The organism is Paenibacillus sp. TAB_01, from assembly GCF_043945595.1.
Taxonomy (GTDB): Bacteria; Bacillota; Bacilli; order Paenibacillales; family NBRC-103111; genus Paenibacillus_S.
Genome location: NZ_JBIFNP010000001.1, coordinates 3,953,759 through 4,011,429 on the forward strand (window position 1 = coordinate 3,953,759; position 57,671 = coordinate 4,011,429).

The 57,671-nt window shown below is 53.1% G+C and carries 53 protein-coding genes and 5 pseudogenes (2 of these 58 running past the window's edge); 7 read left to right on the forward strand and 51 right to left on the reverse strand.

Going from position 1 to position 57,671, the window contains the following annotated elements:
• From ACHHV8_RS19090 to ACHHV8_RS19120, 7 genes are all read right to left on the reverse strand, one after another.
• A protein-coding gene (locus tag ACHHV8_RS19090) for a TadA family conjugal transfer-associated ATPase (protein WP_395160618.1) crosses the window boundary here: on the reverse strand, positions 1–826 show its 5' portion. Its footprint begins 398 nt before the window's first position; the window shows 826 of its 1,224 coding nt (coding positions 1–826); its start codon is at positions 824–826; the stop codon falls past the left edge of the window.
• Entirely contained in the window at positions 813–1,946 is a 1,134-nt protein-coding gene (locus ACHHV8_RS19095; protein ID WP_395160620.1) for a P-loop NTPase family protein, read from the reverse strand. The genes ACHHV8_RS19090 and ACHHV8_RS19095 overlap by 14 nt, the downstream gene beginning before the upstream one ends.
• Before the next feature lie 280 nt (positions 1,947–2,226).
• On the reverse strand, positions 2,227–2,685 hold the full coding sequence (gene lspA / locus ACHHV8_RS19100; RefSeq protein WP_395160622.1) for a signal peptidase II: 459 nt from the start codon (positions 2,683–2,685) through the stop codon (positions 2,227–2,229).
• Positions 2,686–2,786: 101 nt separating this feature from the next.
• Positions 2,787–3,218 (reverse strand): universal stress protein, encoded by a 432-nt coding sequence (locus ACHHV8_RS19105; RefSeq protein ID WP_395160624.1) that lies wholly within the window; start codon positions 3,216–3,218, stop codon positions 2,787–2,789.
• Positions 3,219–3,310: 92 nt separating this feature from the next.
• Positions 3,311–4,564: an ATP-binding protein gene (locus ACHHV8_RS19110; protein WP_395160626.1), complete on the reverse strand. Its 1,254-nt coding sequence runs from the start codon at positions 4,562–4,564 to the stop codon at positions 3,311–3,313.
• Between the two features lie 106 nt (positions 4,565–4,670).
• A complete protein-coding gene (locus tag ACHHV8_RS19115) occupies positions 4,671–4,940 on the reverse strand; it encodes a hypothetical protein (RefSeq protein WP_395160628.1) in 270 nt (89 codons plus the stop codon).
• A gap of 469 nt (positions 4,941–5,409) precedes the next feature.
• The gene (locus ACHHV8_RS19120; protein WP_395160630.1) at positions 5,410–6,285 is read right to left on the reverse strand and encodes a LysR family transcriptional regulator; all 876 of its coding nucleotides are present in this window, start codon (positions 6,283–6,285) and stop codon (positions 5,410–5,412) included.
• A 130-nt stretch (positions 6,286–6,415) separates the two neighbouring features.
• Here ACHHV8_RS19120 and dapA point away from each other — a divergent pair, with 130 nt between their 5' ends.
• Complete coding sequence (dapA, locus tag ACHHV8_RS19125; protein ID WP_395160632.1) at positions 6,416–7,288, forward strand: 4-hydroxy-tetrahydrodipicolinate synthase; 873 nt, start codon at positions 6,416–6,418, stop codon at positions 7,286–7,288.
• A 71-nt stretch (positions 7,289–7,359) separates the two neighbouring features.
• On the opposite strand, the gene ACHHV8_RS19130 is transcribed toward dapA, so the two are convergent.
• From ACHHV8_RS19130 to ACHHV8_RS19165, 8 genes and pseudogenes are all read right to left on the reverse strand, one after another.
• A complete protein-coding gene (locus ACHHV8_RS19130; protein ID WP_395160634.1) occupies positions 7,360–7,995 on the reverse strand; it encodes a class I SAM-dependent methyltransferase in 636 nt (211 codons plus the stop codon).
• Between the two features lie 10 nt (positions 7,996–8,005).
• On the reverse strand, positions 8,006–9,043 hold the full coding sequence (locus tag ACHHV8_RS19135; protein ID WP_395163559.1) for an SAM-dependent methyltransferase: 1,038 nt from the start codon (positions 9,041–9,043) through the stop codon (positions 8,006–8,008).
• Positions 9,044–9,081: 38 nt separating this feature from the next.
• On the reverse strand, positions 9,082–9,852 hold the full coding sequence (locus tag ACHHV8_RS19140; RefSeq protein ID WP_395160636.1) for an ABC transporter ATP-binding protein: 771 nt from the start codon (positions 9,850–9,852) through the stop codon (positions 9,082–9,084).
• A gap of 13 nt (positions 9,853–9,865) precedes the next feature.
• Positions 9,866–10,213 carry a cyclic-phosphate processing receiver domain-containing protein gene (locus ACHHV8_RS19145; protein WP_395160638.1) on the reverse strand — a complete coding sequence of 116 codons (348 nt, stop codon included), beginning with the start codon at positions 10,211–10,213 and terminating at the stop codon, positions 9,866–9,868.
• Between the two features lie 27 nt (positions 10,214–10,240).
• Entirely contained in the window at positions 10,241–11,080 is an 840-nt protein-coding gene (locus tag ACHHV8_RS19150) for a deoxyribonuclease IV (RefSeq protein WP_395160640.1), read from the reverse strand.
• Between the two features lie 20 nt (positions 11,081–11,100).
• A complete protein-coding gene (locus ACHHV8_RS19155; RefSeq protein WP_395160642.1) occupies positions 11,101–11,913 on the reverse strand; it encodes an Fpg/Nei family DNA glycosylase in 813 nt (270 codons plus the stop codon).
• A gap of 148 nt (positions 11,914–12,061) precedes the next feature.
• Entirely contained in the window at positions 12,062–13,621 is a 1,560-nt protein-coding gene (locus ACHHV8_RS19160) for a ribonuclease H-like domain-containing protein (protein WP_395160644.1), read from the reverse strand.
• Positions 13,618–15,863, reverse strand: a pseudogene (locus tag ACHHV8_RS19165) (DEAD/DEAH box helicase). The gene ACHHV8_RS19160 and the pseudogene ACHHV8_RS19165 overlap by 4 nt, the downstream one beginning before the upstream one ends.
• Positions 15,864–16,085: 222 nt before the next feature.
• Between ACHHV8_RS19165 and ACHHV8_RS19170 the strand changes: the two are divergent.
• Both ACHHV8_RS19170 and ACHHV8_RS19175 read left to right on the forward strand, forming a co-directional pair.
• The gene (locus tag ACHHV8_RS19170) at positions 16,086–16,412 is read left to right on the forward strand and encodes an ArsR/SmtB family transcription factor (RefSeq protein WP_395160646.1); all 327 of its coding nucleotides are present in this window, start codon (positions 16,086–16,088) and stop codon (positions 16,410–16,412) included.
• 167 nt (positions 16,413–16,579) lie between these two features.
• Positions 16,580–18,337 (forward strand): SulP family inorganic anion transporter, encoded by a 1,758-nt coding sequence (locus tag ACHHV8_RS19175; protein ID WP_395160648.1) that lies wholly within the window; start codon positions 16,580–16,582, stop codon positions 18,335–18,337.
• A gap of 87 nt (positions 18,338–18,424) precedes the next feature.
• On the opposite strand, the gene ACHHV8_RS19180 is transcribed toward ACHHV8_RS19175, so the two are convergent.
• The 6 genes from ACHHV8_RS19180 to ACHHV8_RS19205 all read right to left on the reverse strand — a co-directional run bounded on the left by ACHHV8_RS19180 (position 18,425) and on the right by ACHHV8_RS19205 (position 22,815).
• On the reverse strand, positions 18,425–18,640 hold the full coding sequence (locus tag ACHHV8_RS19180; RefSeq protein ID WP_395160650.1) for a hypothetical protein: 216 nt from the start codon (positions 18,638–18,640) through the stop codon (positions 18,425–18,427).
• 130 nt (positions 18,641–18,770) lie between these two features.
• The gene (locus ACHHV8_RS19185; RefSeq protein ID WP_395160652.1) at positions 18,771–19,733 is read right to left on the reverse strand and encodes a metal-dependent hydrolase; all 963 of its coding nucleotides are present in this window, start codon (positions 19,731–19,733) and stop codon (positions 18,771–18,773) included.
• 62 nt (positions 19,734–19,795) lie between these two features.
• The gene (locus tag ACHHV8_RS19190) at positions 19,796–20,746 is read right to left on the reverse strand and encodes a lysophospholipid acyltransferase family protein (RefSeq protein ID WP_395160654.1); all 951 of its coding nucleotides are present in this window, start codon (positions 20,744–20,746) and stop codon (positions 19,796–19,798) included.
• 39 nt (positions 20,747–20,785) lie between these two features.
• Positions 20,786–21,568 (reverse strand): GNAT family N-acetyltransferase, encoded by a 783-nt coding sequence (locus ACHHV8_RS19195; protein ID WP_395160656.1) that lies wholly within the window; start codon positions 21,566–21,568, stop codon positions 20,786–20,788.
• Positions 21,569–21,770: 202 nt separating this feature from the next.
• Positions 21,771–22,466, reverse strand: coding sequence for an LrgB family protein (locus ACHHV8_RS19200; protein WP_395160658.1), 696 nt, complete (start codon positions 22,464–22,466; stop codon positions 21,771–21,773).
• Positions 22,456–22,815 carry a CidA/LrgA family protein gene (locus ACHHV8_RS19205; protein WP_395160660.1) on the reverse strand — a complete coding sequence of 120 codons (360 nt, stop codon included), beginning with the start codon at positions 22,813–22,815 and terminating at the stop codon, positions 22,456–22,458. The genes ACHHV8_RS19200 and ACHHV8_RS19205 overlap by 11 nt, the downstream gene beginning before the upstream one ends.
• A gap of 136 nt (positions 22,816–22,951) precedes the next feature.
• On the opposite strand from ACHHV8_RS19205, the gene tlp reads away from it, so the two are divergent.
• Positions 22,952–23,173 (forward strand): small acid-soluble spore protein Tlp, encoded by a 222-nt coding sequence (gene tlp / locus ACHHV8_RS19210; RefSeq protein ID WP_395160662.1) that lies wholly within the window; start codon positions 22,952–22,954, stop codon positions 23,171–23,173.
• Between the two features lie 120 nt (positions 23,174–23,293).
• Here tlp and rnz read toward each other — a convergent pair.
• Both rnz and metH read right to left on the reverse strand, forming a co-directional pair.
• A pseudogene (gene rnz / locus ACHHV8_RS36770) lies at positions 23,294–24,234 on the reverse strand (ribonuclease Z).
• Positions 24,235–24,317: 83 nt separating this feature from the next.
• Positions 24,318–27,761, reverse strand: coding sequence for a methionine synthase (metH, locus tag ACHHV8_RS19225; RefSeq protein WP_395160668.1), 3,444 nt, complete (start codon positions 27,759–27,761; stop codon positions 24,318–24,320).
• 250 nt (positions 27,762–28,011) lie between these two features.
• Here metH and ACHHV8_RS19230 point away from each other — a divergent pair, with 250 nt between their 5' ends.
• Positions 28,012–28,554, forward strand: a complete 543-nt coding sequence (locus ACHHV8_RS19230) for a 1,2-dihydroxy-3-keto-5-methylthiopentene dioxygenase (protein WP_395160670.1) — start codon at positions 28,012–28,014, stop codon at positions 28,552–28,554.
• 78 nt (positions 28,555–28,632) lie between these two features.
• On the opposite strand, the gene ACHHV8_RS19235 is transcribed toward ACHHV8_RS19230, so the two are convergent.
• From ACHHV8_RS19235 to ACHHV8_RS19250, 4 genes are all read right to left on the reverse strand, one after another.
• On the reverse strand, positions 28,633–29,427 hold the full coding sequence (locus tag ACHHV8_RS19235) for an HAD family hydrolase (RefSeq protein ID WP_395160672.1): 795 nt from the start codon (positions 29,425–29,427) through the stop codon (positions 28,633–28,635).
• A gap of 41 nt (positions 29,428–29,468) precedes the next feature.
• Positions 29,469–29,987 (reverse strand): hypothetical protein, encoded by a 519-nt coding sequence (locus tag ACHHV8_RS19240; RefSeq protein WP_395160674.1) that lies wholly within the window; start codon positions 29,985–29,987, stop codon positions 29,469–29,471.
• A 36-nt stretch (positions 29,988–30,023) separates the two neighbouring features.
• Positions 30,024–30,221, reverse strand: a complete 198-nt coding sequence (locus tag ACHHV8_RS19245) for a DUF896 domain-containing protein (RefSeq protein ID WP_395160676.1) — start codon at positions 30,219–30,221, stop codon at positions 30,024–30,026.
• Positions 30,222–30,396: 175 nt separating this feature from the next.
• Positions 30,397–30,759, reverse strand: a complete 363-nt coding sequence (locus ACHHV8_RS19250; protein WP_395160678.1) for a LysM peptidoglycan-binding domain-containing protein — start codon at positions 30,757–30,759, stop codon at positions 30,397–30,399.
• A gap of 158 nt (positions 30,760–30,917) precedes the next feature.
• Here ACHHV8_RS19250 and lexA point away from each other — a divergent pair, with 158 nt between their 5' ends.
• Entirely contained in the window at positions 30,918–31,541 is a 624-nt protein-coding gene (lexA, locus tag ACHHV8_RS19255) for a transcriptional repressor LexA (RefSeq protein WP_395160680.1), read from the forward strand.
• A gap of 474 nt (positions 31,542–32,015) precedes the next feature.
• Here the strand turns inward: lexA and glnA are convergent, their stop codons facing one another.
• From glnA to ACHHV8_RS19300, 9 genes are all read right to left on the reverse strand, one after another.
• The gene (gene glnA / locus ACHHV8_RS19260; protein WP_395163560.1) at positions 32,016–33,320 is read right to left on the reverse strand and encodes a type I glutamate--ammonia ligase; all 1,305 of its coding nucleotides are present in this window, start codon (positions 33,318–33,320) and stop codon (positions 32,016–32,018) included.
• A gap of 111 nt (positions 33,321–33,431) precedes the next feature.
• The gene (locus ACHHV8_RS19265) at positions 33,432–33,842 is read right to left on the reverse strand and encodes a MerR family transcriptional regulator (protein WP_094013167.1); all 411 of its coding nucleotides are present in this window, start codon (positions 33,840–33,842) and stop codon (positions 33,432–33,434) included.
• Positions 33,843–33,940: 98 nt separating this feature from the next.
• On the reverse strand, positions 33,941–35,188 hold the full coding sequence (locus tag ACHHV8_RS19270; protein ID WP_395160682.1) for a methionine gamma-lyase family protein: 1,248 nt from the start codon (positions 35,186–35,188) through the stop codon (positions 33,941–33,943).
• Complete coding sequence (hflX, locus tag ACHHV8_RS19275) at positions 35,181–36,503, reverse strand: GTPase HflX (RefSeq protein WP_395160684.1); 1,323 nt, start codon at positions 36,501–36,503, stop codon at positions 35,181–35,183. The genes ACHHV8_RS19270 and hflX overlap by 8 nt, the downstream gene beginning before the upstream one ends.
• Positions 36,500–37,495, reverse strand: a complete 996-nt coding sequence (locus ACHHV8_RS19280) for an AAA family ATPase (protein WP_395160686.1) — start codon at positions 37,493–37,495, stop codon at positions 36,500–36,502. Before ACHHV8_RS19280 ends, hflX begins: the two co-directional genes overlap by 4 nt.
• A gap of 102 nt (positions 37,496–37,597) precedes the next feature.
• Positions 37,598–38,302: an HAD family hydrolase gene (locus tag ACHHV8_RS19285; protein WP_395160688.1), complete on the reverse strand. Its 705-nt coding sequence runs from the start codon at positions 38,300–38,302 to the stop codon at positions 37,598–37,600.
• A 204-nt stretch (positions 38,303–38,506) separates the two neighbouring features.
• Complete coding sequence (locus ACHHV8_RS19290) at positions 38,507–39,172, reverse strand: HAD family hydrolase (protein ID WP_395160690.1); 666 nt, start codon at positions 39,170–39,172, stop codon at positions 38,507–38,509.
• Positions 39,173–39,528: 356 nt separating this feature from the next.
• Positions 39,529–39,678, reverse strand: coding sequence for a 50S ribosomal protein L33 (rpmG, locus tag ACHHV8_RS19295; protein ID WP_395160692.1), 150 nt, complete (start codon positions 39,676–39,678; stop codon positions 39,529–39,531).
• Complete coding sequence (locus tag ACHHV8_RS19300) at positions 39,675–40,895, reverse strand: GTP-binding protein (protein WP_395160694.1); 1,221 nt, start codon at positions 40,893–40,895, stop codon at positions 39,675–39,677. Before ACHHV8_RS19300 ends, rpmG begins: the two co-directional genes overlap by 4 nt.
• A gap of 283 nt (positions 40,896–41,178) precedes the next feature.
• Between ACHHV8_RS19300 and ACHHV8_RS19305 the strand changes: the two genes are divergently transcribed.
• Positions 41,179–41,979, forward strand: a complete 801-nt coding sequence (locus tag ACHHV8_RS19305) for a GNAT family N-acetyltransferase (protein WP_395160696.1) — start codon at positions 41,179–41,181, stop codon at positions 41,977–41,979.
• 55 nt (positions 41,980–42,034) lie between these two features.
• Here ACHHV8_RS19305 and ACHHV8_RS19310 read toward each other — a convergent pair whose 3' ends face one another.
• The 15 genes and pseudogenes from ACHHV8_RS19310 to cotE all read right to left on the reverse strand — a co-directional run.
• Entirely contained in the window at positions 42,035–42,673 is a 639-nt protein-coding gene (locus ACHHV8_RS19310; RefSeq protein ID WP_395160698.1) for a YdcF family protein, read from the reverse strand.
• A complete protein-coding gene (locus ACHHV8_RS19315) occupies positions 42,651–43,067 on the reverse strand; it encodes a VOC family protein (protein ID WP_395163561.1) in 417 nt (138 codons plus the stop codon). The genes ACHHV8_RS19310 and ACHHV8_RS19315 overlap by 23 nt, the downstream gene beginning before the upstream one ends.
• Positions 43,068–43,156: 89 nt before the next feature.
• A complete protein-coding gene (locus tag ACHHV8_RS19320) occupies positions 43,157–43,828 on the reverse strand; it encodes a peptidylprolyl isomerase (RefSeq protein ID WP_395160700.1) in 672 nt (223 codons plus the stop codon).
• 122 nt (positions 43,829–43,950) lie between these two features.
• The gene (locus ACHHV8_RS19325; RefSeq protein WP_395160702.1) at positions 43,951–45,360 is read right to left on the reverse strand and encodes a penicillin-binding transpeptidase domain-containing protein; all 1,410 of its coding nucleotides are present in this window, start codon (positions 45,358–45,360) and stop codon (positions 43,951–43,953) included.
• Positions 45,357–46,451, reverse strand: a complete 1,095-nt coding sequence (locus ACHHV8_RS19330; RefSeq protein ID WP_395163562.1) for a transglycosylase domain-containing protein — start codon at positions 46,449–46,451, stop codon at positions 45,357–45,359. Before ACHHV8_RS19330 ends, ACHHV8_RS19325 begins: the two co-directional genes overlap by 4 nt.
• Positions 46,447–46,695 carry a hypothetical protein gene (locus ACHHV8_RS19335; protein WP_395160704.1) on the reverse strand — a complete coding sequence of 83 codons (249 nt, stop codon included), beginning with the start codon at positions 46,693–46,695 and terminating at the stop codon, positions 46,447–46,449. Before ACHHV8_RS19335 ends, ACHHV8_RS19330 begins: the two co-directional genes overlap by 5 nt.
• A gap of 357 nt (positions 46,696–47,052) precedes the next feature.
• On the reverse strand, positions 47,053–47,292 hold the full coding sequence (gene hfq / locus ACHHV8_RS19340; protein ID WP_094013178.1) for an RNA chaperone Hfq: 240 nt from the start codon (positions 47,290–47,292) through the stop codon (positions 47,053–47,055).
• 20 nt (positions 47,293–47,312) lie between these two features.
• Positions 47,313–48,276 (reverse strand): annotated as a pseudogene (gene miaA / locus ACHHV8_RS19345) (tRNA (adenosine(37)-N6)-dimethylallyltransferase MiaA).
• Positions 48,270–49,067: a class I SAM-dependent methyltransferase gene (locus ACHHV8_RS19350; RefSeq protein WP_395160706.1), complete on the reverse strand. Its 798-nt coding sequence runs from the start codon at positions 49,065–49,067 to the stop codon at positions 48,270–48,272. The pseudogene miaA and the gene ACHHV8_RS19350 overlap by 7 nt, the downstream one beginning before the upstream one ends.
• 3 nt (positions 49,068–49,070) lie before the next feature.
• A pseudogene (mutL, locus tag ACHHV8_RS19355) lies at positions 49,071–51,121 on the reverse strand (DNA mismatch repair endonuclease MutL).
• 5 nt (positions 51,122–51,126) lie between these two features.
• Positions 51,127–52,302 (reverse strand): S41 family peptidase, encoded by a 1,176-nt coding sequence (locus ACHHV8_RS19360; protein WP_395160708.1) that lies wholly within the window; start codon positions 52,300–52,302, stop codon positions 51,127–51,129.
• Between the two features lie 22 nt (positions 52,303–52,324).
• On the reverse strand, positions 52,325–52,585 hold the full coding sequence (locus ACHHV8_RS19365) for a hypothetical protein (protein ID WP_395160710.1): 261 nt from the start codon (positions 52,583–52,585) through the stop codon (positions 52,325–52,327).
• Between the two features lie 28 nt (positions 52,586–52,613).
• Positions 52,614–55,463: pseudogene (mutS, locus tag ACHHV8_RS19370) on the reverse strand (DNA mismatch repair protein MutS).
• Positions 55,464–55,729: 266 nt separating this feature from the next.
• A complete protein-coding gene (locus ACHHV8_RS19375; RefSeq protein WP_395160712.1) occupies positions 55,730–57,214 on the reverse strand; it encodes a putative amidoligase domain-containing protein in 1,485 nt (494 codons plus the stop codon).
• Positions 57,215–57,340: 126 nt separating this feature from the next.
• Positions 57,341–57,671, reverse strand: the 3' portion of a protein-coding gene (gene cotE, locus ACHHV8_RS19380; protein ID WP_395160714.1) for an outer spore coat protein CotE. It continues 236 nt past the right edge of the window; 331 of the gene's 567 nt are visible here — the last part of the coding sequence; the start codon falls outside the window, past its right edge — the gene reads right to left on this strand; its stop codon occupies positions 57,341–57,343.

The window sequence follows — 57,671 nt, forward strand, 5'->3', positions numbered from 1 at the left end:
CTTCACCGACTATAATCCGATTGGGTCTCATCCGCAGCGAAGAGCGGATCAGCTCGCGGATCGTAATTTCGCCCCTTCCTTCCGTATTCGCGTTGCGAGTCTCCATCCTCACCAGGTTCGGAACGGTTCGGAGCTGAAGCTCTGCGGAGTCCTCAATCGTAATGACGCGTTCTTCCGCAGGAATATATTGCGACAGTGCATTTAAGAACGTCGTCTTCCCCGAACCTGTTCCGCCGCCGATAAACAGGTTGTACTTGGCCCGCACCAGCTTCTGGAGGAACAAGGCCGCCTCTCCGCTCAGTGCGCCTTTAGCGATCAAGTCTTCCAGCGTCATCGGATGCTCCGGAAATTTACGTATGGTCATGGCCGGCCCTTCCAAAGCAACTGGAGGCAGCACCACATTGACCCGGGAACCGTCCAGCAGTCTCGCGTCTACAATCGGGCTGGATTCATTCACCGCCCGGTTCACTTTAGCGACAATCGCCTGAATAACGTCCTCCAGCTTCTCCCGGCTCTCAAACTTTACTTCCGTCTGACTGACGCTTCCGTTCCGTTCGATAAAGATCTGATCATGACGATTGATCATAATTTCCGTGACGGAAGCATCGTCAACCAGCGGCTGGAGCACGTCCAGCCCGCGGAAGGAATGAAAGATTCTCATCACCAGCCGGTGCTGCTGTCCTGCCGTCAAATACGTGCCGAACGGAAATGAAAACACTTCTTGTTCGATCATGTCCTGCAGCTGTATATCCGTCAGCGAGACGGATAAATCGAGCTTCTCCTGAATCCGCTGCTTCAACAGCCGTACCGTCTCATCGAGCGCCATAAGCCTTCTCCTTCGCAATCTCATGATGAATCAAGGGAAGCGCCGCTATACTTTCGCTGAATACTCCCCGCGGCTGAAGCTTTTCAACCGACGGATAGGACTTCCATTCCGGCATGTAAGGCAAGTATCCGGCAATAGGCAGCGGCCACTCCGTGTCCGGGTTGGTTAAGCTGCCGCTAAACCTATTGACGACAAGTTTTATTTGGGCGGTGTCCACTCTATTTCCGTCGTCTTGGGTAGTCAGCAGCTTCAGCAGCATTCGGGTTTTCTCCAGCTGAACGCGGTCGTCCGCGGCAAGCCACAGCACCAAATCGCTTTGCTGCAGACACGACCGGATACGAGGATATAAGCAGGAATCCAAATCTGCTATGACGCAGTCATACACACCGGACTGTACGAGAGATTGGATCAGCGTCTCTGTATCCTGCATCGTCATATCCATCACTTCCGCCGGCTCAAAGCCGCCCGGAAAATAATCGAAGCCCATAGCCGTATGCTTTCGCTTGTACCTCTCGATCCTGGCGATCTGCAGCTTCGGATCTTTCTTGCCGAAATACAATATTCTGGCCAAATGATTCTCCTCCAAGGCTCCTGAAGGCTCCATCCAAGACACTGAGGGCAGCTGCTCCAGGTTCAAATAGAACACTTTGCGTCCCAGCAAACCGAGCTCTCTGGCCAAATGGACGGAAGTCAGCGTTTTCCCTGTCCCGCCTACCGCTGAGTAGACTGAAATTACCTCTGTGCTCCGGTTTCCCTTAATCATCCTGCTTGAGGAATATTCATTGTAGTGGGAAATCAGATGCGAGAGCAGCTGATTCAAGGGCTGGTACTTGCACAGCACCGGGTACTCCAAAATATCCAGCGATGCCCCGGCGTCGCTCAATAGAATCAAGCAGCCGAGCTGCTGCATGAAAGCTTTGTCCGGCAGCGGCATCCATGCCTCATGTACGAGCAGAATGCAGGGCTCCGCCAAGCTTTCGATAAAAGCTATGCCGTGTTCGCGGCTAGAGAACGCCGTTAAGGTAAAGGTTTGCCCGTATTCCGAGGTCCGTATATAGGCCGAAAACATATCGATGAAATACGAATCGTTATCGATAACTACGAGCTTCATTTTGGACATGTAGGTAACGCTCCCCCCTTGAGTCGTATTTTCGGGTCTGCTTCTGCGACGCAGCTACAGCTACATATAACCTTGCAGCTGCAGCCAGCCGCTGGCCGCCAATAACACGGAAAGAACCGCAGCAACGACGGCTGCCTTCATTTGATTGTTCATACGCTCCTCTCCTTCCAGCCGTAAACGCAAAAAAAGCACCAACTGCACAAGAACAAGTTCTTGAACAGCGGTGCTTCCGCTTTACATTACTGATTTATTACATATCATACCACAAAAAATGGAAAAATCAACTATCTGTTCGCGTGCTTCTTTTTCGGATCAGCTGAACGACCGCACTGGCGAGAAGGCATATGACGCCGATCTCAATCGCATGGTCCGCAAGATTTAAAATCCCTTTCCCGGAACGGGAGGTTAAAAAATCGGTGACCTGTCCGAACAAAATCCGGTCAATCCCGTTGCCCGCCGCGCCGCCGACAAGAAAGCCGAACCCGAGGTCAGCCCATACGCCTTTAATTTCTCCAGTTTTCCGGTAATATACTACCCCGATAATAAATAAAACGGCGGCAAGCGCAAATAAACGGCCGTAGCCTTGAAATAAACTGTGCGCCATACCGCTGTTTTCATAATGGGTAATCTCCATTCCCCACAGCGGGAACGTCTCTCCCACATCAACATACTTCCTGATAATCCATTTCGTGATTTGATCCGCTGCCGCCACCACGCCTGCAATCAAGTAAAAAAGCATATCCGCTCCTCTTTCCCATCCCATTCAACAAGCTGTCTCTCTGACCAAAAAGAGCACTGCACCCTAATGGTATAAGGTGAGTGCTCCAATACATGCATAAATTATTTGACGACCATAACGGGAATGTTGGACTGCTGTACAATATTATGGCTCACGCTGCCCAAAAATAATTCTCGGATCGCTCCAAGCCCCCTGCTTCCCATAATGATCAGATCTACTTGATTCTGCTTCGCATAATTGAGAACCTCATGGGCAGGATCCCCATTCTGAAGCACATATTTCACCTTCAGCGAATCGGGAATCAACGCCTTGGCTCCCTTCAGCGTCAGTTGAGCGCCTTCCAGATAGGCTTCCTTGGCGTTTACCGCATAAGCATCGCCTATAACGGTCGGATAATGAAATACATGAATGATTTCAAGCTCGGGCGCCTGCTGATCCCCTGTCTGTTCCTGAACCAGCCGAACTGCCTTTTCAAGCGCTTTCTTGGAAAGATTGGAACCGTCATACGCAACCAGGATTTTAGAAAATAGCATCTGTATCTCCCCCCATGTATGCGATGATTGATTACAACCTCATTATACCACGCCTCTGCACATTTTGTCAGGGGAATCTGACATGACCGGTTTTAACCGCTGAGGGGAAATACGATGGTCAGTTGAGTTCCCTTCTCAACCTCGCTGTCGACACGGATTTTACCCGTCATGTTTTTGATAATATTAAAAGAAACCATCGTACCGAGTCCTGTTCCCTTCTCCTTGTTCGAAAAGTACGGCGTTCCCAGCCGCTGAATCTGCTCGGGCGTCATGCCGTTTCCATGATCGACAATTTCCACAATTACGCTATTCCTGCGTCCTTTGGCCGTAAGAAACAGCTGCCCTCCGAGCTGCATTGCTTCAACGCCATTTTTGGCCAGATTGATCAGGCTCTGTCTGAACTTGGAGCGTTCTCCCATGATGTAAAGATCCTGTTCGACGTCAATGACGATTTCGACATTGTTCAACAAAGCGTAGGAGCTGAGTACATTTCCGATATAATCCAGCTCTTGTCCGACATCCAGCTTATCCAAATGTTCCGGGTGCGGTTTGGCGAGAGAAAGGTAATCGTTAATAATTTGCTGCGCGCGGTCCAGTTCATCCAGGCAGATCGAGCCGTATTGAAGCCTTTTGGCCGTGTTCAGTTCCGATTGGGTCAGCAGCTGGATAAATCCGCGTACCGATGTTAACGGATTCCTGATTTCATGGGCGACAGAAGCCGATATGACGCTGACAATTTTCATTTTCTCCGATTCGATCAATTCCCGCCGCAGCTCGTCACTTTTAATAATCGACTCCATGATATAAATCCCAAGCCCCATAAACAGAGCCTGGAACATATAGAAAATAGCCGCATCCAGCAAATAATATACATTGGGGTCGAATATTAGATTGCTCGTAATCCCGCTCATTTTGCATACAAACGAAATGCCGGCGGCAAAAACGATTTTATGAAACAAACGCAGCTGGACATATCGTTTGCCGAATAGAATCACAATAAATAAAGCCAGTGAAGTAGAAACCGCATTCAAGTAGGCACCATGCCCCGGAAGTAAAAACCGGACGGAAATCATGGTTACAAAAAGAAGCAGCGTCACCGTACGATTGCTGTAAAAGCAAGCTAATAAAAAAGGAATAAGCCGGAAATCAAACATTAAACCGTTTTGTACCGTTACATGAAATATCATGCAAAGCACGGAAGAGCCTGCGAATAAGAAATAAAATAAGCTGTTTTTCACAAACGCTTTTTGTTCCGAATGCCCCTGAACGATCCAGGGATAAAATATAAGCGGAAACATAATAAAAAATACGTTCAGCAGCAAGCCTTCTACCGTGTAATTGAACATGTAAAGGGCACCAACTTCGAATAAATTGCAGCACGAGGAGCCACCTCAGAAATAATCAGGATAGAATATCTAAGGCGTCCCGCTGTGCCGGGTTCTCCATCGCACTCTACTCTCTTAACGCATCTCTAAGCCGGCTGGACATATAAGCTGTGTCTTTGGTTTGCTGAGCGGCTCTAAGCTTTTTAAGATTTTCTTTCAGCTTGGCATTTTCCTCCTGCAGCCTGCGGAGCTCCTCCAGCCTTTGCGGCTCTTGTTCCCAAGCTTCGATGCATGCCAGCAGCTGCTGCAGCTCGTCGGATTTATCCTTAGAGCAGCCTTCACGAACGAACTCCCGTAAAAGCTCTGCTTGCTGCCGCATCTCTTGATTTGCACTCATACATTGCCTCCAAACGGGTATTTATTTGATCCTCTAGCACTTTCAAATGAGATATTCCCTCTTATAGGGATTCGGCGCGATCCGGCTTTCCCGTTGAAATACAATCCAATTCTGCCCCTATACATACCAGCTTACCTTAGTTTAAAAGCCCGTTATTCCTAAATTTGGAATCTCTGTCATTGCAATGGATTGAAGAAATTGCTATATTATGCTTCGGCAAAATAACTTCAACTTATAAGGTGACGAGATGACTAACTCCCAAGCTTTCTACGAAGAGCTAAAAATGAGATCCCAAAAGGAAGACCGAGCCAGATTGTTAATGCAGCAGCTCATTGCGGGCCAGGAAACCCAGCGCAGCAAGACATGGTGGCAAAAGCTGGCAGTCTTGAATAAAAGGAAAGCTAAGACAGATTCTAAGGAGTCCTCGCAAAGTTAAAGCAGGCATAGAGCCCTGTGTGCAATAACTTTATTAGCTGCTTTCCTGCAGCATCCTGGCAAACGTGTCAAGCGCGCGCGACCGCCATTTGCGGGGATGAACTACCATTTGAAGATGAAAGCTAAGCTCGGGATGAGAAAACGGAATGACCCCAAGACTCCCTTTGTTAAGTTCCTCCTCCACTGCAATCCGGGGCAGCAAAGCAATGCCTAAACCGTTCATTACGCAATGCTTAATGGCCTCAAGGCTGCCCAGCTCAAACCCGATCCGAAAGGCCACCCCTTGATCCTTCAACAGCTTCTCAAACGTGCTGCGGTATAAGCAGCTTCCTTCCGAAACGATAAACTCGCTATCATTCAAATCCTCTGGCCGGATTTCAGCCGCTTGAACAAGCCTGTGACCTGGCGGGGCAACCAGCACCAGGGGCTCTTCCCGGATGTAGGTGCAGGTTAATGCCGGGTCGGCGGGATTTCGCTCCAGCAGCAGACCCACGTCATAGGCCCCTTCCCTAACCTTCGCCAGAAGCACCGCCTCGCTTTCGGGATATAGTTGGATGCTCAATCCTTCCACCTTTTGCTTGAGCTGCTGAAGATACGGCGGCAAAAAATAAGCCGCAAGCGAATCGATAGTGCCGATCGTCAAACTCCCGCCTGCTTGTTGCGTTATCGTTTCCTTCGATTGCGCATACAGCTCCAGCATAGGGATAACGAGCTTCAAAAGCTCCTCGCCGGGCGGTGTAAGCCGCATGGTCCGGCCGAATCGTTCGAACAGCGGAACACCGTATTCCTTCTCCAGCTTCTGAATTTGCATGGTGATACTGGACTGCGCATATCCCAGCTCCTCTGCCGCCCGAGTATAGCTTTGTTTCCTTGCCACTTCCCGAAATGTATGAAAATAAGTTAAATCCATTCGATCGAGCCCCTATAATATCAAAATTATTGATGCTTCGTATCATTTATTATAGATAACTGTAATCATCATTTCTATGCTAAGGTGAAAATACAGATACCATCATCATAGCTTGGGAGGATGAACTAATATGTTAACCAAAGAGCAATTGTCCGGAATTTACGTCCCAGTCGTAACGCCATTTCAATCGAACGGCAGCTTGGATCTGGAATCGTTCTACAATCACGCGAACCGGCTGATCTCCGCAGGAATCCACGGCCTTGTGGTTCACGGGACGACCGGCGAATCGCCTACCGTTAGCCCCGAAGAGGTCGAGCTGCTGATGCGGACAGCCCGGACTGCCCTCTCCGGCAGGTCCGTGCCGCTTGTCTTGGGCACAGGAACCAACGATACGGCTGCAGCCGTCAGAAACACGGAACGGGCCGGGATCTTGGGCGCGGACGCCGTACTGGTTGTCGTTCCCTACTACAACCGCCCTTCGCAGCAAGGGATTATTGAGCATTTTCGCCGCATCGCCCAGGTCGGAATGCCTGTTATTATGTACGAAATTCCTTACCGCACCGGCGTCAAGCTGGAAACGGATACGGTGCATACGATTCTAGAAATGGATGGAATCATTGGTTTGAAGGACAGCTCAGGCAGCACACAGCTGTTAACAGAGCTGTCACAGAGGGGGTCGAAGCCCGTATTATGCGGTGAAGACGCGCTGATGTACGCTTCGTTAGCTTTGGGAGCAAGCGGCCTGATGACCGCTGCAGCCAATGTAAAAACGGACCGGTTCGTCCAGTTGTATCATGAAATGAAAAATGGAAATTTCCGTGAGGCCAAGATCATCTTCGACGATCTGTACCCGTTCATCCAGCTTTTGTTTGCAGAGCCGAATCCCGGCCCGTTGAAATGGATTTTGAAGGAACAGGGCGTCATTGCCTCAAGCGAGCTGAGGCTGCCTCTCGTCCAAATCTCAAGCTCCTTGCAGCAAAAGCTGAAAGATTATATTGAATAACTAAAGGAAACCGAGCGGCCTGCCCGAAAGAGGCGTTGACAGCCAGCGTGATACCTTCGGGCAGACTCTGCTCAACCCCCGTGTACGGCGGCAAAGTCCCAACACCATTTGGGCTTACCATACCGGTACATTGTCGAGTGTTCCAGGTGCTCCATATTCCATTGTTCAAAGAGACGGCGAATCTCTTCCTCGTCAAAAAAACGTTTGAATCTCCCCTCGAATTCGTAGAAATGAGGCTCGATCTCCCGTCCTTGACCCGCTCCGAACTCCTTATCCATCACCGAGTTGAGGCGGCAGAGCAGCGCCCCTCCCCGCTGCAGCACTCTTTGCAGCTCAAGAATAATCGCCGACGTATCGGCCCATGTGAAATAATGCAGGCTCAAGTCCGCAACGATGATCTTCGCGCTGCCGGTTTCAAACGGAAGACCCTCCAGCAAATTCAACTGCTGTAAGACCGCGCCCGGAGCCAGCCTCGCTGCCTGCTGCAAGGCCTCATCGGACAGATCGCAGGCAATCACCTTGTGGCCTCGTCCGATTAGATAAGCCGTGTCCACTCCGCTGCCGCAGCCCAAATCGACGATGGCCGTGTCCATCGATTGCTCAAGTATAGCGGCATATTTATCCAGCCATCGATCTTCCTGCGGATTCCCCTGCTCCTTATGCCGGTAAATTTCATTCCAATACTTGAGGTCAATGCGTTCATTCATCCGTTCGCTCCTATGCTTTCACCAAAAATAGCGTCAGCTCTTCCCTGTTATGGAATAACTGCTTTGCCTTTTGCAGCATCAGCTCGGGCTGTACATCCTCCAGCATTTCCCTCACGGTTTGGAACGGCTTCTTATGAAGCAGCTTGACCGTTATAACGGCTGTGCCTCCCGATTGCAAAGCATAGAGAAGCTCCTTGACCAAACGGGCCATTTGTCTCGGGCTCCAGCTCATATCGCAGACAAGCAGATCGAAGCTGTTCTCCGGAAACTTGACGTCCCCGGCATTCTTTTGAAGAAAAGTCAGCCGCGGATTGCGCAAAAGCTCCTTATCCAGCTTGGCCGGATCTACCGCCGTAACCCGGAGTCCGCGCTCCAGCAATAAAGAGGTCCAGCCCCCGGGCGCCGCACCGATATCGATTGCCGACCGGTATTGGCTGAAATCCAAGCCAAATACTCTTTCCGCTTCCAGCAGCTTGAATTTGGCGCGGGATACTTGGCCTTCTTCCTTCCGGAACCGGACCGCGCCGCCGGACCAGTCCGACAAATTGTGCTCAGGCCGTGAGAGCCCCAAGTACACCTCGGCTGCCGTAAGATAGACCGATACCGTCCATTTGGCATCCTTGACGACGGCAACCGTTCCGAACCGCTCGGCCAGCACCCGGTCGATAGCTTGCTTACAGCCTGCAGGTGACAGCTCAGAGCCGACCTGCTCGGTTTTGCGCACTTGAACCGCCGTAGCGGCTCCTTCTTCGAGCGACAGCACCTTCGTCGTCCTTACCAGCTCAACCAGCTCGTCCATCGAGCCGCCGTTCCATGTCTGCCTGGCGTCGACGGGCTGGATGTGCCGCAGAAACATCGGTTCCTGCTCCAGCAGCCTGCGCGTCGCTTCTTCCTTATCCACAGGCAGAGTGAAGATGAATATTTCGGCCGGGACGAGCATGCCGAATTTACAGCCTTGGCCGAACAGACGGCGGATTTCCTCTTGCGCGTGCTGTCCGTAACCGTGATTGGCCGTCCCTATAAATGTACTTTCCACTTCAGCTTGCATTCTTGTTGGTTGTTCCACTGTTACCGTTCCTTCCTTGTCTACAAAACCTTGATCCAAGGCCTATCTTGATACCATTCCAAAGCTACGGGAACCTGGAACGCTTTTAATAAATTAGCTTCCGTCAGCACGTCCGCCTTCGGACCCGAAGCGATCAGCTTTCCGTTATCTATAAGTGCAACATGAGTGAACATCGGCATAATTTCTTCAATATGGTGAGTGACATACAGCACCGTGATCTTGTCCTCGCTTAATTGGTTCACCGTCTCCAGCAATCGCTCGCGTTCGAACAGATCCAGGCCGGAGCATGGCTCGTCCATAATCAAAATTTGCGGGCTGGTCATTAAGGCGCGCGCCAGCATAATTTTTTTCCGTTCCCCTTGGGACAAAGTACCAAGCGGCTGATCCGCCAAATGCCGCAGCTTGATCTGGTCCAGCTTTTGCAGAGCTTTCTCTATTACCTCAGGGGCAATCTCCTCGTAAAAACGGAGAAATGCATATTCGCCCGTAGCCACAACTTCCCAAACCGGATCGCTCGGATTAAGCTTCTCATACAACGATTGACTGATATAGCCGACTTTCTTGCGCACTTCTCTTACGTCGCACTTTCCGTATGTATAACCGAGTACCTCAACCTGACCGCGGCTAGGAAATTGATACCCGTTGATCATTTCGAGGATCGTCGTTTTGCCTGAACCGTTCTTGCCAAGAATTACCCAGTGTTCCCCCGGGTTTACTTCAATATCAATATGAGATAAAATGTCCCGCTCTTCGCGGATAAAATCAACATTGCTTAATGATAAGACCTTCACTCTCAATCACAACCTATTCTTGTCCTTTTTTGGCAATCAGCTGAAGTCTTTCGTAAGGAACCGGGCCGTTAACAAGCTTCACCGCCTCCGGCTTGTTCGCATACAGCAGCTGATACATGCTCCATCTGCCGGTTATACTGGACGTGTGCAGGTACAGCTCCTTCGGGTACCGCTGAGAGGTAACGATATATCGCGCCACCTCCAAGCCCGTCGGCTGTCCCCACCCCAGATCATAGTCCAAAGTCAGCACTTCCACTTCGCACTCCTGCAGCAAAAGAAGGCATTCCTCCACATTCCTCGCCCATACGAAGCCTTCGGGGCAGGCCCGTAAATCATCAAGAAAGACATGAATCGCCGACATGGTTACCCCTCCCCGTGCGCTTTCGTTTCAATCTCCGGCAAGCTTGCGCACATAAGCTATCTCAGGGGCATGCGTCATGCCCTTGGGAACGGGGGTTTCGAGCACGACCGGCAGGTCCTGCGTTCGAGCCCACTGCAGTAACTCGCGGAACCTTGCTTCTCCAATATACCCTTGGCCGATATTTGCATGCCGGTCTTTATATTGGCCGCATGCGTAGACGGAATCGTTCAGGTGAACCGCCAGCAGATGTTCAAAATACCCGATGCTCTGCGCTTTTGCTGCAAGCTCCGGCCAGCCGCCCTGCGCCGCAGGCCAAAGCCCGCAGGCAAAAGCATGGCAGGTATCCAGGCAAAATCCGATATGGCTGCGGCGGTCGGACAGCTTGTGGATCTGCATGAGCTCTTCAAGCGTAGTCCCCATCAAAGAGCCTTCTCCCGCTTGGTTCTCAATCAGCAGCTTGGCTTCCCCCTGCCAATCCGAAAGAACTTCATGAAGACATTGTATAATATTTTTGTAGCCTTGTAACGTATCCCCGCCTTTATATTTGCCAAAATGCACGACGACCCCTACGGACCCGCATGCCTCCGCAATCGCAAGATCGTTTCGAAGCGACCGGACCGTGGCTTCCCTTAATGCGGCATCCTCAGATGCCAGGTTGGTCGGATAAGGCGAATGGGCAATCGAAGACAGCCCCTGCTCCCGGCAAAACCGCGCGCAAGCCTCCGCATCCTGACGGTTGAACTGCTTGATCCCGAGACTGCGCGGGTTTTTCGGAAAATATTGAAAAGCGGCCGCTCCCAGCTTCAGAGCGGTCTTCGCTGCTTCCAGATACCCGTTTCTTATGCTGATGTGGGAACCTGCACGCATCCTCGTTCACCTCCTGCAGACTAATGCTGGCAATGAAGACAGCAAAACGATTTCTTGGAGGAGACATCCCGCCGCACGATAGGCCGGCCGCAGCGCAGACATGGCTCCCCTTCCCGGTCATAGACCTGACAGCGGCTGTCATAGCCCCCCGTCAAGCTGTCCCCCGCAAACAAAGGCATATCCATGTAACCGCCGTATCGGGTTGCCTCGGAAAGCACACTGCGCATGGAATGGAACAGCCGCTCCAGCTCTTCCCCACTCAAGTCCGTACAGCGTCTTTCCGGCAGCAGTCCGGCATCGAAGCAAATTTCATCGGAATAGCAGTTGCCGATGCCTGCCATGATATGCTGATCAACCCACGTCGCTTTCAGCGTTCCCTTTTGCTTTTGAAGCAGCTCGGCAAAATGAGCCAAAGTAAAGCCCGGCTCCATCGGCTCCGGCGCCAGCTTCTCCAGCGCCTCACGGACGGACTCCGGATTCTCGTAGAAATGAAGATATCCGAGCCTGAGTCCGATACAGTATAAGTGCATGCCGCCAAAGCTCAGCGTAACCTGCACTGTCCGATCCGGCTTTTGCCCGGCTGTGCCGTAATATAAAATGCCGCCCAGCATTAAATGAAGCAGAAGCACATTCGATCCGGACAGATGGAAGAGCAGATGCTTTCCCCTTCTTTCCAAATATCGCACCGATTGCCCGGTTAAAGCCTGTTGAAAGCGTTCCACCGGAATATTGATCGATTTTTCCCGCGTCACCTCGACTCCCGTTAGCGTATGCCCGCTTAACCGGGGACCGAGCAGCAGCTTGTAATTTTCCATTTCCGGCAATTCCGGCATATCGCATTCCGCCTTTACTGGATAAAAATCAAGAGACACCGCCACGCTTCACTTTTCATGCTTTTCGCCTAAGCTCTTCCATAAAAAGTAAATCGGTCTTGTCTCTCTGTATTTCCATCTCGGCAAGGTTTTATGCCCTGCCGTTCCTTTAGAACAAGCTGTCCATCCGGTATTCTGCTTTCTCTTTGTGCCTTTTACCGGAGCTTTGGCCCTGAGGGGAGACTTGCTGCCGTGCTTTTGCTGTCTTCGGCTTGAGCTGGCTTCGCTCGACCTTGCCCCGCAGCCGGATGAGCCGTTTCTGTATCGCAGCGACGATATCCTCCTGCTCCCGCTCCTCTTCCGAGCCTCCGCGCCGGGAGCGTCCCGTCTTGCCGCCGCTGCGCTCCGGACGCAGCAGCGACTGCCGCTGCCAAGCCTTCTCCATCGCCTGCTCCGCATAGTGCAGAGCCAGCTCGAGGCGCTTTTCTCTATGCTCGTAATACATAGCGAGCTCCAGATATGGCTCCAAAGAAGCCAGGCTTCCGCCTCCTCTGCGCTCTAAGTAGAGATTCCACAAGCGAGCCGCTTCATCGTAGCGGTGCTGCTGCTTATGCCACTGCGCTGCGGGAAGGACATAGTCGATTGCCGCTTCCAGCTCTTCCTCGGCGTCAAACAGCCGGGAGATCAGCTTCTCCAGCACCTGCTCCGCAAACGAAGAGACGCCTACCTTGCTCAGCCATAGGCCCAGACGGTACTGCTCCTCCAGCTCCATCTCCGCAAGCCGGAAATTGCCGCTTAACACATGGGAGAAATGAACCGCAAGGCCTGCCAGCGACAGCAAATCCAGCTCGTTATGCTCAAACACGCCGCCCAGCAGCATAACGTTCCGCTCCGCCAAATATTGAAAATATAATGTCGGAGCCAGGGAGCCCGGAACGTCGTCGAGACGGTTGACATGCAGCCGCGCCTCCTCTACTTTTCCCAGCCTGCAGGAAGGCAGCGTATGCTTCCACAGGCTGCGCGAGGGGTACAGAAAATCCAGATGGCCCGCAATATCCGGCTCCGCTGGCATCCGGTTCAATACATATCTGTTTTTGATCAGCGGCCAGTCGAACGTCTTGCCATTATAGGATACGAGATAAGGGTGCTTGCGCAGCTTGCCCTCCAAATAATGCAGCATAGCCAGCTCTTCCCCGGGGTGGCGGATCAGCATTTGCTCGACGGTGAAGCGCCGCTCTTCATAGAACGCGATGCCGATCATGAAGGGCACATTCCCCGCGCCGACGCCGAGCCCCGTCGTTTCCGTGTCCAGAAACAGCAGCTGCTCGTGCGGCAGCCCTTCCAGCGCCGCTTCGACGTCTCCCGGCAGCAGGATGGACATCAGCTTGTCGGATTGCCCCCACAGCTCGTTGAGCGCATACCGGCCGTGCATAAAGGATGGCTCGTAGAATCGGCGCCGGAGCACGAAGCTCCCCCATTCGGTGTGCTCCAGGTGCCCGCCGAGAGGCGCCCACTCGCAGGACTCGGGGTCCTGTCCGGCGGACGCTGCTTCGCTGCCGGAGACGGCTGCAGCAGGGTCGTGCTGCGCTTGCATGCCTCCGGCCGCAGACTCAGCCTCACCGGCTGGGGGCCCGGCGGCAAGCTCTGCCGTATCTGCAGCCTCCGGAGGCTGCGGCGCGGGAGCTGACGGTTTCTTATGGCGCAGCAGCCGTTCGCGCAGCCCGCTCATAATTGCCCCAGCAATTCTACGCTAAGCTGCTTCGCGTGAAGCCCTTCGATTTCCGTGCCGATGCACGAAGGGCAGCCGTCTTCGCACGGACAACGCCGAATCAGGCTTCTGGCCGCCGCCTTGATTTCATCAAAGCGCTTATACACATCCTCGGCCAACCCGATCCCGCCGGGATAATGGTCGTAGATGAAAATGGTGGGCAGCTGCGTATGCTCGGCCCGGATTTGAGAGACGACATGAATATCGCTGCGGTCGCACATCACATGAATGGGAACGATATGCCTCAGCACATTGGATATACCGAGCAGCAGCTGCTCAAGCGTCTTGGTTCCTAACGCCGGGTCCGGTTCTTTTAATTCAATCCAGGTCGCACTGGTATGCAGCTCTTCTTCGGGAAGGCTGATAGGCCCGTACCCGATATTTTCAAAGGTCGTCAAACGAATTTTCTTAAAAAGCGTAGGCATGGCGTTGACGACGACATCGCCATAATTTCTCGACGTCGTCTGCCTGTTCTCGGTGCGGTCGATTTCGAGCACCTTTAATTTGACAGCCAGATTGGCATCCGTATAATACTCTACGTTCACCTCGCGAACGTACGCCTTTTATGGTCCCAATCCAGCTTTTCCACCTGGTACTGTACTCCCTCATGCAGGTAGATCGCTTCGTCATGCAGCAGCGTCATCGCGCTGAAACGGTCCATTTCTCCGATGATCCTCACGTTTGCGATATCCGTCTGGTTCACGATGACGACATTTTCCTGAGCGGCGGAGCGCAGACTGACCTCGCTTGCAGGGAAGGACTGGCTTGCCCAGTAGAACGTATCGGCGGCGCGGTGCAGCACGCGTTCCTCTACCAGATATTCCAGCAGTTCTTCAATCTCCAGCGGGCCGAACTCTTCGCCTCTCTTGAAGGGCAGCTCATATGACGCGCACCTCAAATGATCGACCAGGATAATGAGATTTTCCGGATTGATTCTCGCGGACTCCGGAGACCGGTCGAAGAAATAGTCGGGATTCTGCACGACATACTGATCGATCGGCGTATTGCTCGCGACCATCAAGACGAGAGCTTCCCCGTGCCTTCTCCCGGCCCGGCCCGCCTGCTGCCATGTACTCGCCACGCTGCCCGGATAGCCGCTCATGATGCAGACCTGCAGCTGACCTATATCCACGCCAAGCTCCAATGCGTTCGTGCTGACAACGCCTAGAATATCCCCGTTTCTTAAGCCTCTTTCAATCTCTCTGCGCTGCTGCGGCAAATAACCGCCCCGATAGCCTCTTATCGACTTGGCTCCCAGGTCGTTCTTCACCAGCTCCTGCAGATGGCTCAAAATGATTTCCACCCGGACCCGGCTTCTTGCAAAAACAATCGTCTGCACTTTGTTCGATAAAAATTCCTTCGCCAAACGGTTTACTTCTACCGTGGAGCTTTTCCGTATATTTAACGCCTGATTCACGACCGGCGGATTATAAAACACGAAGTGCTTCCTTCCGCGCGGTGCGCCGTTATCGTCGATAAGCCTCATCGGCTTCCCTGTCAGCTGCTCGGCTAACTCTCTAGGGTTCGCGATCGTCGCAGACGTACAGATAAACAGCGGCTGGCTCCCGTAAAATTGGCAGATTCGTTTCAGCCTGCGGATGACGTTGGCTACATGACTGCCGAAGACGCCTCTGTAAGTGTGCAGCTCATCTATGACGATATATTTTAAGTTGCTGAATAAGCTGACCCATTTCGTATGGTGAGGAAGGATCGCCGCATGCAGCATGTCCGGATTCGTAATAACGATATGCCCCACCGTTCTCACCAGCTGCCTGATCGCAGGGGAGGTGTCTCCATCGTATGTAAAGCTTTTGATATCGATCCCCATTTCGGCGATGATTTCGTTAAGCTCGCTTTTCTGATCCTGGGCCAGCGCTTTGGTCGGAAATAAATACAGCGCGCGGCTGCCGTCGTCCTCGGCAATGGACTGCAGCACGGGCAGGTTGTAGCACAGCGTCTTGCCCGATGCCGTAGGGGTGACCGCTACGATATTTTCTTGCTTGCGTACGGTTTCGTAAGCTGTATGCTGGTGCGTATATAAATGTTCGATTCCCCGTTTGGCCAGGGCCGCCTTGATGCGGGGATCTACGCTTTCGGGCATGGGTCTTGTCTTGGCTTCCTGAGGCTCAACCTCATGCCAATTCACTATATTTTCATTTCCTTTTAAATCATGTATTAGATCAGAAAGTGATTTTTTTAAAATCATCCTTTCACCACTCCCTTGCAGAACGACTGTTCCCCTATTATAAACGTCCGGTTCCAAAATAAAAAAGCCCCAAAATCAGAGTTCCGCCCTGAGAGCTCTGCGGCGCATACGGGACAACCGCTGCCTTCCCTCCGCTTCGCATGCTTTGCGGTGATTTATCCATAACAAATGTGTTATGATAGCTTATATTCAAATATTCAGATATTAGGGGAGAACCTTATGAATCAGGAAGTGCAGCAGTTCAAGGCCGACTTTTTCAAAGCGTTGGCGCATCCGTTAAGAATTCGGATTCTTGAAATATTATCGGAAGGCGATAAGAACGTCAATGAAATACAAACCATTCTGAACAGCGAAGGCTCAGCCGTTTCACAGCAGCTGGCCGTGCTAAGAAATAAAAATGTGGTCGTCGGCACGAAAGACGGAACCTCCGTCATTTATTCGCTCCGCGACCCTCTGATAAAAGATTTGCTGAAGGTGGCCAAGCAAATTTTCGATAACCATCTCATTAATGCGATCTCTTTGCTGGAAAACATTAAAAATCAATAAAAACGCTTAAAAAAAGGGTAAATCGGAGACCATGCCTCCATTTGCCCTTTTTCTTTTATCCTCACTTGCTTTATCTTCCATAATCCAAATTGACACTAACCTTGTTCGGCTATATGATTTTATATATTCAAATATTCAAATATTAAAAACTATGGTGGGATTGTTCAATGAAATTTAGCGGCCGGTTTCAGGGGTATCATGCAAAATCGTTTCAGAAGGATCTCGTATCGGGCCTGATTGTCGGGATCGTCGCCATTCCTTTAGGCATGGCGTTTGCTATCGCCTCCGGTGTGAAGCCTGAGTACGGATTGTTCAGCACCATCATCGCCGGAATTCTGATCTCGCTGTTCGGCGGCTCGACCTTTCAGATCGGCGGTCCCACGGGAGCGTTTATTCCGGTTCTGTTTGCCATTGTAATGCAGTACGGATATGAAAATTTGCTGATCGCAGGCTTCATGGCCGGCGTTATTTTGCTGTGCATGGGGATATTCAAGCTTGGAAAGCTGATTCAATTTATTCCCCGCTCCGTGACAATAGGCTTTACCGCCGGCATCGCCGTCACAATCTTCACAGGCCAAATCGCCAATTTTCTCGGACTGCGGAACCTAAAGCAGCACGAAGCGTTCCTCGACAACATGAAGGAGCTGGGAATGCACCTGGGCACCATCAATGCGTACAGCGTCTTGACCGCCGGCATCTGCCTCGTGATTCTTCTAATGACGCCAAGGTGGTTCCCCAAAATTCCCGGCTCGTTGATCGGCATTCTCGTTTCAACGGTTATCGCCGCCTGGTGCTTCCCTGACCGGATTGCCACTATCGGCTCCACCTACGGCGCGATTCCGAACAGCCTTCCGAGCGTGCACTGGCCTTCGCTGACTTGGGAAAACATCCAGCATCTGATTAAGCCGGCCTTTGTCATTGCGATGCTCGGAGGCATCGAATCCCTGCTCTCCGCCGTAGTGGCCGACGGCATGTCGGGCACGCGCCATAACAGCAACCGGGAGCTGATCGGCCAAGGCATCGCCAATATGGTGACCCCGCTGTTCGGAGGCATTCCGGCCACCGGCGCGATTGCGAGAACAGCGACGAATATTCGAAGCGGCGCGGCTTCTCCGCTGTCCGGAGTCATTCACGGCGTTGTCGTGCTGCTGATCCTGTTTCTTTTTGCCCCTTACGCCTCTTCTATCCCCTTGGCGAGCATGGCCCCTATCCTCATGGTCGTAGCCTGGAATATGAGCGAGCGCAGAGCCTTTATGCACCTGTTGAAAGCCAAAAGCGCGGAATCGCTGGTGCTGGTTATTACCTTTGTTCTTACCGTTCTGACGGACCTGACCACGGCGGTCGAGACCGGCCTGATATTGTCCGGCATTATTTTTGTGAAGCATATGAGCGAACGGTTTATTACCGTTAAAGTTTTGCCGGATTCCTCCGACAAGCAGATCCATGTTTCGGTCTGTCCGGTGCATGAAGAGCACGTGCATCCGCAGATCAGCATGTTCAACGTCGAAGGGGCTTTGTTCTTCGGCGCGGCGAACCTGTTTGAGAAAAGCATCCTGGAGGCCGCTCATTCCAAGCCGCAAATTATCATTCTGAAAATGGACAGCGTGCCCTATATGGATTCGACGGGCCAATCCAGCCTGGAGAGCATCGTAAAGCATTTTAAAAAGCATGAGAGCATCGTATTGTTCTCCGAGCTTCAAGAACAGCCGCTCCAAATGCTTCAAAAGGCCGGCTTGCATGAAGCCATCGGCAAAGGGCATTTCTTCGAGCATACGAAGCAGGCGGTTCACTTCGCTTTAAGCAAGCTGCATGCGGTTCCGTGCCCTGTCTGCGGTCATAACGGCCATACGGAAATGCATCAGACGGCAGAAGCGGTTTCCAAAATCGAATCCGGCTCCGCAAGCTTGAAAGGAACCCCGGTTTAAATTCGCGGCACGGCAGCCGTCACCAGGCAAACCTAAAAGCCCTGCTTTCCATTGGAAAGAGGGCTTAATCTTTATTGTTCAGGTATGCTACAGCAAATCGGAGGAATCATCGTAATCGTATCTTAATCCGTCATGCGTTTCCCTCTGCTGGCCGGAACCGAACAGCATCGCTTTCTCCGCATTATTCTGCAGCTTGCTCAGCACCTCACGGAATTGATTCAGCTTCGACTGCTTGGATTCCGTGCTCATGGCTATCCGTAAAGCCTGTTCGATAACGACCACATCATGACTCGTAAAATCCATGCTCATCCCTCCTGAGCGACTTTTTTTCTACCTAACTATTCTCTCCCAAAAACTAAGATTTCATTCCATGGACTGGTTACACACACACGAATGTAATGAGAAAACGAGGCCCGGCGAGCCTCGTTTCCTTTTAAACAAACGGCAGGTCCCATACTTTCTTCCGCCAGCCCAACGAAGCGCGGACCACCTTCAGATCACGGTCCAGTTCCACATCAACTCCGAACGGAAGCCGGTGCCTATACCAGAAGCGGACGTCTCTCCATTCCACGACGTAGCCGTCCTGGCGCTCCAAGCTTCGGACATATACCCTCTGGGCAAAATGCAGGAACACCTGGACTCCGTCCACCGTCTTCGTCGCCTCCACCACCGAGGGATTCGCCTCTTTGGTATATGTATCCTCTACATAAACCTTGCCGCCGCGAAGCATTCCCGTATAAAAAGCCGGACCGGTCTCGACGACAAACTGCCATTGAAACCAGTGGAAACCCGGCAGCACGTGACACACGCCATCCTGCCCCAGCTCCCGTCTTACCCGTCTCACTGCCCGGCTGTGCATCCAGGCTCTGAAGCCAATATAGACGAAGGTTATCGCATAAATTGAAGCAAATAGCCGGCCCGGATCAAGCTCCGTCAAGCTCCAGATTCCAATACCGAGAGCATGCAAGCCAAATAAAAATGGTTCAAACAAAGCAAGCACATCCAAATGCTGCCACTTGGAAGAGAACGGACGAAAGCATTGCACCCCGTAAACGTTGCACCAATCCAGAAAAACATGCAGCATGACTGCGAGCATACACCAAATCCACACATGCATAAAGTAAGGACCTGCGTTAAAAATCACCGCGGCAGGCCATGAAATGACCGGCGGCCATAGGAAGAGCGCAGGGATCGAGTGGGTAAACCCGCGATGGAGCCGAATATAAGCGGTATACCCTCTCAATCGGGCAAGCGCATCCAAATCGGGCGCATGCGATCCGATGACCGTCGCCGCAAGCACGGCGTAAAACAGCTCAGGATGACCATTTACCGCAGGATCGAGCATTGCCGCTCCCGCCAATGTAGCGCCAAACAACAAATGACTCCCTGTATCCAACAGCAACCTCTCCCTTTTCCCCTTCTCGGTGTGATTCGCTGTCCGCTGCTCCGGCAAAAGCTTCATGCGCTGTGGGATGTCGGTGTATCCGTATCGGCTTCCTGGTGTAAGGCTTCCTTCTCCTCCCAGCGTTCATCCATATTAAACCAATAGAACCACTGCTCCGGGCAGGAGCGGATCACTCGTTCCATGAAACGGTTCAACAGAAGTGTCGCCTCTCCCCGCTGCTTGCGTTCATAGCCGGCGTACAGATGCAAAGGAGGCTCGAAGGTCAAACAATGTACAAATCCATGCTCCCGGCGTCCATAAAAAGGGATGACCGGCACATGCTGCTCAATCGATAAAGAAGCGGCGCCATCCGGCGTTCGCGTTCTTTTGCCGAACATGCGGGACAGAGGAAAGGACGGCCGCCAAAAGTCGCCGAGAAGAAAGACGACTCCATTGCCCGCCAAATGCTTCTTTAACCGGCGCATCAGCTCGAGCGGAGGCGTGCTGTCATAATCCAGCCCCGGGCAGCCCAGCCCCTCGAAAATGCCGTACAGCGGCCGCAGCTCCGCACTCCCGCCCGTAGCCACGGTCAAGCAAGGGTACTTTTGACACAAATACCAGTAATAATAAAAGAAATTGCCTGCATGAGGAGCGTACGCTATCGCGCCGCGCCCTAATTGCAGCGCTTCCTGAAGCTTCTCCTCGCCTTCCACCCGAAAACGCCAAGCCTCGCTTTGGGGCAGCCGGCCCGATTCCAGCACGATCTCATAGAGCGTAATCGCCAGATTCTGAAAATAGTTCCATTGATACCAAAGCGCCCTGCCCTGCTGACGTCCGAGACCTAACGCCTCGCTGACATTGCCCAGAATCCGTTTCCTGAGCTTTGACCCTGCGGCGATGTACAGCATTACCCCAACGCCCCTGCATATCAGCAGCATCAGCCATCGAGGAAGCCGGCCGCACCAGCGTGAAATCGCATCCAACCGTTTGCGGTTCCCAGTCAAGCTGCCAATCCATTCATACACCGCTAACGTCCCCCTTGTCTTCTGCTTCCTGCCTGCGCTCTATCCCTGTTGATTCAAAAAGTGCTTTTTGTATCTCCGGGTGACCCGATCCCTCTCCAGCACGATGAAGAAATCGACCGTATCAAACAGCGCGTCATAAGCCGGAGCTCCCCCAATTTCGGCCCCCAGCCATTGATACCCCTTCATCAACGGCGGAAGCTTCCGAAAGATCTCCTTCTCATCCAGCTCCTGCTCGATCAGACGCAAACCCTCGATCCGGTGCGTTTCCAGCGGCTCGATTCCGTAACGATCCGTGATAACCTTCTTCATGCGAAGCAGGCTGTAAATCCGGTTCAATTCGGTCAACGAATGGAAATGGACGCTGGCGCAGCCGATTAAATAGGAATAGTTCCGCTCCGTAATGTACGCGGCAATCCCCTCCCACAGCAGCTGAATCGCTCTTCCTCCGCGATAAGCGGGATCGATGCAGCTTCTTCCCAATTCAAGCGACTGCAGTTTGCGCTCTTGATAGGCAGCGAGCTCGAACTCCGTTTCCGAGTAAAATCCGATACCTTGCAGAGCTCTGTCTCCTGGGAGAAGACGGTAGGTGCCAACGACCCGGTCCTGCTCCATATCCTTTACGATCAGATGATCGCAAAACTCATCGTACGCATCCTGCTCCAATCCGGATTCATTCAGCATCCGCATATTTTTCTCTTCTTCCACAAACACCCGATACCTTAAACGCATTGCCTGCTCAATGTCTTCCGTACGCGAAGCCAGCATAACGGATAAATGGGACTGCTGTGATGTAACCTTCACCTGCGCTGCAGTTGGATTCATCGTCAACACGCCTTTCTCAGGTAAAATATGGAGGTGCGCTTTACCTTGTTAAGCGTAACAGACGATTATTCGGGTAACGTTTGCGTGTTGTTAATGTTTTGTAAGTTTTGATTAGGGTGCCGCCTTGGACAAAGAAAAAGCAGACGCCGCCGGGCGTCTGCCGAAATTCCGAAATTCGTATGGAATAAACCAGATAAGTGCATTACGGGTGAAGCAAGCCGTATAAAGGAATAAATAAAACCGACGTCAGGATGGCCGCGATTCCCATTGCAAATCCGCTAATGCTGCCTTGAAGCTCCGAATCGCGAATGACCCGGGCCGTGCCGATCCCGTGAGATGCGGTTCCGATTGCAGTGCCTAACGAAATATCGTCTCGGACTCCTGCCCAGCGGAGTAGCTCCGGCCCGATCATGCTGCCGATCAGTCCGGTCAGCACGGTCAATACGACCGTCAGCTCCGGAATCCCGCCTGCTTGTCGCGAAATTTCAAGGGACACGGGCGAGGTGACCGATTTCGGCATCATGGTCAGCATCATTTGAAGGTTTCCGCCCAAGCACCAGACCAATGCCGCCGACAGCAGCAAAGCGCTGATGGAACCGACGGTAATGCCCCCCAGAATCGAAGCAAAGCTGGAACCGATGCGTTTCGCATTTTTGTACAGCGGAATCCCTAAAGCTACCGTCGCCGGCCCCAGCAAAAACTCAAGCATTGCCCCTCCTTTGGCATAAGCCTCATAAGGAATATGCGTCAGCAGCAGGAAAATAATTATGGCGGCCGATCCTACGAAAAGCGGATGCAGCCAGGACCATTTTTTTTGCAGCCGCAGTGCGGCCGTGTAGCTGATTACCGAAATCGCCACACCGAACAGCGGCGTTTGAACAATCTCCTCAACCCTCATGCTTTTGCCCCTCTCTGCCCCTGCCTCTGAACAGCTTCACGGACCAGCCTGTAATCAAGAGAGCGCCTATGCTGCTCCCAAACAGACTGACCAGCATCATGACGGCATGCTCTCCAATCAGGTTGAAAAATACCATCGTTCCGACAACGAACGGGATAAAAAACAACAGCATGTGGCGGATCAGAAAATCGCCCGCTTCCTCGACCCACTCCAGCTTCACAATCTTCAAAAATAAGCTTACAGTAAATAGAATAAGACCGATAACATTGGCAGGCAGCGGAATATGACAAACCGCCTGTACCACCGTTCCCAGAAGATAGAATCCCGTTAAAACCGCAAATCCGACCACTTGCTTTCGCCCCCCAGGCTCCCCTAAATTTCATTCTCCAAAGCGTACATATTAGATGTGTTTACGTGGAATCGTATAGTGGGCATGCGTAAAGCATGAACCTATCTACAACGATCCCAAAGGAGATGTCAACCCCATGGCTAAACCAGACAACCGTGCAGACAATGTAGAACACCTGCAGCAATCGATCAACAACACGATTAAAAACATGGAAGAATCCGAAGCCTATTTGGACGAGCATGCAGATGAGATCAGCCCGCAGGAAAGAGAAACCCTTCAAAGCAAAAACGAGCGCCGTGAAAAAAGCCTAAGCGGCTTCCGCAATGAGATTGAAGACGAGGCCGAGCACCAATCTTAAGCATTCCTATTGGTTTACAGGCAGCCCCATCAAAGGATGGGGCATTTGGTTATTATCCGTTCCTGCTTCTCTATTCCTGAAACCCCGCGAGTCTCCGCTCTTACTTGATACTTTCTCATTTTATTCCATGCTCTTCCTCGGCACTTCAAAGCTCCAATGGTCTCTCGCAACATAGCTGTTGGCATGTATTTCCTTGGCCTCGTTTAAAAGCAGCTCCACATCCTGCCCTTGGTACCTGGAGCTGATATGCGTTAAAATCAGTGCGCCAGCGCCTGCTTCCTCAGCCGTTCTCGCTGCATCCATAGCGGTCGAATGGTCATACTCTCTTGCCAGATGCTTCTTGTGCTCCGCAAAGGTCGCTTCATGCACCAGCACGTCCGCACCGAGAGCCAGCTTCAAAGAATAGTCGCATGGCTGCGTATCGCCGAGAATCGTAACCACCCGTCCAGGATAGGAGGGACCGATGAAATCTTTCGCCTTCAGCTCGCTTCCGTCTTCAAGCTTCACGTCCAGACCCTGCTTTATTTTTCCGAAAATGGGTCCGGATGTTAATCCAAGCGCTTTCAGTTTTTCCGCTTGAAGCTTCCCTGTCAAGGGTTTCTCCTCAATCCGAAAACCGCAGCTGGACACCCGGTGAATGAGCGGACCAAGCTGACGATGAATTGATCGTCTTCAAAAATAACCGATTCCTCCCCACATGGATACTCGTGAACCTTGAGCTCATAAGCCAAGTAGGCTTGACTGACGTCCAACGCCATCCGAATGAACGCTTCCGTGCCTTCGGGTCCGTATACGGTCAAAGGTGTGTCCCCGCCCTGATACGATCGGCTTGTCAGCAAGCCCGGCAAGCCATACAGATGATCCCCATGGAGATGCGTGATGAAAAGCTTCTCCAGCTTTCCGATCCTGATGGGCGAGCGCAGCACCTGGTGCTGGGCCCCTTCCCCGCAGTCAAACATCCAATAAGCGTTGCGTTCCGCCAGCAGATTCAACACAATGGATGTGACATTGCGCTCCTTGGAGGGCATGCCCGCTCCCGTACCGAGAAAATATAGTTCCAATTTCAAGTCTCCGTTTCATGATTGGTTATGTATTCATAGGGAAAGAGTGGAGCCCTGGTGAACTCCACTCCCTATATTTAGTATTAGCTTTTATCTACATTAAAATAACGCGCTTCCGGATGGGCGAATACGATGGCCGAGACCGATGCCTCCGGCTCCATCATGCTTCCTTCCGTCAGCTCCACACCGATATCTTCCGGATGCAGGAGCGCAAACAGCTGCTGCTGGTCATCCAGATTCGGGCAGGCCGGGTAGCCGAAGGAGAACCGCTGGCCGCGGTATTTCGCGCCGAATTTCTCCTGCATGGTCATGGAGGCCGGATCCGGGAAGCCCCATACGTCCCTCATCATTTCATGCACGCGCTCCGCCAAAGCCTCGGCGGTTTCCAGCGCGGTCGCTTGCAGCGCATGCGAGCGGAGGTAATCGCCCTTCTCGCGCCACTCTGCGGCTTTCTCGGTAATCCCGTGGCCTGCGGTTACAACGAGGAAGCCGATGTAATCCATCTCCCCGCTTTCCGTGGAACGCAGGTAATCCGCGAGGCAAAGGTACGGCTCCGTCTCCTGCCGCGGGAAGGTGAACGTTTGCAGCACTTTGCTGTGATCGTTAGGATCATAGACCAGTACATCGTTGCCCGACGATTGCGCCGGGAAGAAACGGTACATGCCGTGCGCTTTGATGATTCCTTCTTTTTGCGCTTCCGCTAAAATCTGATCGACCGTTTCCTTCAGCTGAACCGCCTTAGGATCTTTCTCCGCGAGCAGCTTCTCAACCTTCCCCTTCAAGCCGAGATGATGACCGAGCAGCATCTGCATATTAATGTACGGCATCACATGGCTGATCGGATAATCGCGCAGCACGCGGCGCTCCAGATCGGGAGGAACCTGAACCGGCAGCGTACGGTTTACAGAGGACGTCCTGACTCTCGTCAATGTCGGAAGAGCCGTTTCCTTCTTGCCCGCTTCCATCACATCGGATTCTTTGCTTTCGCGCAGCTCTTTGACCAGCTGCTCGCGCTGCTTGGGATCGCTCAGCTTGTTGGCGATATCGAGTCCGTCCATCGCATCCTTGGCATACAGTACAAGACCTTCGTACTCCGGCGCAATCCGCGTTTTAGTGAACTTGCGGGTCAGAGCCGCACCGCCCACCATAATCGGCACCTCGATGCCTGCATTTCTCAAATCCTGTGCGGTAACAACCATCTGCTGCGCCGATTTGACCAGCAGTCCCGACAAGCCGATGACGTCCGCTTTTTCTCTTTTGTATGCTTCGATCAATTGCTCCGGCGGTACTTTGATCCCCAGGTTAATGATTTTATAGCCATTGTTCGAAAGTATAATTTCGACGAGGTTTTTCCCGATGTCATGCACATCGCCTTTGACCGTCGCCAAAATAATTTTCCCTTTAACCGCGCTTTCCGACTTCTCCATGAATTGCTCCAGATGGGCGACGGACGCTTTCATAACTTCCGCGCTTTGCAAAACCTCTGCAACAATCAGCTCGTTGTTGTTAAACAGCCGGCCGACCTCTTCCATGCCTTTCATCAACGGTCCGTTAATGATTTCCAAAGGCTGATATTTATTCAAAGCCTCGTTCAGGTCGGGAATAAGCCCTTCTTTCGTGCCTTCCACCACATACGAAGCCAGGCGTTCTTCCAGCGTCAGGTTCGAGATCTTTTCTTTCTTCTCGACTTTCTTCTCGCGGAAGTGAGCTACGAACTCTGCCAGCGTATCATCGTTCGTATTAAAGATTAAACGCTCGGCAAGCTCTCTCTCATGCTCCGGAATGGATGCGTAACGCTCCAGGTTCTGCGTGTTCACAATTGCATAGTCCAGACCGACCTTGGTACAGTGATACAAGTAAACCGAGTTAAGCACTTCCCGTCCCGCAGGCGGCAAACCGAAGGAAATATTGCTCAGGCCCAGAATCGTTTTACATTCCGGATACTTTTCCTTGATCATCCGTATGCCTTCGATCGTCTCTACGGCGGAGCCGATATACTGCGGGTCACCCGATCCTACAGGGAACATATTCGGGTCAAAAATGATATCCGACGGATTCAAGCCGTATTTTTTGGTTAATAACTCGTAAGCGCGGTCGGCGACCTCCATCTTGGCTTGACGCGACACCGCCTGGCCGCGTTCATCAATCAGGATCATGACAACGGCAGCGCCGTACTTGTGAATTAGCGGCACGATACTCTGGAATTTGGTTTCGCCGTCCTCCAGATTGATTGAGTTGATGATCGCTTTACCCTGGGAATATTTCAGACCCAATTCAATAATGTGATCGTACGTGGAGTCGATCATCAGCGGAACTTTAACTTTCTTCACAACTTCCTTGAGGAAGTTTTCCATCGCGTAAGCTTCGTCAATATCCGTGTCCTGGACGTTGATATCTATAACATAAGCACCGTTCTTCACCTGCGCACGGGCGATCTCCGCTCCCTCTTCAAACTTGCCTTCTTTCATCAGCCGTTTGAACATCCGGGAACCGGAAATATTCGTCCGTTCCCCGACCATATAGGGTCTGTTGGCATCTTCCAGATAGACGGTTTCGATCCCGGATACGGCAGGCAGATGGCCTTCGGCATTTTTTCTCGGAGCGAAAGCGCTCAAGGTTTCCGCCATGGCGCGGATATGATCCGGTGTGGTTCCACAGCATCCTCCCGCGATATTCAGCCAGCCCTGCTCGGCGAAGCCTGCCAGCTTCTTGGCCAGCGATTCCGGAGATTCGTGATACTTCCCGTTCTCATCCGGAAGGCCCGCATTCGGATAGCAGCTGACGGCTGTCGTCGCCAATTCGGACAAGGTCCGGATATGATCACGCATAAATTCCGGCCCTGTGGCACAGTTCAATCCGATGGAAATCGGCTTCAAGTGCTCCAGAGAAATATAAAAGGATTCAATATTTTGACCGGCAAGTGTTGTGCCCATCGGTTCGATGGTACCGGAAATCATCAGCGGCAGCTCGATTCCTGTCGTCTCCATCGCCTTCCGGATCCCGATGCTGCCTGCTTTTACATTCAGGGTATCCTGAGACGTTTCCAGCAGCAATGCATCCACGCCGGACTCAATCAGCGCCAGCGCCTGCTCGTAATAGCTGTCCACCAGCTCGTCAAAGGTGACGCCGCCGGTGACGGACAGTGTCTTCGTCGTAGGACCCAGTGCGCCTGCAACATAACGAGGCCATTCCGGCGTACTGAATTTGTTGGCGGCATCTACAGCCAGCTTCGCAGCTATCAGATTCAGTTCGCGCGCACGGTCCTGCAGATCGTATTCAGCCAAAACGACGCTTGTTGCGCCGAAAGTGTTCGTCTCGATAATATCCGCACCTGCAGCAAAATAGGCTTCATGAATCTTGGAGATGACATCAGGTCTTGTCACGACAAGATATTCATTACAGCCGTCCAGATCTTCTCCGCCAAAATCGGCTTCCGTCAGGTTCTCCTGCTGAATCATCGTACCCATGGCGCCGTCCAATATCATAATCTTGTTCTTTAACTGTTCTTGCAAGGGTAGCTTGGTCATTGTACAGTTCTTCCTTTCGCCGACATCCGTCCATAACTCTCTATGATGTCCTGGTACCATTTGTTAACGTATAATGTAACTTCAAGTGTACCAGAAAGCAATAATGATGAAAAGCAATTCGACATGTTTCTTTATAAGATATAATTATATTCCTATAGGTTTAATTGTATATAACCTGTCGACAGATGCCCTATATTTTACTATAATACAAATAGACGTTTATTTTTTATTATTGGAAAGAGGGATAACGATGGCTGAAATACGTATTCGCAATACTGACGAACGCATTTCCGGTGAAGAAAATGTAAAGGCGTTCTTGGATAAGCAAGAGGTTTTGTATGAGCATTGGAATGCAGACAAGATTCCTGCCGAATTGAAAGAAAAATTCATCCTTAGCGATGAAGAAAAATCCTCCGTTTTGTCTACTTTTGAATCTGAAATTAAAGATTTGGCAAGCCGTCGGGGCTACTTGACTTGGGACGTTATCGCTTTGTCCGATGCAACGCCCAACCTGGATGAGCTGCTGAAAAAATTCGAGCAGGTGCACACGCACACCGAAGACGAAGTTCGTGCCATTACGGCAGGCAAAGGTATCTTTATTATTAAAGGCACGGACGATGTAGGCTACTTTGACGTTGAACTCGAAGCCGGCGATGTGATCTCCGTACCGGAACACAAGCCGCATTTCTTTACACTGATGGAGAACCGTCAAATTGTTGCCGTTCGCTTATTCATCGAAACCGAAGGCTGGATTGCACACCCGTATGCCGACCCTTCGTTCCAAAATGCGTAACGGTCAGCTTTAACAATTCATGACACGTAAAAAGACCCGGCATTCGTCCTCTCAGGACCATGTCGGGTCTTGCTTTTATTATTGGATCGAATCAATGATGCCCTGAATTTCACGCAGATTCTTAATTTCGTATACAGGCACGATATCGTCGTTTCTTTGCAGATCATGACGGTTGATCCACATATTCCGCATCCCGATTCCGTTCGAACCGAGAATATCCGTAGTCAGCTTGTCTCCGATCATCACGCCCTCTTCAGGAGTAATGTTCAAAAGTCCCATAGCATGGTGGAACAAGGAAGCCGCCGGCTTGCCTTCGCCGAAATTGCCTGAAATGACGATGTGATCAAAATACGGAGCAAGCTCGGGAACCCCGGCCAATTTCTCCTGCTGCAAATCCGGCGAACCGTTCGTCAGCAGTAGAAGCTTGTACTTTTCTTTGAGCTGCTTCAACACTTCAAAGGTTTCCTCGTAGACGATAGGCCGTTTGCGGCGTTCAGCCGGAAACAGCTCGCCGAGCTTATAGCCCAGCTCCGCATCGTCGATGCCTAGAGCCTTGAGTCCTCGGGTCCACGATTCCGTGCGATATGCCGGAGCCAGCTGCTGCAGCTTGCGGAAATTCTCGTTATCCCCTTGAGTGAAATTGGCCCACAAGCCTTCGAATGGGTTAATTCCGATCAATTTGGTAAATGGAAACGTCTCAAAGGATTCATACAATTGCCGGGCTTCATGCCGAACAGCTTCTTCCAGCTTCGCAGGATCTATGTCGTAATGCTTGGCCGCTTCGCTGCATGTAGCTTCAAAAGCTTCCTTTACGCTGCGATCATCCCAAAGTAAAGTATCGTCCAAATCAAACAGTACCGCTTGAATCCTCATCTCTCGTCCTCTTCTCCCTGAAAATCATCTCTTGTCAATAATTAACCTTGCGTTTCAGCCTTTAAGGCAACGTTATTATTTGCAGCAAATTCCTTCAGTTTTTCCCCCAGCTGATCCGTGTCCATCCGATGAATCAACCGTGTAAACACCCATCTGCCTTTACTGTTAAGCAGGGAAATGACGACCGAGCCGCCCGAAATTTCGATTTCTTGAATTTGTGACGGCTCTACTCTCCTGTCGCCGGCAAAACGGCGCGTGAGAAGAAAGTCTTTTCCCACTTTAAGGAAAGGTCTGCGCACCAAGAAAATAAACAGCGCCAGTACGATGTAGCTGCCTCCGGTGACCCAATATAAGGTGTCCTGCTGCTCCTGCGTCCGAAAGACGAGGAAACAGAATAAGCCAACAACAACCAGGAAAAGAGGGAGCAGCCAGCTTCGTCCGCGAATAGTTACAGCTCCGTCCGATGCCGATTCGCTTAGTAAAGGCTTACCCTGCTTTTTCCGAGTTTTGTTAGCGTTCTTGGTGTTCTTTTGCACCATTCGTTCCCATTTACGAGACATACTTCTTCTCCCTAGTTCAATTTAGCTGCTGCCATGCTATTTCTTGTCTTCTTCATCTACGAATTTAATATTGTCCAACTGACTCCGCAGCGAGCTCTTGAAAGCTTCTATATACCGCTTTCTCAATTCATTGCGCTCGTCCAATTCGGCATCGGTTAACCCTACCGTCTTGGCTTTTCGTGCCAGCTCATTAATTCGCTTGACATACTCGTCATGTCCTGTCTCACCGCTCATGTCAATCCTCCTACGAATGTCTCGGCTAATCCTGTCAATTCACATATACTGAAAGCTTCCTTCAGCATATGCATCAACCTATACTTTGACATTTCAAGATTCGATTGTCAAGAGCGCCAGGCGCTTATCTGGAGAAGAAGAATTTTGCCGCAGCATGAACCAGCAACAAGAACGGTCAGGGTAATAACAGAACTTGTCCCTCGTAAATGACGCTGGATTTCAAATGGTTTAATGTCCTCATCTTACTTATATATTCACGGATATCCTGCCCTGCAGCCGTATGGTTCGCAGCAATGGTCCAAAGGGTGTCGCCGCTCACGACTTCAACGCTTTGATATCCTTCCGTCGATGCGTAAGCGTCCTGTTCCCCTGCAATAACGGAAACACACAGGCTGAACAATCCGATAATAACCACTACCGCCAACAGTGCTGCCAGCCGCTTCAGCATACGATGACTAAAAGAGATCCGTGCGGAGTATGTACGTTTAACATTCAGAGTCTTTACCGGTCTTGAAAATAATTGTTCGTTCATATACATAGCTTATAGCCTCCTACAAACATTTGTTCTCATTTCTCTTGTTCTCAAAATAACACGAACACATGTTTGTGTCAATCATTTATTCGAACTCATGTTTGTACGAACTCCGGTTCTGTGTTATACTTTCAATAATTATTACCAATACTGGAGTGATTCTGATGAGCAAATTATCCAACCGGCAGCTGGCCATTCTGGAATTTATCAAAAATGAAGTAAAAGATAAGGGCTATCCTCCCTCCGTCCGGGAAATTGGCGAAGCTGTTGGTTTGGCCTCCAGTTCTACGGTACACGGACATTTAGAACGGTTAGAGAAGAAAGGCTTGATCCGCCGCGACCCTACCAAGCCGCGCGCCATTGAAATTACGGACGGCAGCGCAACCGACGGAGCCCAGTTCGCCCTTTCCGTCGCACGCGTTCCTTTGATCGGACGCGTTACAGCCGGCGTTCCGATTACGGCAACGGAGAACATCGAGGACTATTTCCCTCTCCCAAGCCACTATGTCGGGGACTACAACGTATTCATGCTCAGCGTTATCGGGGAAAGTATGATCGATGCGGGCATTCATAACGGCGACTATGTTATCGTCCGCCAGCAGCAAACCGCCAATAACGGGGATATCGTCGTGGCTATGACCGAGGATGATGAGGCTACCGTGAAGCGTTTCTATAAGGAAAAGGGCGATATCCGTCTGCAGCCCGAGAATCCGGCCATGGAGCCGATTCTGCTGAAGCATGTCACTATTCTGGGCCGTGTCGTCGGCGTATTCCGCGACATTCACTAATATGCAGCACAAAGAGCCGCCAGGATTCGATTCCTTGGCGGCTGTTCTATAACTTCAAATAAAAAAGCGTACCCTATAGAAGAAGGTACGCCCAGCCTGTCAAGGAACCCGCCTTAAGTGAAAAATGAGCACATACGCAGGTGGGGTATCTTCCGGAAGAGTTTACGTCCGCCTTTAAAATCCGTGAAAATACCGCAAATTCTAATCCCATTCACGGATTTTAACAGCGGCTGGAGGAAGATACCCCACCGGAGTATCACGCAAATTCAGGGTTTCCCAACAAGCCCAGCGTACCCTTTCTTGAAGAAGGTACGCTTTTTTGTGCAGCCATTGAAGCACATCTTGCATTGCCTCGTTCCCGCGCCGCCGCAATTCCATAAAACAGCCCTTATCCCGGGCGAAACGCAGCCGTTAATCCGCAAGGAATCCGCTGTGCAGCCTGGTATAAGGGCCGTGGATATGTTCAATTCAATCTTAGTAAAGGGTCAAATACTGCTCGCGCTCCCAAGCGTGAACCTGCGTGCGGTAGATATCCCATTCGATCTCTTTCAGCTCGACGAAGTGCGCCAATGCGTGGTCGCCCAGTGCATCGCAGATTACATCGTCGCGAAGCATAACATCGATCGCTTCCTTCAGATCAAGCGGAAGGCTAGGAATGCCTTGATCTTCGCGCTCGTCCTCAGTCATGACATAAATATTGCGGTCCGTCGGAGGAGGAAGCTGCATTTTGTGCTTGATGCCATCCAGACCCGCTTTCAGCATTACGGCAAGCGCCAAATAAGGGTTTGCCGCCGGATCCGGGTTACGAACCTCTACGCGCGTACTGAGACCGCGGGAAGCCGGAATACGGATCATCGGGCTGCGGTTGCTCGCAGACCATGCTACATAGCAAGGAGCCTCATAGCCAGGCACCAGACGTTTGTAGGAGTTGACCGTCGGGTTCGTAATGGCTGCAAAAGCGCGGGCATGGCGCAAAATGCCGGCCATGTAATGTCTTGCCGTCATGCTCAAGCCGAGCTTGTCGCTCTCGTCGTAGAACGTGTTCGTTTTGCCGTTAAACAACGATTGGTGGCAGTGCATACCGGAGCCGTTAACGCCGAACAGCGGTTTCGGCATAAAACTTGCATGCAGGCCATGCTGTCTTGCAACGGTTTTAACGACCAGCTTGAACGTTTGAATCTGGTCAGCCGCATTAATGGCGCTGGCATATTTAAAATCGATCTCGTGCTGACCCGGAGCCACTTCGTGGTGGGAGGCTTCGATTTCAAAGCCCATTTCCTCCAGCGTCAGAACGATCTCGCGGCGGCAGTTTTCGCCCAAATCCATCGGCGCCAAGTCGAAGTAACCGCCCTGGTCGTTCAGTTCCGTCGTCGGATTGCCGTTCTCATCGGTTTTGAACAGGAAAAATTCCGGCTCCGGACCGACGTTCATATCGGTAAAGCCCATTTCCTCCGCTTCTTTCAAAACCGCTTTCAAAATACCGCGGGGATCTCCCGGAAACGGTCTTCCATCCGGAAGGTAAATATCGCAAATCAGACGGGCTACCCGGTCTTCGGTTACCCAAGGGAAAACAACCCATGTATTCAAATCGGGATATAAGTACATATCGGATTCTTCAATACGAACGTAGCCTTCGATGGAAGAGCCGTCGAACATCATTTTGTTATCCAACGCTTTTTCAAGCTGACTTACAGGAATCTCAACATTCTTGATGGTCCCCAGCAAATCCGTAAACTGCAGCCGGATAAACCGAACGTTCTCTTCCTTGGCGATGCGCATAATATCTTCTTTCGTGTAGTTTTTGTCCGTCACTTGTACTCTCCTCCTTGTAATTATGTACAAATACAGAGCATGTTCAAAAACAGCGCAGAACATACTCTGGTCAAGCAATTACTTCTTGAAAAACCTGGAAAGCTCGCCCTGGATCAAGGAAACCTGACCCCGCTTGCCTCCGCCTAACAGCTGCTGCTTGAGCATACGGTGCAATTGCGTATCGGTCAATTCCCGCCGCTTTACTTCCGACTGCTCGTTCAGCACGGTCGCTTCCTCGGAGTCTTTGGACACAGGCAGAAGAACCTGCTTGATGCCCGCAATGTTAACTCCTTTTTCAATAAGGTCCTTAATCTCCAGCAGCCGTTCCACGTCGTTAAACGAGTACAGCCGTTGGTTACCGCCCGTACGGGCCGGTATAATGAGCTCATGCTGTTCATAGTACCGAATTTGTCTTGCAGTCAAATCCGTCAGCTTCATTACGATTCCAATCGGAAAAAGCGCCATATTACGTCGTATTTCATCAGTCATGATCTATCACCTCTGTGGACTGTAAACCTAACTTCATTGTAACCTCCCGACACAAACGTGTCAAGTTGTGTTAGGTTTATGCCACGTGCCCCTATGCATTACAGCAGATTTTGTTCCATCATATTACGCAGAGCAGTCAGCGCGCCCAGCTTGCAGTGGGAGTAGGTCAGCCCGCCCTGCATATAAGCAATGTAGGGTTCGCGGATCGGCGCGTCAGCCGACATTTCCAGACTTCCCCCTTGTATAAAGGTGCCGGCCGCCATGATGACAGGATGCTCGTATCCCGGCATATCCCAAGGCTCGGGTACCACATGGGCATCCACCGCGGCGGATTGCTGAATCCCCTGCACGAAAGCGATCAAATGCTTGTCGCTTGTGAATTGAATCGCCTGGATCAAATCCGTTCTCGGGTCGTTCCAGTGCGGATGGGTAACAAAACCGAGCTGTTCGAATACCGCAGCGGCGAAAACCGAGCCTTTGACGGCTTGTCCCACCAAATGCGGAGCCAAAAACAATCCCTGATAAATGGAGCGCGTCGTGCCGAGCATCGCGCCCACCTCGCCGCCGATACCTGGCGCGGTAAGCCGGAACGACGCCAGCTCGACGTAACGGCTTTTGCCGGCAATGTAGCCTCCGGTTTCGGCCACGCCGCCGCCTGGATTTTTGATCAAAGAACCGGCAATCAGATCGGCTCCTACCTCCGTCGGCTCTTGAAGCTCGGTAAATTCCCCGTAGCAGTTGTCGACGAAGACAATCAGGTCTTCCTTAATTTCTTTGACGAAACGAACCATTTCGCCGATTTGCGCGACCGTAAAGGAGGGTCTCCAAGAATAGCCGCGCGAGCGCTGAATGCCGATCACCTTCGTCTTCGGTCCGATGCTGCGGCGGATCGCTTCGAAGTCCGGCGCCCCTCCCTCCAGCAGATCCACTTCCTTATAGGCAATTCCCCAATCCTGCAGAGAACCTTTGCCGTCCCCTGGCTTGCCGATAACCTTATGCAGCGTGTCGTAGGGGCGTCCCGTAATCATCAGGAGCTCGTCCCCCGGTCTGAGTACGCCGAACAGCGCTGTGCTGATCGTATGTGTCCCAGACACAAAATGCGGCCGCACCAAGGCGGCCTCCGCGCCGAAAACTTCGGCATAAACCAAATCCAGCACCTCCCGGCCGCGGTCGTTATAACCGTAGCCGGTGGAGCCGGAGAAATGATAATCGCTAACCTTATGATTTTGAAAAGCACGGATGACCTTCCATTGATTCTGATCAATGATCCGGTCGATTTCTTTCAATTTCCCCTCAATCAACTGCTCGGCACGTTCCATCCATGCCGTAATGCGTTCGTTAAACATGCTCCGAATTCTCTCCCTTGTGTTGCGCCTGATCCGCGGCATACGCGGCAAGCATATAACCCAGCTTATCATATTCCTTGTTGTTGACTCTGACCTGGAACAGCATATCATCGCCGTCCACTTCATTTTCCAGCACTTCCCCGACACGGTACAGCAATGAGATCACATCGCCCTTCTCCGCGGGAATGCGAAAGGTTTTGCAATCCCCCATCAGCCGGGACTCGATCAGCTCGCGAATGCGCTGCAGATCGTCCTCCCGATAGGCGGAAATGCGCAGAAACTCCCCTTCGGCCGTGAGCATTTCCCTTTGCTCCGATGTACACAGATCGACCTTATTAAACAACGTAACCTGATCGGTTTGGTGGGCTCCCAAATCACGCAGCACTTGAGAAACCACCTTCATTTGGGTCGGCATCATCTCCGACGACCCATCCACCACGTGAAGAATCAGATCGGCCTCGCATGCCTCCTCGAGCGTAGCCCGGAAAGCGGCAACCAGGTCATGGGGCAGGTTCTGAATGAACCCTACCGTGTCGGTCAGCACTATATCCTTGCCGCTCGGCAGCTCCAGCGTGCGCGAGGTGGGATCCAGCGTGGCGAACAGCTGATTCTCGACGTAGACGTCCGCCTGCGTCATCTGGCGCAGCAGCGTCGACTTGCCCGCGTTCGTATAACCGACGAGCGCTACTTGGAACACGCCGGTTTTCTTTCTGCGCTCCCTATGTAAGGTGCGGTGCTTCGTGACCTCATGCAGCTGATGCTTCAGCTCGCTGATCCGGTCGCGGATATGACGGCGGTCGGTTTCGAGCTTCGATTCCCCCGGGCCCCTGGTGCCGATACCGCCGCCAAGCCGCGACAGATTGCTCCCCTGTCCAGCCAGCCGCGGCAGCAGATAGCTGAGCTGAGCCAGCTCGACCTGGATAATCCCTTCTCTCGTCTTCGCCCGCTGGGCGAAAATATCGAGAATCAGCTGGGTGCGGTCGATGATTTTCACATCCAGAAATTGCTCCAGGTTGCGTACCTGCGCACCGGAGAGCTCCTGATCGAATATCGCCGTATTCGCCTCGTGCTCCTCGAGAAGCTGCTTCAGCTCCTCGGCTTTGCCTTTCCCGACAAACCACTTGGAATCGATACTTTCTTTATTTTGCGTCAGGGTGCCAAGCACCTCAACGCCGGCCGTTTCTGCTAGACTGACGAGCTCCGCAAGGGAGTAATCCGGCGTGTAGGTCTCCTGGCGTTTAATGTCCGGTGTAATCAGGCTTACCAGTACAGCCCGGGGTTGTTCTACAGAAATTTCGTGTGTGGTTGGTTTCATAAAAATTTATAGTTCTCCTTTGCCGCTTTTCGCTCCAGCCGCACGTCTTCAGGGCGGATAATCATCAAATCCTGTTTGCTCGGCTGCTGCGTATTATGGTTCAACAGGCGGACCGCATGATTGCGCATCGCCTTTTCAATTAAATTGCGGACGAACCGCGCATTGCTGAAGCACGTATCGGAATCCGCCTGCTGCTTCTCATTGACAATCTGCTGGCGAATTTTCATCTCGGTCTGCGGAATCAGCGCATACTCCCGCTCCTTGATCATCATTTCGGCTATCTGCATCAATTGATCCACCGAGTAATCGGGGAAATCCAGCTGTATCGGGAACCGGGAGGGCAGGCCCGGATTGGTCTGCATGAACGTCTCCATCTCCTGCGAATAGCCGGCAAGTATGAGAATGAATTGATTCTTATGGTTCTCCATGGCCTTTACAAGCGTGTCAATCGCTTCTTTCCCAAAATCCTTCTCGCCGCCGCGCGCAAGGCTGTACGCTTCATCAATGAACAGTACGCCGCCGAGCGCCTTTTTGACCAATTCTCTCGTCTTCAGTGCCGTATGACCGATATATTCGCCGACCAGATCGGCCCGCTCCACTTCGATAAGGTGACCTTTGTTCAGCACGCCCATCGTCTGCAGAAGCTTCGCGATAATACGCGCTACGGTCGTTTTCCCCGTTCCCGGGTTGCCCTTAAAAATCATATGATACACCTGGGTATTCGCCATCAGCCCGGCTTCGGCCCGAAAGCCCGCAATGCGCAGCAGCGCATAAATTTCAAACACAAGCTCCTTCACCTGGTCCAAACCGACCATCCGGTCGAGCTCCTTCATGATTTCCCCGAACTGCCCCTGCTGGGACAGCGGCTTACCATGAAAATGAGGCTCCGACTCGGCACTGGCGTGCGTTTCCGGATTACGCAATACCACATTAATCTGATGGGCATTTTTCGTAATATGTATCTGATCCGTCGGTACGACACGTCCACTCATGCGTATCACCTCTTTCCTTGGTGTTAGCAGTATACGCGGGAGCCCAGAGGATTGTGCTTTTTTTCTTCTCCTATTGTATAGCCATTTCGTGAAATTTCAAAATCAGGCGGTGGCCGTACCGGCTTTCCTGTATAAATCAACAATTTCGGCGAGGGAACGGATCACATGATCCGGTTGAACGGACATGTTCGCGGGCCAAGCCTCCTCTCCCTCAAACCAAATCGCGGTCAAGCCTGCCGACCGGGCTCCTGCAATATCGTTCACCGGGTGGTCTCCGACAAACCAGGCTGCTTGAGAAGCCGCTCCCAGACGGTCCAGCGTCAGACGGAAAATCGACGGATTCGGCTTCTGAACGCCGGCTTCCCCCGAAACGACAATCACATCAAATAACGAACGGATACCGAGCCGTTCGATTTTCCCGTTCTGCACGAGAGATGAGCCGTTAGTAATCATGCCGAGCCGAACCCCTGCCTCACGGAAATAATGCAGCGTCTCAAGCATATGGGGCATGGGAAGCGAACAGCCGGGGAAGACCGACCGCCAGAAGGTAACATACTCTTCCGCAGACGGGGGCTGAGTCCAGCCTGACCTTTGGACAAATTCATCGAACACTTCGGTTTTGCTGCGATAGCCGTGCCCGTCCGCGTCCCTTAACAAGCGCTTCAGCTCCTCCCTGCTGCCCCGCGCAAGCAAATCCGGGTACCGGTCTATCAAAAGATCCGTGAAGGCATCGAAGGCCGCAATGCGGTCGGAAAGCGTTTCGTCCAAATCAAACAGAATCGCTTGGGGACGCGTCCAATTACTCATGGAGCTCCGCCCCCTGTTCAAGAAAAACAAAAATCTCTTTACTTTCATTCAGTACAATGACGCTGGCGGAGACAACCTGCTTAGGCTTCATTGACACGCATCCTCTCTTCAGGAACTATCGATATTAACCTGTTACCAGTATAATCCTGGAAGAGTATATGTTGAAATTCATATTTACCCTAAATGATATAGAGCCAATCTATATCACGACTGTCCGGACAGCGATTTAAGCACGTCCTCCAGCGCCATGTCGCCCATCGAATCAATACGCAAATCCGTATCGCCGAACGTCAGCAGGCTTGTAACGGGGTTCGGTACGATAACACAGAACATGCCTGCCGTCTTGGCAGCCAAGGCTCCGTTAGGCGAGTCCTCGAAAGCTATTGCCTCGTCCGGACGCACTCCCAGAGCCTGCAGAGCGGATAAATACAAAGCCGGATCCGGCTTCACTCTGGCCACATCCTCGCGGGTCCGAATACATGCAAAATAATCGAGCAGGCCGTGCTGCTCCAAGTATCCGCCGACCCATTGCCTCGAGGAGCTCGACGCCAGGCCGATCTTTAACCCAAGCTCCTTTGCCCGCTGCAAATAATCCGTTACCCCGGGACGGGGAATTTGCCCGATCATTTTCGCATCGTAGTCCGCTCTCCGCTTCAAACGGAGCTGCTCGCGGTCGAGGCTTCTTCCGAGACAGCCCTCCAGATGCGCATAAGGCTCGAAGGCCGAGCCGTCCGTGCCTACACATTTGCCCCATAAATCCAAGGAAAGCTCCGCTCCGTGCTCTATATACATTGCCTGGAAGCTCTCAAACTCGGGTGTCTCCGTATCGAGAATTAATCCGTCAAAGTCAAATACAATCGCCTTAATCATAAAGCGCTCTCCCTCCCAGCCCGTATCTATATATGCCAATCGTACAATGCAAAGCGAGAAGATGGAAGGGATTTTTTTATTTATAGACAACGTCAAAAAAGCAAACAAAGCCTTCTGCAGGAAATATAGCCGCTGAAAAAAGGGTCGCAACGCGCACGAATCATTATTCCGGTTCCTGTTGTCTCCGAATTTCTTTTCTTAGGATCTCACCTGCTTGAAGAGGTGGAAATCCGGGACAAGAGTCGAACGCTTACGCTTGCTTGCGCAGAGCGATTCGCACGCTCCGCTTCATTTTTCAGCAGCTTCCTGGGAAGCGGCTTTGTTTGCTTATTTGAAAGATGCGGAAACGGCCGTCTTTAACGTGTTTCCCGGTGCAGCGTCACTTTTTTCAATCGCGGGCAATATTTTCGGAGCTCCAGACGACCCGGATGGGTCTTTTTATTTTTGCTCGTTGTATAATCGCGGTCCCCGCATTCCGTGCAGGCTAAAGTAACAATCACTCTCATGCGCTGTGCGCCTCCTCTCTGTCCGCCGGCGTATCCTGATTCGGCAGTTCATCCGTAAAAGCGGACCAATCCATGGCCAGCTCCTCCGTTGTCAGAAGACAGGCATCCAGCTCCGTCTCCAGACGTTCGCGGTCCATATCAATGCCAATCAGCACCACGCGGGTCTCCCGGTCCCCGTATTTGGCGTCCCATGCGCCGGCAAGCTCCGGTTCCTCGAGCCGAATTTGCCGCTGCTCCTCCGGCGGCAGCGCAGCGACCCAATAGCCTGCAGGCCCGAACTGAATGGACGGCCCCGCCTGTCCCAGGCTCTGGGCAATATCATGGCGGCTCGCCAGCCAAACAATTCCTTTGGCCCGCACAACCTCCTCCGGCCATTCCTGCATCCATTGGGTAAGCCGCTCCGGATGGAAGGGCAACCGGCGCCGGTACACGAACGAGGAAATGCCGTATTCCTCCGTCTCCGGCGTATGGTGATCGCTCGAGAGCTCCTGCATCCAGCCTGCCGACTGGGAAGCGGAGTCGAAGTCGAACAGCCCGGTGTTCAGAATATCGGACGGACGAACCTGTCCCCGCTCGGCCCGAATAATCCTTGCTCTCGGCTGCAGCTTGCGGAGTACGCTTTCCAGCTGGAGCAGATCCTCCTCCGAAACCAGATCGCATTTATTCAGAACCAGCACATCGCAAAATTCGATTTGGCTGATCAGCAGATCAACGACATCTCTCGTATCTTCCGCATCCACAGCCTGCTGCCGCTCCAGGAGACTCTCGCCGGAGCTGTAATCATGCCAGAAACGATGGGCATCCACTACGGTTACCATGCAGTCCAGACGGCAGGCGGCCGACAAATCGATCCCCAGCTCCTCATCCTGATATGTAAAGGTTTGCGCCACCGGAATCGGTTCGCCGATCCCCGTCGATTCAATAAGGATGTAATCAAAGCTGCCTTCCGAAGCCAGCCGCTGCACTTCCTTCAACAAATCGTCGCGCAGCGTACAGCAGATGCAGCCGTTCGACATTTCGACGAGCTTTTCCTCCGTTCGGGAAAGTCCGCCGCCATTGCGCACCAGCTCGGCATCGATATTGATCTCGCTCATATCGTTCACGATAACCGCGACACGCAGACCGTCCCGATTGTTCAAAATATGATTCAAGAGCGTAGTCTTTCCGCTTCCCAAATATCCGCTGAGCACCGTAACGGGAATTTGCTTTGTTTCCATGTTCTTTTCCTCATTTCCATGTAGTTAAAGCTTGAACCCAACAAACAAGCCATGTTACTAATAGTAATTATTACTATATAAGACTGTGATGATACTCGCGCCGGTTCTATCTCAACGCCCCACTCGCATTTAATAGTAATTTTTACGTTTATTAGTCTAGTAGATGTTTCGCCCATTGTCAACACCGAACACGCTCATAAGATTTAAAAATGTATTGTTATGTATTTTAATTCATGATATTGTATTTTTAATCATCACAAATTCATTGAAAAAGGAGGATTCCATGTCCGTATCCCATGAAGCTTTGGTGAATCATATTGAAACGTTAGCGCTGAACACCTGGCCCCCCAGCAATCAAGTACCGCTTGGCGACTGGTTCTTGCGCGCATCGGAGGGGATCACAAAACGCGCCAACAGCATATGGACCTCCAGCGGCACCATGCCTTCCAATCCGCAATGGTATGAGGCTGCCGAACAATTTTACCGCACGCTGGGACTTCCGCTTCGCTTTCAGATCTCTGATGCAACGAGCCCGGAGCTGGCCGCTCTGCTGGATGCGAAGCGTTATGCAATAGAAGTCCCCAGCTCCGTGATGACGGTCCCCACTCGAGAAGCCCTTAGGCTCACAGAAAATATTCACGGTTTATGCACCGCTCATTTCCAACCGAATCACGATGACGATTGGCTTACGCAGTTTATAATTATGGAAGGGCATGGAAACGATCCGGCCAAAAAGCAATTTTATAATGCGCTCTTTCAACGGATTCAGCCGCCTGCCTGCTTTGTGACGCTTTACCTAAATCGTCAGCCTGTGGCCGTGGGAACCGCGGTAGCCGAGGAAGGCTGGGCCGGCTTTCTTAATGTGGTCGTTCATCGGGACTACCGCGGCCAAGGCATCGGCAAAGAGCTCGTCCATCAGCTTGCGTCCTGGAGCGACGGACAGCACGCGGATCATCTGTACTTACAAGTCATCGACGATAACGAGCCTGCCTGGAGGCTCTACCGCAAAGCCGGCTTCACTCCGCTGTATACCTACCATTACCGGATTCAGCCTTCAGCGAACGATTTAGAGCAGGAAGAATAAAGGACGCTCACGGAAAAAAGAAGCTCCGCAGCCTTGGACGGCTTATCCGCCATGGCTACAGAGCTTGGTAATCTTGAAACAGAAGTGTGATTTTTTGCAGCTGCCACTTGACCATGGCCAAGGTTTCCCGCGCTTGATGCCACGGCAGGAACAGCACCTTGGAATCCACAGGAGAAACGACCGGATGGTCGTACCCGAGAAAGAGGGCCATATCCAGCGCCCTTACGCCATGATAACGGTGGGTAATAATGATCGCGCTTCGCCAGCCGTTGTCCCGCATAAGCGAGCTGCTGTTCCGCAGATTTTCATACGTAGTGGCCGACAGCCGTTCCATTGTAATTACTTCGTCGGGAATGCCCAGACGGACCAGTTCTTTACGCATGCCTTCCGCTTCGCTCAGCCTGGCTCCCCCTGCATCCTTGCCGCCGGATACGATAAAATGGGAAATGCGCCTGTCCTTGTATAAGGCTACAGCCCCTACAAGCCGCTCCTCCAGCGCAGGACTCGGCACATCTCCCCACAGGGATGCGCCCAGCACAATGCCTACATCCGCTTTACTGTACGGGGCATCCGGGAAAGAGATCATTTTCCATTGAAACCAGCCCGCACCGGCCGCAAGGATCAGCAGGAAGATAAGAAGCGCTTTCCCTCGAATGCCAGTACGAGTCCCGTTATTGCGTTTGAGTCGGATCATGCTGCCTCCACACCTTCATCCTTTCAGCTAGCGTACCGGTAAACAGCTCCAGCTGATTGCCGTCGGGATCGGGAAAGTTGACGCTCCAGCCACCGCCGCGAAATACCGGCCCCCGCACCAATGGCGTGCCGGAAGAGACCAGTGCTTCGACGGCCGACTCAAAATCCGCTTCGTCTATCGAGAAAGCAAGATGGTCGACACCTCCGCTCACAGAGGCATCCATTGTCTTTCCTGGGCGTTCCAGCAGGCAAATCCATGCTTGGCCCCATTCCAGGTAAACGTCCGTTCTGCCCCTATGGACAAGATTCATTCCAAGCACCTCCATATAAAAAGGGAGCGAGCGTTCCAGGCTTACGACACGCAGCGTTACATGGTTAAAGCCGGTTGCCTTGATCATAGATAAAGACCTCCCTCTTCTCCGCGGCTGCGGTTTACGGCTGAAAAAAACAGCGTGGGTTATCCACGCTGCTCGTTATTGCATTGTTACTTCTCCGTAATGTCAACGGATTGAATGGTTACCTTTTCTGTCGGAGAGCTTGCCTCTCCGGACGGTCCGGCGGCAACCGGCGTTGCGGCGATCTTTTGGACGACGTCCATCCCTTCGGAAATTTTACCGAAGATCGTATAGTTCGGCTGGTTGTTCAAGCCTTTGCTGTCATCACCCGTACAGATGAAAAATTGGCTGCCGTTCGTATTCGGACCCGCATTAGCCATAGCCACGATGCCCGGCTCATATTGATGCGTTTTGCTCAGCTCATCCTCGAACTTATAGCCTGGGCCCCCGCGGCCCGTCCCGGTAGGATCTCCCGTCTGAACCATAAACGACTGAATGATCCGGTGAAAAACCACATTGTTATAAAAGCCCTCTTTGGCCAAAAATACAAAGTTGTTTACGGTTTTCGGCGCATCCTTGGCGAACAAATCGATAGTGAAGGAGCCTTTGGATGTCGTTACTTTCGCTTGATACGTTTTGCTCGCATCAATCTTCATCGCCGGCGGAGAACTCCAGGTCTTGGCCGCCGGGGCCGTACTCGTTCCTCCAGCAGGCTGCTGTGCCGTCTGGCCGGAGCCGCTTCCGCCGCTTCCGTTCTGGCTGCCCGTTTGCTGAGAACCCTGCTGCGCGTTATCCGCTGTCTTCGTCCCGCAGGCCGACAATACTAATGCGCAGATGACCGCAATGGAGGTCCGATTTCAGTGTCTTGGCTGCAAATGATGCTTTCATGGTCAACGCTTCAACTCCATTTATCCGATTTTGTATGGACAAGTCCATACTTTTATTATACTACGAACGGGTAATTATTAACAAAACCTGCGACGCTTAGCGCGTACCGGCCGGCTTGGACGTGCCGGCGCCTGCCTCCGGCGGGGTGCTGGCGCCTTGCGCCCCTGTGCCCGCCGGATCGGTCCCGGGAGCGGCTGCGCCGCCTCCCGCAGGCAATCCGCTGCCTGTATCTCCGGCAGCGGGATTGCCGGTACCGGCGCCAGGCGCTCCGGTACCTGTGTCCCCGGTGCCCGCTCCGCCGGCACCGCCGCTTGAAGCGCCGCCGGGTCCAGCCGTTCGGCGGCGTCGTGCCCGTGGAGCCGCCGCTGCCTGTGCCGGCTCCGTTGCCGCCCGTGCTGCCGTTACCGTTGCCGCTGCCCGGGCCATTGCCCGTACCGTTGCCGCGGCCTCCGCCGGTATTGCCGCTTTGGTTCCCGCCGTTTTGATTGTTGCCGCTTCCGGGCCCGTTCGGATTGCCGGTGCCGTTCCCGTTTCCGCTGCCGTTCGTGCCGCCGGCACCGTTACCGTTAAGGCCGCCCGTGCCGTTATTGTTCCCGCCATTCAAGCCGCCGTTCGGATTATTGGTTGCATCCCCCGGCTTCCCGCCCTGCTGCGGATTCGAAGGGTCCGTCGTTCCGTCGGCAGGGATAGTCACCACTACCAGATTCGAACGGTCCCCAGTATCATTACTTTCGCCTTTGACCGGTATGATGAAATACTGATAGCTGGCTCCCGGCTTCACAGTAATGTCTCTGACCTCCGTCGTCGCCGTCGTCAGCATCGGCTCTGCCGGGAAGTCTTTCTCCGCATCTTCTTTACGGAAAATCTGGTAAGTCATTCCTTCGCCTATCCCCGTCCATTTAAGCATGACAGAGCGCGTTTCTTTCGTATATTCCGCCTTCAAGTCCGTAACTCCCTTTGGAGGAGGTACAGGATCCGAAACGCCGCTTGGCTTCGCAAACTGCGTCATCGGTTTATTCGCCAGTGCCTTGGACATGACTTCCTTGAAGATGACCGCCGGCGCGCCGCTGCTCATCGAAACGTAATGCTTCGCATCCGGCTTGTCAAAACCAAGCCATACCGCTGCGCTCCATTCCGGCGTATAACCGGTAAACCACAGGTCGCGGTTGTATTTTTCCAAGCCTTTGATCACATTCTGCGTCGATCCGGTTTTACCGGCTACCGGCCGGTCAAACTTGGCCGCAGCCCCTGTACCGCCCGGCTCGACGACGCCCTGCATCAGCAGGGTCATGTACCAGGCTGTTTTGGCGCTCATGACCGTCTTCTGCTCCGGCTTAAATGCAGCAACCTCTTCGCCCTTATCATTCAGGATTTGAACGATCGCATGGGTCGTATTCATTACTCCGTTATTGGCAAAAGCGCCGTATGCCTGCGCCATTTGAATCGGCGTTGCGCCTTTCGTCAAGCCGCCCAGCGCAATCGCCAGGTTGCGGGTGACTTTGTTTTATCTAGAGGAATCCCCAGATTTTCAGCGAACTGCATCGCCTTCGGCAGGCCGATCTCGTTCAAGAGCCAGATAGCCGGCGCATTGATCGATTTTTTAACCGCTTCGAACATGGAAACCTGTCCTTGATACACTCCATCGTAGTTTCGCGGCGTGTACCCGTTGTAGTTAACCTCTTTATCCTGAAGCATACTGTATGGGGTATACTTGCCGGACTCCAGCGCAGGCCCATAAGCAATGATCGGCTTAAAGGAAGATCCCGGCTGCTGCGGAATCGTGGCGCAGTCCAATCCCCGCTCTACATAATCGCGGCCGCCGATCACGCCGACCAGCCCGCCGTCCTTATGATTGACGATCGCCATGGCCCCTTGCATTTTCTGCTCGGGTCCATCCTTTTGGAAAAACTTTGCGTTGGCAAACGTCTGCTCCATAATTTTCTGGGCATTGGCATCCATCGTCGTATAAATTTTGTAGCCGTTCGTCAGTACATCTTCCTCGGTCAGGCCGTATTTATCGTTAGCTTCTTCAAGCACGTAGTCGATATAAGTCAAATAGTCCTTCTTGCTGCCCGTTGTGGTCGTAGGCGCCACATAATCGATCGCCGCCGCCTTGGCCCGCTCGTCCTCCGTGATATACCCTTGATCCTCCATCAGCTTCAGCACGACGGCACGGCGGTCCTTGGATTTGTCCGGGTGTGAAATCGGATTGTACGTGCTCGGCGCCTTTGGTATCGCAGCCAGCGTGGCCATCTGCCATGTTTCCAGCTTGCTCAAGTCCGTCACATTAAAATATTTTTTGGCTGCCGCCTTGATTCCGAACGAGTTTTGACCGAAAAAGATCCGGTTCAAGTACATCGTTAAAATTTCCTCTTTGGAAAAGTTGTCTTCCAGCGCAACCGCTATCGACATTTCGGTCGCCTTCCGGAAAAACGTCTTGTTGTTGTTCAAGAAAATATTTTTGGCCAGCTGCTGCGTAATCGTGCTTCCGCCTTCCACCGCGCTGCGCGCCACAATATCCTTGACCAGCGCACGGCCTATCCCCAGGAAGTCAATGCCCGAGTGCTGCCCAAAGCGCCGGTCCGTCGGTCGCGATAAACGCCTGCTGCAGCTTCAGAGGAATTTCCTCCGGCTTGACGACCTCGCGGTTCTCGCGGGCCAGCACAGCCACCTCGTTCTTCGATGCATCGTAAACGTGCGACGCTTCGTTCATATCCAGCTTATCCTGATTCTCGCTTAAAATTTTATTTCCGTTGATAATGATGAAAATGTAGACGCCGAGCGCGCAGATCAACGCCACTAATGCCGCTATAAAAGCAAACAGTAACGCTTTACCGACACTGAATTTGGACTTTTTCTTTTTTTCTTCGGTTTGGCTGCAGGTGCTTTTTTGTTGTTAGTAGACAATCTCCGTCACCCCTTATCTCTGTGAAAAACAGGCACACTCTAATACCCTGTCACGCCGTCCGCTAAACACGCAGCGGGTTCCCCGCGGCTTGCAGGACCTTCCATTCTAGGCGGGCAAGTACGCCGGAAGCAGCCTGAATGAAAAGAACAACCCAGCAGATCGGGTTGTTCTGTTGAAGGCTATTCAATTAGACGAAACAAAAGTCAGATATGTTGCGTCCCTGACCTCTCTTCCGATCCGATGGAAAGATCAGTTGTCTGCGCTGTTGTCCTGCATCAAAGAAACGGAGCGCTGCGGCGTAAAGGTCGAAATCGCATGCTTATAGACCATTTGCTGACGTCCCTCGCTGTCAATGATAATAGTAAAATTATCGAACGCACGGATGACCCCGCGGATTTGGAAGCCGTTCGTCAGATAGACGGTTACCGGGATAGTTTCCTTGCGAAGCTGGTTCAAAAATGTGTCTTGAATGTTGATCGATTTGTTCATCGTGGGCCCCCTCATATCAATTAACGTTCGAATTTTAACTTATCTGCTATTATAGCATGAATTTGACGTAAATGGGCAGAAATATTTCCCACATCGGTGACATCCACCCACTCGATGTCTTTCATATGGCGGAACCAGGACAGCTGACGCTTGGCAAACCGGCGCGTGTCTCGTTTGAGCAGCACGACTGTGTCCTCCCAAGACATCGTTCCTTCCAGGTACCCGATAATCTCCTTATATCCCAGGCCTTGCATGGAGATATGCTGCTTTCCGTAGCCCGCCTGCAGCAGCCCTCTAACCTCATCGACCAAGCCTTCCCCGATCATCTGATCGATACGTTGTTCGATTCTTTCGTACAGAAGCGCCCGGTCCATGGTCAGACCGACAATACATAGTTCGTAAGGAGATACTTTTTTCTGTACCTTCAATTGATCTGATAATCGTTCCCCTGTTAAATGATACACTTCCAGGGCCCGAATCAGCCTGCGCTGATCGTTCGGATGCAGCCGCTCAGCCGATTCCGGATCAATCTGTTTAAGCCGCTCCCAGAGGGCTTCGCTGCCGTATTGCTCCGCAAAGAGCATCTGCTCTTCACGGAAGGCCTCGTCCGAGCCTACCTCGCTGAATTGAAAATCGTAGCATAGCGACTCTACGTACAGGCCTGTACCGCCGACAATAAAGGGAAGCTTGCCGCGGGCATGAATTTCATCGATAAGCTTGCGCGCCCGTTCCTGAAATTCAGCGACGGAGAACGGATGATCCGGATCGTGGATATCGATCATGTGATGCGGAATTTGTTTGCGCTCCTCTTCCGTCGCTTTGGCGGTTCCTACATCCATACCGCGGTATACCTGCATGGAATCGCCTGAAATAATCTCTGCTCCATATTCAGCCGCGAGCCTGAGGCTCAGCTTCGTCTTCCCTACGGCTGTAGGTCCGGACCAATACAAGCAGCTTCGGCTTAGTTGAAGCCTGTGTCACAATCGTATCACTCCATAAGCAATTTTCGTCGTGGAACGGTGGAGCTCGGTAAAGCCGAGCCGCTCCAGCTCTCCGCTGTCCCGGTGCTCTTTCATCATAACGGCTCGGCGGGCTACTCTGCAAGCTTCGCGAATCGCTTCCTCCGTTACCGGCCGCGGATCAGCCAGCTTGCGGATCGCTTTGATCGAACTGGACTCGTGGATCGGCTTGCGGAACATCGGGTCAAAATAAACGACGTCGAAGGACCCGTCCGGCTGCTGCCGCAAATAGTCCAGGTACTCCCGCTGCAGCACTTCAATACGCCGCATGGCATCATCCATGCCGGCAATATCGGATTCATAGACTGACAATCCCTGGCTCAGCAGCAAAAAAGGCAGCGGCTGAATTTCCAGGGCCGTGACAGAGCCTGCAGCCTGTACCGCGTAAGAGAAAACGACCGCGTCGGATCCGAGACCCGCCGTACAGTCCAAAATGCGGTCACCGGGTTGAATCCGACCCAGCTCCATTAACGTATCCTGCTCTCCGTTCAGCATTCGTTTCACCCGAATGGCGGCGGTGCTGGGATGGAAAAACAGGGCAGGCTGCTGTTCATGATAATACTCTATTCGTCTGCGGGATACAAGCAGAATGTCTTGATCCTCGTACCGCTCCAGCAGCTGCTCCAAAGAGTGGCGGCGCCGCGGAACGATCCTTGGCTCCCCCTCCGCTCCAGGCAGCGCTTCAAGCTGACGATGAAGCCGGGCGGCAAGCGCTAATTGTTCCGGAAGCGGATCGTAAGAAGTCGTAATCAGCACCTGCTACATCACCCTTTTAAACATTTTTTCCAATTCATAAGTAGAAAAGCTGATCACAATCGGGCGTCCATGCGGACAAGTATACGGATTGCGGCAAGCGCCCAGCCGGTCCAGCAGTCCTTCCATCTCCATAGTGCTCAAGCTTTGATTCGCCTTAATGGAGGCTTTGCAGGAGCACATAATGGCGGCTTTTTCTCTCAGCTTGCCCAAATCAATGCCTTTGCGTTCGGCCAGCAGCCATTCCGTCATCTCCTCGACGAGCGCACGCTCATCCCCCGAGGGAAACCAGTGAGGATACGCTCTAACCAAATAAGCATTGCCACCAAAAGGCTCCATATATACCCCGGCCTGCTCAAGAAGCGCCAGCTTGTCCTTCAGCTGCTCCGACTCCGAAGGCGTAAACTCCAGGGAGATCGGGACAAGCAGCTCCTGGCTGGCTTCAGCGGGCTTGCCGAATTTCTCGTAGTAATACTCGTAATTAATGCGTTCGTGCGCCGCATGCTGATCGATCAGGAAAAGCCCTTCCTCGTTCTGCGCCACGATATAGGCCCCATGCATCTGCCCAATGGGCGATAATTTGGGAAAAGCCGGCAGCGCCGGCGCTTCTTGCGGCTCAGCCGCCTTCAGCGAATTCAACAGCGCCGCGCTTGCCGCCGCCTGCTCGCGATAGCCTGCCGGCCTGTCTTCGAAGGGCCGCTGTGACTTCTGCGGCGACGGGGACGCCGAAGCCTGGCTGTAGTTGAAGCTTCCGCCGCTTGGGCGGGAGCTGTAGCCGCCCGCAGCGTCCGCTCCGGCGGACTTCGCAGGTGCCTGCTCGTATGCGGACGGCTGCGAGTACGCAGCCGTCCCAGACATCCCGCCCCCATCCTGCGGGAGCTGCTCCTTGAGCCGGTAAGCCGGTTCCCCGGCCGGGGAGTCCGACGGCTTCTCCGGAGGCATGGTCGCCTCCAGGGAAGCGTATGCCGCTGCGGAAGCGGATGAAGCCGATGGACGATACAGCTCCATCTGCTCCTGGATGAGCGCTTCCGCCTTCGGCTTGGCCGGAGCGGCGGAAGGGATCAGCACCTGCTGATCCAGCACCTGCTTCACCTGCTGCTCAACGAACTGGATCAGCTCCTGCTCCTTGCTGAAGCGGACCTCCAGCTTCGCCGGGTGCACGTTCACATCGACCAGCGTCGGGTCCGATCTCGATATGGAACGCCGCCACCGGATAACGGTTAATCGGCAGCAGCGTATGATATCCCTGCAGCAGCGCGTGAATCAGAGTATAGTTCTTGATATATCTGCCGTTGACGACGGTCGATATCCCGTTGCGGTTCGCGCGCGTCGTCTCCGGCTTGGCGATAAAGCCGCGGATCGTATAATCGAGATGCTCCCCTTGAATAGGGAGCATGCTTTTGGCCACGGCCGTTCCGTAAATGGCAGCCAATACTTGCAGCATATCGCCGTTGCCGAGCGTTTGAACCAGCTGGCTCCCGTTATGCTTCAATGAGAAGGCAATGCCGGGATGGGCCAAGGTCAGCCGGTAAATATAATCGGAAATATGCCCCAGCTCGGTTTCGGACCGTCTTCATATATTTCAGACGGGCGGGCGTATTATAGAACAGCTCGCGCACCTGAATGTCGGTTCCCCGGCTGGCGGCCGTTTCGTCCAGCGCTTTGACGCTCCCGCCTTCAATGACCAGCTTATACCCGAGACCCTGAGACTCGGTTGCCGTAATACAGGTTACCTTGGAAACCGCCGCGATACTCGGCAGCGCCTCTCCCCTGAATCCCAGCGTCCGGATGGAAAACAAATCCTGGCTGCTCGATATTTTGCTTGTCGCATGGCGGAAGAACGCCGCCTCGCAGTCGTCGCGCTCCATGCCCGAGCCGTTATCGCTGACGCGGATCAGCTCGAGTCCGCCCTCTTCGACGGCAATATCTATTCGGGTACTGCCCGCATCTATCGCATTCTCAACCAGTTCCTTCACAACGGAGGAAGGGCGTTCCACCACTTCTCCCGCGGCGATCTGGTTGGCGATATGCTCGTCCAATACTCTTATTTTCCCCATCGGTTTTACCCCTTAGCTGCGGTCAACACGATTTGCTCTCCATTGTCGGACCATTCCAGCTGAGGATAGCTTTCCGCGAACTTGTTGACATTCACGTAGCTCGATCCGTTCTGAAGCAGCAGCTCGCCTGCAGCGGCCTGATAGCTGTGCATCGAACCGTAAGCTGTAATATCCACTGACTGCGTTTCGCCGTTCCAGACGATATTTCCGCCCAGAAGCGCCGTCAGCAGGCGGGTCGGCACGTACAGCTGACCATTGTCCTTCACGACATTGAAGTAATCGTCGACCGGAATTTGATTTACCGTAACGCCGCTTTTGTTCAAAGCTACGCTTACTTTACCAATTCCCGCTTCATGCAGCGCGGTAACCAGCTGCGGCACGTCGCCGTCCACCTCGATATCCGGCTTCAAGCCGACCTTGTTCACCTTGCGCAGCTTCGGCGTCAAATACTCCTCAATCGTTACCTTCAGAGCGCCGCCTTCGGTAAGCGGGAACAGCGTCTGCACGCTGCCTTTGCCAAATGTATTCATACCTATTACCTTGGCGGCAACGTTATAATCCTGCAAAGCGCCGGTCAGCACTTCCGAAGCGCTTGCGCTGTTCTCATTCACCAGAATGTAGACGGGGAACGGCTGGGTTGTGCCATTCGTAAATTTCACCGGCTCGTCCACATTGTTTTTATTCTTCGTATGAATCAGAATGCCTTCCTTGACGAACAATTTGGCCATATTTTGCGCCGTATCCACCAGTCCGCCCGGATTGTCCCGCAGATCCAGAATCAGGCTGTTAATGCCCTGCTGCTTAAGATCGGCAAGCTGTGCGGCGGTTTCTTCATCCGCTTCGCTTGAGAAGCCGGTGACGCGAATGTAGCCAACGCCCGGATCAAACCGTTTGTGCGTTACCACAGGCAGCTGAATGGTCTGGCGGCTCATATTCAGAACCACGCTTTCTTGTCCGCGCTTGACGGTGATGACCACTTTGGTGCCTTCGGGCCCCATAATTTTGGAAGTGACGTCGTCAAGGTTCAATCCCTCGATAGAAACGCCGTCCACGGCTGTAACCTGATCACCTGCCAGCATGCCCGATTTCTTCGCAGGACTTCCATCGAATACTTCGGCAATAAACAGCCCTTCCTTCTCATTGCTGATCCGGACGCCTATGCCGACATAATTATTTTCCAAGGAGCTTTCAAAGCGTTTCAGGTCACTCCGGCGTAAAATAGACCGTATACGGGTCATGCAGCGTTTCGATCATTTCATTGATCGACTTGCCTGCCAGCTGTTCTTTGGCCGGTGCGCTTACGTGATTGGTTTCGATCAGCTCCATGACTTCCTTCGTGCGCGCGGCATCCGCGTCCTTGACATCGGCGGCGGTAACGGCCGATGCGGAGGGAAGAAGCAGAGTCAGGGTAAGCACAACCGAAGCGGTATTCCGCCAGATGGCACGATTGCCGTTTGAATGCATAAACAGTTCATCCTCTCATATGGAAAACCTAAGATAATTGCTTTTTCAGCTCATACAATAAATTCATCGCCATCATAGGCGTCATATTCATCAAATCCACCGACTTCACCTGCTCTGCGAGCCGTTCCAGCCGGGGATCGGATTTCTTCTTATGGCGGTCGCTCTGAGGCTCCGCGTCCTGGAACAAGCTGAGCTGCACGACGCCGGCTCCCGTTTCTCTCAACTGCCCGGACGGCTTCTCGATTCCGGGCTCCGCGTAAGCGATATGCGCCGGCTCGGTAGACGATTCTGCGGGAGCCGCGCCTTGAGTCTGCCCAGCCCGCGCCGGCTCGCCCTGCGAAGCAGGAGCGCGGTGCGGCGCTTCCATGGCTGCGGACACGCCCTCTTCGGCGTGCTTCGCCTCTACCGGCTCCGCCAGAAGCGGCGGCCGTCCGGCAGCAACCGGCTGCTCGTGTCCCTGAAGCAGCTCGGCCCGCGCTTCGAATGCGTTCAGCAGCTCGTAGGAACGGTCGATGATCCCTTCCGGCAGACCTGCGATCTGAGCGCAGTAGATGCCGTAGCTGGTGCTGGCGGCGCCTGCAATCAGCTTCCGCAGGAAGGTCACCTCGCGGCCGCTTTCCTTGACCGCCATGCAGCAATTGCGCAGGCCGGACAGCGTCTCCTCAAGGTGCGCCAGCTCGTGAAAGTGCGTCGACACCAGCGTCTTGCAGCCGATGCGGTCATGCAGAAATTCAATGACGGCCTGTGCGATCGCCATTCCCTCACCGGTAGACGTTCCCCGGCCCAGCTCGTCAATAATAACGAGGCTTTTCTCCGTAGCCTTCTCGGTCATAACCTGGATGTCCATCATCTCGACCATAAACGTGCTCTGGCCGCCGATCAGGTCGTCGGCCGCGCCGATGCGCGTGAAGATGCGGTCGAGCAGCGGCACCCGCGCCTTCTGTGCGGGGACGAAGCAGCCGATCTGCGCCATCAGGCAGATCATCGCCACTTGGCGCATATACGTGCTCTTGCCGGCCATATTCGGACCGGTAATAAGCAGCATATTGCCTTCCTCTCTGCTCAGCAGCGTATCGTTGGCGATAAAGACGCCATCCTCCATCACCGCTTCGACGACCGGATGCCGGCCGTCTTCAATATGAAGCTCGTAGAAGTCCCCGATCTCCGGCCGCGTATAGCGGTTGGCTGCGCTGACCGCGGCAAGCGATTGATATACGTCGATCGTCGCAACCCGCTCCGCCAGCTGCTGGAGCCGGGAAATGTGCGAGGACAGCTTGTCCCGAAGCTCCATGAACAGTTCATATTCGAGATCGACCATCTTCTCCTGGGCTTCGAGAATCAGGCCTTCCTTCTCCTTCAGCTCGGGCGTGACGAACCGTTCGGCATTGGCGAGCGTCTGCTTGCGCTCATACCGGCCCTCCTCCAGCGAAGGCAAATTCGCCTTGGTGACTTCGATATAGTAGCCGAACACCTTGTTGTAGCCGATCTTCAGCGACTTCACCCCCGTACGCTCGCGCTCCTGCCGCTCCAGCTCGGCGATCCACTGCTTGCCGTTCGTGCTGGCTTCACGAAGCTGGTCCAGGATAAGCGTGGTAGCCCGCCTTGATCATGCCCCCGTCGCGAATCGAGACGGGAGGCTCGTCGATGATGGCTTCCTCGATCCACGCCATCACATCGGCGCACGGGTCCATCCGTGCGGTCAGCCGCTCCAGCGTCGCGGAGCCCGACGACGCGCAGATGTCCTTCAGCAGCGGCACCTGCCGCAGCGAGGCCTTCAGCGCGACCAGGTCGCGAGCGTTGGCGTTGCCGTAGGCAATCCGCGCCACGAGGCGCTCGAGGTCGTAGACTTCCTTCAGCGACTGCTTCAGCTCGTCTCGGACGATCAGCTGGTGATAGAGTCGGTCTACCGCCTCTAGGCGCTCCTGAATCGCCGATGCGCTCATCAGCGGCTTCTCGATCCATCTTCTCAGCAGACGGCCGCCCATGGCCGTCACCGTCTTATCCAGCTGCCACAGCAGCGTTCCTTTTGTTGCCGGTCGCGAGCCGTCTCCACGAGTTCCAGATTGCGCCGGGTGAACGGGTCCATAATCATGTACTGGTTCTGCTCATACAGCCGGATATGCTTTATATGGGTTAACGAACGCTTCTGCGTCTCTACCAGATAGCTCATCAGCTGCTGTACGGCAGTCCGAGCCTGCGCAGGCACCACCGCAAGCTCCGTTTCCGCGAAATAGTCCTCCAGCTGTACCTGCTCGTCCGTATGTACGGCTGCATCTTCCCTCGGCGTCATTACCGTCGCATGGGCCCATCCCGCGGCAGCCTGCGCCCGCAGCCGGGTCAGCAGCTCCTGCGAAGCCAGCAGCTCCGACGGATGGTACACGTTAATCTCATCGGCGACCAGCGTCAACGTTCCCTCCAGGCAGGTAACGAACAGCTCCCCTGTCGAGATGTCGCAGGCGGCAAAACCGAAGCGGCCGTCCGCCGGTTCCGTCACGGATACCATATAATTGTTGCTTTCACCGAGCGAACGCGCATCCATCACCGTACCCGGCGTAACAATCCGGACAATTTCCCGCCGGACGACGCCCTTGGCCTGGGAAGGATCCTCCACCTGCTCGCAAATGGCGACCTTGAAGCCTTTTTCTATCAATCTGGCAATATAGTTATCCGCCGAATGATAGGGGATGCCGCACATAGGAATGCGCTCCTCGGCTCCGCCTTCGCGTCCGGTCAGCGTAATTTCCAGTTCCCTGGAAGCCTGAATGGCATCCTCGAAAAACATCTCATAAAAATCGCCCAATCGAAAAAACAAAAAGGCATCCTGTACCTGCGCTTTGATGGCAAGATACTGCTCGATCATCGGCGTATATTTGGCCATGCTGAAACCCCCGTGCTCTTTTCTTATACATTCTTCGTCTTTCATGCGTCCGGCTCCGGTGTGCTTGCGGCCTTCTACTATTCTATCAATCTGCCGGGCTCAAATCCCGGCCACAAGCTAGAGAAGCGCGGACCAAAACATGACTCCGCCTCTGCTGCGCCCGAACAAACTCCCTAACGTCCGGGACGTATAGCAGCGGCAGAATCACGCAGTCCCTCGCACTTTGACGGACACGCCTCCGCAATCCACAACGATACTTACGCTCATTATATCACGAATTGATAGACGATACTTCTTTTCTGACAAAAGGCCCGATTTTCCAGCGTTTGCGTATATCGTCCTGTTCGTTCCACCCTTCCATCCGCAGCATGCTTGCTTTCAGCGGAGTTAAATGTCGCTCGTAGGTTCCGGTACGCCGGAAGTCTGACGAGATCGTTCCAAAGACTGGGCAGCAGCTGACGAATCCGCAGCTTATCCCCCTGATAGTAAGCCTCTTGAACCGCCGGTTCGTCCAGCGGCCTGCATTTAAGCTGCCGGTAATGCTCTGCAATCAGCTTGGCCAGCGCCAGCACTCCGCGGGCAAGCTTCGGCGAGACGATCCAGCTCGGCAGCACCCGGTATTCAAACCCCCCGTGCTTCTGCCTGCGGAAATCGCCGAGAAAGCCGTACTTCGGCTTCCGCTTGCCGGTTGTCGCATCCTCGAGAAGCACCAGCGGCAGCGCCAAATAATTGTCAAACACCCTTAGAAGCTCGCTGCTTAACCGGATGCCGCTGAAATGTATATGACCGCCCAGCGGGAAACCGGTGACGGGCATGCCGCCGGCCACCCACGCAACCGTTTCGTCTTCAATTCTCCGCACAGCCTGCTGCATGGTTCGGTGTATATTCCGCAGCAGCTGGTCAACCTCGCGGCTTGGTTCGGGCCGGAGCTCCGCTAGCGGGTAAATTTTGCGGAAGCTTGGCAGCACGATCGCATCGCAGCCGACGGCCCCTTCCTTTTCCAAATATTTGGAAGCGAATAAAATTTTCCCCTGCTCGTTTCGCAGCAAAAATTCCGGATCGGCCCCCAGCATGACCGGAGTCCGGGGCGCAGCCGACTCCTCTTCGAGCTCGCCGGCGAACCGGTGCAGCGCATCGGCAAACAGCTCTGCAAGCCGCTCATCCAACGCCGGCGCCGTTTCGAGCTCCAGCACGAACAGCTCGCCGCCGCCGCCCACGCCAATATGCACGACGCCGAAATCCAGGCCCAGCGCATAAATGGCTTTTACCGCTTCGCGCTTGGCTCTGATCGCATGGTAGGACGGCGTTTCATTCACGACTTCGATAAATTCGTCTTCGTGCCGGTTTTGCATCGGATGCGGAGCACCGTAAAAAATGCCCTGCGTTCGTTGATACAAGGTCAGCGCCTGCAGGTGAAAGACCGGCACCTTGTACTCATAGCTGTAGCGGCGCAGGCTGCGCGGCGTCTGAAGGCCGCCTTCTTCCTCCGGCTCCTGCCGCTGCGCCTCATACCGGATCCCGTGCAGCTTAAGCACCTCGGCGGCTTTGTGAACGTTGTTCGCCCGAAGCTGGCATTTGACCGGCTGCACGAGCAGCCGGCTTGCTTTTTCCGCGTGATAACAGCCCCAATGAATAATGCAGGGCTGCATTTTTTCCTGATGCGCCGTCAGCCGGGTTCCGTGGGGCAGCCGGAGCCGTTCCAGCAGCAGCGATAGCGTCGGCTCATTGGAATGGAGCAGGAATACCTGCATGGGTTAACCTCCTTTGCACATGTAGATAAAGGCCCATTTTGCGGCAGACAACCGTCTAAAACAAAAAAGAGGGCTGACGCCCTCTGCCGAATTGATGCTTCCTGTCATATACTTAAAGTACATCCTTCAGTTCAAGTCGTCGTCCAACAGGTCCGGGTCGAGATCCTCGAAATCTCCGTCATCGGCACTGTCGAAATCCACCTGCTTATCGTCCAGATCATCGCTGCCATAAAGGGAGACCAGTACGTTAACCTTCGTTTCCGCGATCATCTCCACCTTGAATTCGCGCTCCACGCGAATAACGACGCTGTCCCCGCGGGACGAAATGCTGGCTTCCACGCAGTTCGGCTCTTGCGTACAAATCGCCGATACCTCCGCAGTTGACGGTCTGTGCTTCTTATCCAAGTAAGAAAGCCCGACCGACTCGACGTAAGAGATGGTTTCTTTCGCGACATCC

What these genes read in the sequence shown, in the direction of transcription:
- ACHHV8_RS19095 (WP_395160620.1), bottom strand. Translation starts at nt 1,946, where the DNA reads ATGTCCAAAATGAAGCTCGTAGTTATCGATAACGATTCGTATTTCATC.
- lspA (WP_395160622.1), bottom strand. Translation starts at nt 2,685, where the DNA reads ATGCTTTTTTACTTGATTGCAGGCGTGGTGGCGGCAGCGGATCAAATC.
- ACHHV8_RS19105 (WP_395160624.1), bottom strand. Translation starts at nt 3,218, where the DNA reads ATGCTATTTTCTAAAATCCTGGTTGCGTATGACGGTTCCAATCTTTCC.
- ACHHV8_RS19110 (WP_395160626.1), bottom strand. Translation starts at nt 4,564, where the DNA reads ATGTTCAATTACACGGTAGAAGGCTTGCTGCTGAACGTATTTTTTATT.
- ACHHV8_RS19115 (WP_395160628.1), bottom strand. Translation starts at nt 4,940, where the DNA reads ATGAGTGCAAATCAAGAGATGCGGCAGCAAGCAGAGCTTTTACGGGAG.
- ACHHV8_RS19120 (WP_395160630.1), bottom strand. Translation starts at nt 6,285, where the DNA reads ATGGATTTAACTTATTTTCATACATTTCGGGAAGTGGCAAGGAAACAA.
- dapA (WP_395160632.1), top strand. Translation starts at nt 6,416, where the DNA reads ATGTTAACCAAAGAGCAATTGTCCGGAATTTACGTCCCAGTCGTAACG.
- ACHHV8_RS19130 (WP_395160634.1), bottom strand. Translation starts at nt 7,995, where the DNA reads ATGAATGAACGCATTGACCTCAAGTATTGGAATGAAATTTACCGGCAT.
- ACHHV8_RS19135 (WP_395163559.1), bottom strand. Translation starts at nt 9,043, where the DNA reads ATGCAAGCTGAAGTGGAAAGTACATTTATAGGGACGGCCAATCACGGT.
- ACHHV8_RS19145 (WP_395160638.1), bottom strand. Translation starts at nt 10,213, where the DNA reads ATGTCGGCGATTCATGTCTTTCTTGATGATTTACGGGCCTGCCCCGAA.
- ACHHV8_RS19150 (WP_395160640.1), bottom strand. Translation starts at nt 11,080, where the DNA reads ATGCGTGCAGGTTCCCACATCAGCATAAGAAACGGGTATCTGGAAGCA.
- ACHHV8_RS19155 (WP_395160642.1), bottom strand. Translation starts at nt 11,913, where the DNA reads ATGCCGGAATTGCCGGAAATGGAAAATTACAAGCTGCTGCTCGGTCCC.
- ACHHV8_RS19160 (WP_395160644.1), bottom strand. Translation starts at nt 13,621, where the DNA reads ATGAGCGGGCTGCGCGAACGGCTGCTGCGCCATAAGAAACCGTCAGCT.
- ACHHV8_RS19170 (WP_395160646.1), top strand. Translation starts at nt 16,086, where the DNA reads ATGAATCAGGAAGTGCAGCAGTTCAAGGCCGACTTTTTCAAAGCGTTG.
- ACHHV8_RS19175 (WP_395160648.1), top strand. Translation starts at nt 16,580, where the DNA reads ATGAAATTTAGCGGCCGGTTTCAGGGGTATCATGCAAAATCGTTTCAG.
- ACHHV8_RS19180 (WP_395160650.1), bottom strand. Translation starts at nt 18,640, where the DNA reads ATGGATTTTACGAGTCATGATGTGGTCGTTATCGAACAGGCTTTACGG.
- ACHHV8_RS19195 (WP_395160656.1), bottom strand. Translation starts at nt 21,568, where the DNA reads ATGAATCCAACTGCAGCGCAGGTGAAGGTTACATCACAGCAGTCCCAT.
- ACHHV8_RS19200 (WP_395160658.1), bottom strand. Translation starts at nt 22,466, where the DNA reads ATGAGGGTTGAGGAGATTGTTCAAACGCCGCTGTTCGGTGTGGCGATT.
- tlp (WP_395160662.1), top strand. Translation starts at nt 22,952, where the DNA reads ATGGCTAAACCAGACAACCGTGCAGACAATGTAGAACACCTGCAGCAA.
- metH (WP_395160668.1), bottom strand. Translation starts at nt 27,761, where the DNA reads ATGACCAAGCTACCCTTGCAAGAACAGTTAAAGAACAAGATTATGATA.
- ACHHV8_RS19230 (WP_395160670.1), top strand. Translation starts at nt 28,012, where the DNA reads ATGGCTGAAATACGTATTCGCAATACTGACGAACGCATTTCCGGTGAA.
- ACHHV8_RS19235 (WP_395160672.1), bottom strand. Translation starts at nt 29,427, where the DNA reads ATGAGGATTCAAGCGGTACTGTTTGATTTGGACGATACTTTACTTTGG.
- ACHHV8_RS19240 (WP_395160674.1), bottom strand. Translation starts at nt 29,987, where the DNA reads ATGTCTCGTAAATGGGAACGAATGGTGCAAAAGAACACCAAGAACGCT.
- ACHHV8_RS19245 (WP_395160676.1), bottom strand. Translation starts at nt 30,221, where the DNA reads ATGAGCGGTGAGACAGGACATGACGAGTATGTCAAGCGAATTAATGAG.
- ACHHV8_RS19250 (WP_395160678.1), bottom strand. Translation starts at nt 30,759, where the DNA reads ATGTATATGAACGAACAATTATTTTCAAGACCGGTAAAGACTCTGAAT.
- lexA (WP_395160680.1), top strand. Translation starts at nt 30,918, where the DNA reads ATGAGCAAATTATCCAACCGGCAGCTGGCCATTCTGGAATTTATCAAA.
- glnA (WP_395163560.1), bottom strand. Translation starts at nt 33,320, where the DNA reads ATGCGCATCGCCAAGGAAGAGAACGTTCGGTTTATCCGGCTGCAGTTT.
- ACHHV8_RS19265 (WP_094013167.1), bottom strand. Translation starts at nt 33,842, where the DNA reads ATGACTGATGAAATACGACGTAATATGGCGCTTTTTCCGATTGGAATC.
- ACHHV8_RS19270 (WP_395160682.1), bottom strand. Translation starts at nt 35,188, where the DNA reads ATGTTTAACGAACGCATTACGGCATGGATGGAACGTGCCGAGCAGTTG.
- hflX (WP_395160684.1), bottom strand. Translation starts at nt 36,503, where the DNA reads ATGAAACCAACCACACACGAAATTTCTGTAGAACAACCCCGGGCTGTA.
- ACHHV8_RS19280 (WP_395160686.1), bottom strand. Translation starts at nt 37,495, where the DNA reads ATGAGTGGACGTGTCGTACCGACGGATCAGATACATATTACGAAAAAT.
- ACHHV8_RS19285 (WP_395160688.1), bottom strand. Translation starts at nt 38,302, where the DNA reads ATGAGTAATTGGACGCGTCCCCAAGCGATTCTGTTTGATTTGGACGAA.
- ACHHV8_RS19290 (WP_395160690.1), bottom strand. Translation starts at nt 39,172, where the DNA reads ATGATTAAGGCGATTGTATTTGACTTTGACGGATTAATTCTCGATACG.
- rpmG (WP_395160692.1), bottom strand. Translation starts at nt 39,678, where the DNA reads ATGAGAGTGATTGTTACTTTAGCCTGCACGGAATGCGGGGACCGCGAT.
- ACHHV8_RS19300 (WP_395160694.1), bottom strand. Translation starts at nt 40,895, where the DNA reads ATGGAAACAAAGCAAATTCCCGTTACGGTGCTCAGCGGATATTTGGGA.
- ACHHV8_RS19305 (WP_395160696.1), top strand. Translation starts at nt 41,179, where the DNA reads ATGTCCGTATCCCATGAAGCTTTGGTGAATCATATTGAAACGTTAGCG.
- ACHHV8_RS19310 (WP_395160698.1), bottom strand. Translation starts at nt 42,673, where the DNA reads ATGATCCGACTCAAACGCAATAACGGGACTCGTACTGGCATTCGAGGG.
- hfq (WP_094013178.1), bottom strand. Translation starts at nt 47,292, where the DNA reads ATGAACAAATCGATCAACATTCAAGACACATTTTTGAACCAGCTTCGC.
- ACHHV8_RS19365 (WP_395160710.1), bottom strand. Translation starts at nt 52,585, where the DNA reads ATGCATTCAAACGGCAATCGTGCCATCTGGCGGAATACCGCTTCGGTT.
- ACHHV8_RS19375 (WP_395160712.1), bottom strand. Translation starts at nt 57,214, where the DNA reads ATGCAGGTATTCCTGCTCCATTCCAATGAGCCGACGCTATCGCTGCTG.